Here is a 55,690-nt window from a genome sequence, read left to right as displayed (position 1 = left end):
GTAGCCTTTGAGCGAGGAGTAGAGGCTGCATTTGGCTTCCTCGGTGCCCTCCCACTTGGTGATCATGCCGGTGGCGGTGGCCTGCTTCGAGGTCATGCCCAGCTTGAGCGGTCCAAGGCCGTTGGGGCCCAGCGTCTTGGCGGCCGGTGCCGCGGTGCCCGGCTTGCTGGACGCCGGTTTGGTGGGCTGCTTCGACGGCTCCGTCGTCCGGGTCGACGGCTCGATGGTCCGGGTGGACGACGGTGGCGACGACGGCGTGGGCGACGCCGACGGGACAGGCGAGGCCGTCACGGGGGCGGCTTGACCGTCGGCATGGGACACGGCTGGCTGGCAGGCGGCCGATAGGAGAACCGTGGCGGCGAGAACGGGCAGCAGGGTGGCGTGCTTCATGAGTGGCCTTTCGCAGTTGTTGCTTGTCATTGAGTGCGATGCGGCCACGTGGCAAGTGGTTCGGAGAATGCAGGTCACAGAGGAGTAACGGCTGACTGCTGGGCCATCCACTTCTCGAACGCGTCCGCGGTCAACGGCCGAGCGTAATAGAAGCCCCGTCCGTGGTTGTACCCCAGCAGCGTGAGCTCAGCGGTCTCCACGCCCTGCGCAACGGTGTGCAGGTGCAACGCCCGCACCAGCCGGCATGTTCCGGCCGTGGGAATCATGAATCCAACGCAGGTGTAGACATGCGTCCGGCGACAGGGCCGAGCACTCCCTGTCCGGGCACCGTGAAGGTCCAGGTGGTGTCCTGGGGCAGGATCGCTTCCAGCGCGGACACGTTCAGCTCGTCCAGGGCGTGAGCGTAGTTCGCCACTGCGTGCTGCAGTTCGGCTGTCACGAGACCACCGTCAGCACGATCTTGCCCTGGATGTGGCCCTGCGCGGCGCGCGTGTGTGCGTTGCCGGCCTCGGACAGTGGATATGTGCTGTCCACCCCCACCTGGAGCTTGCCCTCGTCGAACAGGCGCCCTATCTCGGCGAGCTGTGGGCCGCTGGAACGCACCTGGATGTCGGAGACCGAGATGCCCAGACGCGCTGTCTCTTCCGGGTCGTACTGGGCGAAGAACACCGGAAGCATGGTGCCGCCGCGCCTGAGCACGGTCAGAAAGTATGAGCTGTCCGGGCCACCGACCGTGTCGATCACCAGGTCGATCCCGCTGACCACGTCCGCGGCCCGCGTCCGGGTGTAGTCGATGAACTCATCGGCGCCGAGCTTGCGCAGGAACTGTTCGTGGCGGCCCGAGGCCACCGCTACCACGCGTGCTCCCTTCAACTTCGCCAGTTGCACCGCGAAGTGCCCCACTCCGCCCGCGGCCCCATTGACCAGCACGGTCATCCCCGGTGCGATCGGCACCGGCTGATGCACCCGACCGGTGAACGGAGACGCCACGTCGTGGCCGAGATCAATCAGCAACTGCCAAGCCGTGAGCACGGCCATCGGAGCCCCCGCCGCCTGCACGTGGTCGATACCGGCCGGCTTGCGGGCCAGGTCCGCCGCCGGCGCGGCCACATACTCGGCGTATGTCCGGCCGTCGAAGCCGGGGAACCGCAGCATGCCGAAGACCTCGTCACCGACGGAGAACTCCGCCACGTCCGAAGCCACCGCTCGGACCACGCCCGACATGTCCGTTCCGGGAGTCAACGGGAACTCCAGCGCCGGCCTCATCTCGGCTGGCATGACCTTCAGGCCCTCCCGCAGGTACCAGTCCGGCGGGTTGACGCCCGCCGCGTACACCTGGACGAGGACCTCGCCCGGTCCGATCTCGGGCAGGGGCACCTCGTCGTACTGCAGAACTTCCGGCCCACCGGCCTCGTGGAACTGGATCGCCTTCATCTCGCCTGTGCTTTCTCGGGGAACGTTGCTCCTCAGTCAAGGCCGGAACGTCCTGGCCGTCCAAGACCGGTTCGGCAACCCAATCATTCCGAAAAGACATGACGCGTACGCTTGGCTGGATGAACGATCTCGGGCAGGATTTGGAACTGCGCCTGGTGCGATATTTCACCGTGGTTGCGGTGCACCAGCACTTCGGCCGGGCCGCCGCTGACTTGCACGTCGCCCAGCCGGCGCTGAGCCGCCAGATTCAAAGACTCGAGAAACAACTCGGCGCTCGGCTGCTGGACCGCGTGCCCCAGGGCACCCGGCTCACTCCGGCCGGCCAGGCCTTCCTCCCTCGGGCCCAAGCCTTGTTGCAGGCCGCCCGGCAGGCCGAACTGGCTGTGCGCGACCATGCCGGGACCGAACGGATCACCATCGGCTACGTCGAAGACCTCGTGATCACTGCCGCGGTCCGAGAACTGCGCCGCCGCCACCCGCACGCCGAGATCTCCACCCGGCACCTGAGCTGCCGGGACGTGGAAGCGCTGTCCGGCAACCGCGTTGACGCCTTGCTCGGGCGAGCCCCGCTGCCACTCGCCGCCGACAAGGTGCTCACCACCCCGCTGTACGAGGAACCCCGGATGCTCGTGGTCCCGCGCGATCATCCCTTGGCTGACCGCGCGTCGGTGACCTCGGAGGAACTGGCCGGGGAGAGGGCAGCACCCTGCGCTTTCGAGACCGCGGACTGGACCTCCTACCAGCTCCTCGGCGCCGGTGTGCCACAGCTGGAGAGCTACGAGGACAAACTCGAACTGGTCGCGAGCGGTCGAGCGATCGCCGTGCTACCAGTCGGGGATCTGCGCAGCTCACTACGTCCCGATCTGGTCACCGTCCCGATCGAAGGCGCTCCCCCCAGTCGGGTCGTGGTGGTCAGCCGCAAGGGCGACCCGAATCCGATGATCAGGAGTTTCCGGCTGGCGGCCAAGGCCGCACTGACGGCCTCGGTAGCCTGACGGGCTTGGGCCTGAACTGCATCCACGGCTCCGGGCTATCGAAGCCATTTGTCGCCCGCTCAGACGTAAGGGCACACTTCTGCCGCTGATGGCTGAGCCGGCTCTGCCGTTGCGTCACGCTCCGTAGAGGTGTCTCGGTGTGCCACACACGCTCGCGTCGATGAGGGGGCGAACGTCCAGTCAGGATCCCGCAGATTTTAAGCTGGGGACGTGTCGGATCCGCAGGATGCCGTTCGTAGCCTGGGTGGAGCTGGACACTGGGTCCGGAGAACAGATGGAGCGACCAATGCCCCAATACCTTATCTACTTCAACCAGCAGTGGGTGGGCGAGCACTCAGAGGATTGGTTCCGCGAGCGAGGTCCCCTCGCCAGGGCGGCCGTCGACGAGATCAAGGCCGCCGGGGCGTACGTCTTCGCTGGGGGCCTTGATGAGCAGGGCCCGGTCTTCAGCGCCGACGCGACGAGCGGCGCAGTGATCTTCAGTGATGGACCCTATGTCGAGTCCAAGGAGTTCCTGGGCGGGCTGACCATCGTGGACGTACCCGATGAGGACACGGCCAGGGTATGGGCCGGCAAGATGGCGGAGGCATGCGGCTGGCCCCAGGAAGTTCGCCGGTTCGGATGAGAAAGTCACCCGTTGACTGAGTTTTGGTCAAGGTGTGGCGGCACCGGGAGTCCGTGCTGCTGCAGTCGCGGATGACCTTCCCCGGCGGCGTCAGTGGAGATTCACCCGATCACGGCTCTGGGGCGGCGCGAAGTTGCCGCGCCCAGAGCCCCGTGTAACACCGGAGTCGGCCGGCAATGCGTTTCGGCATAAACCGCGGCCGGATGGATGGGCTCGAAGCTCAGGGACGCAGGGTGACCTTGCCGGTGGTTCTGCGGGCTACGAGGTCCTCGAAAGCGCGGCGGGCATCCTCCAGGGGATATGCCGCATGGACCATCGGCTTCAGCGCGCCGGCCGCGGTGAGCTTGAACATTTCGGCCAAGGGCTCGGCACAGACGCCGGGAACGGCAAGAGCCGGAGGTAGCCAGCAGCCCATCACGGCGGCATTGCGGTCCGAGAGGGCCCCGCGTGCCAGGCGGTCAGTCCCTGGAGGAGAAGCGCGAGCCTCGGCGTCGCCCACCCCGTCCGGTAACGCCACGGCGTCGGCGTCCTTCACCACCGCCCGCTCAGCAAAGCCACCACCGCCGAAGATCGGTGCGAGCACGCGACGACCGTCAGCCCGCTCGACCGACGACTTCGGTGCCCGGAATGAACGGCAGCTCGGGCACCGGTCGATACGACCCGGCAAGGCGACTGGTATCGGCGAAGTTGACCCCTGCCGCGCTCACTTCCACGAGCAGTTGCCCGTCGATCGCCACTGGATCCGGCACCTGGACAAAATCCAGGACGCTTGTAACGCATCGAGTGCGCTGTTCAAGCCTTTGCGCGGACATCATCTCGGCTCCGGACCCGGCATACTCCTGGTCATGGGTTTCCAGGAGGACTGGCATGACGTGGTCGCGGACGCTGAGCAAACTCTCGACGTCAGTGTCGCGGTCAGCGGCCCCGACGGCGAGCTGTGGACCGCCGGTCGCGACGCGCTGTTCCCGGCATGCTCGATCAGCAAGCACGTCGCCGCGTTCGGCACGCTACGGCTGGTCGCCGACGCAACGATCGACCTTGACTCTGACGTCAACTCCTACCTTTCCTCCTGGCACCTGCCAGGAGCCGGCACAGTGACCGTGCGCCAGTTACTGGCTCACACGGCAGGACTGACCGAGAACTGGTTTCCTGGGTATGCCGGGCAGGAGAGGGTACCGACGCTGCTGCAGATTCTGACCGGTGAACCACCGGCCACATCGCCTGCGGTCCGGCGCGAGCTGGCGCCCGGCACCACGTTTCGCTACTCGGGCAGTCACTACGCCGTACTGCAGCAGCTCTTGATCGACGTGACTGGAGCCACGTTCGAGGAGTTGATGGCAGATGTCGTGCTGAAACCGGTGGGCATGACCAACAGCAGCTACGACCAGCGCTTCCCATATGAACATCGTGAGCGCGTCGCGCGTGGCCATTGCGGTGGCAGCCCCATACCCGGTGGCTGGCGTACGCAGCCGGAGATGGCCGGCGCCGGGCTGTGGAGCACCCCCGCAGACCTGGTCCGGCTGGAGCAGGAAATCGGGCGTGCCGCTGCTGGTACATCTCCTTTGCTGCCAGCGGATCTGGCCACACAGATGCTGACACCTCAAGTGCCCGGCGGATTCGGTCTGGGTACCGAGATCGGCCCCGGGCGCTATGGGCACACCGGGCAGAACACCGGCTACAGCTGCTTCTCGTTCGCCTGGCCGGCCTCGGGCACGGCGGTCGCCGTGATGATGGACGCCGAGGACTGCAAAGAGACGTTATTTGCTTTTCTCGAGATGGGGCAGCGTCACTTCGGTCCGTCACAGCCATAGTGCAGGGATCGCTCCGTCGCCTCGTCGCCTCGGGGACGGGCTCGCGGAGGTCGGAGCGAACGCGGCCAGCGGCAGCAGTGCCGCGTCGGCGCTGGCGGGTTCAGCGTCCGCGCGGGGCAGGAGGGTGACACCGTCCGAGGTCCGCTGAGGGTGCTGGCGGGATTGCGGGCGCTGCCGGCCAGCCTGCGCTGACCGCCGACCGGCAGTGGGGAGGCGGGCGCTCGCCGGCAAGTATGAGGTCAACCGTCGCCCTCCGCGCCGCGCACACGCCGTCCGCGGCCGTCGCAGGCCGGTGAGTTCGAGCCGGTCATCGATGACATCCTGCGGCCGGCGCACCAAAGATCTGACCCGCCTGTGACCGGCATCACCGCGTCGCGTGATCCGCCGGAAGCAGCCGCGTCCTCTGAACAGGTGTGATGAACAAGCGGCTGGACGGGCTTCACGGTGGGCTGAAAGACCTCCGGTCATGGTGCAGGCTCAGCGCCTTTCACCATGACCGGAGGTCTACTTACATCTCAGACAGACTTGACGCGTCAACAACGCTCATGGGCGCTACCGCTAGGGGTAGGACACCACATTGCGGGGGGTGGTGTTGCCAGCCGGGTTAGGGACGGCGCCGCCGGTGTCGTTGACGACGTTGGCAATGGTGCCGACGTCGCCGAGCGAGACGGTGAGAACGCTGTGCAGCTTGACGCCGGCGCGGTTGGGTACCTCAAACGCGCGGTCCACCCGGACGCTGGGGTTGGCGTTGAAGAAGCAGTAGGAACCGCCGCCCCAGAGTTCGTGGTCGGTCACGTTGTCGGCCACCTTGTACGCGGCGTAGCCGTTGCCACGCGGTCCGATCCAGGCCGCCTGGTTGGGTACGTCGTACGGCTTCTCGTTCTGGAAGAAGATTGTCTTACCGCGGTTGCCGTTCCAGATCACTTCATACTTCTGGTAGTGCTCGACGAACAAGCCGGTGGCGAGCACGTCGTCGCCGTTGACGAGCAGGCCGGTGTCGCCGGTGTTCACCGTCCAGCCGGTGGGTGCGCCGCCGTGGTCGGCCCGCCAGGCCCAGATGTGGTCGATGATCGTGTCGTCGCTGTGTACGGCGAGGGTGGTGGTGGCCTTGCCCTGGACGCTGCTGCCGATGCGGAAGAAGACGTCTTGCAGGCTGATCGGGTTTGCGGCGTGGTCGGTGTGCGTACCGGCCCGTCCGACGCTCATCAGTGTCGGGCTGTTGACCGAGCCGGCGTCGAAGGTCAAGCCGCTGACCTTGACTCCGTCCACGTCGGCGATGTTCAGCGCCTCGACCCCGCCGGTAGGGATCAGGGTCGGGAAGCCGATGCCGGTCACCACGGTGTTGGCGCGGGTAACCCTGATGGTTTCGTTGAGTGAGTAGGTACCGGGGGTGAAGAACAGGTTGAGGCCCTGGGCGAGGGCGGAATTGATCCGGGCGGCGCTGTCACCGGGCTTGGCGACGTAGAACTCTCGCATCGGGATCGAGCTGCCGCTGCCGTTCGGCCAGTGAGCCCCGGCAGAGCTGCGCTGCAGGGCGGGCACGAAGACGCGGTACTTACCGGCGCTGTCGATGTAGAGGTAGGGCTTCTCCCGGGTGACCGGTGTGCTTGCCAGGGTGGTGTGCGGCGGGTTGGGGAACGCGTTGGCCGGTGCGCCTTGAACGCCGGAGAAAACCATGTTCCAGACGCCGCCCTCCCAGCGGCCGATCCGGCTGTCGCGGGTGTACCACTGCTGCTGCGAGCCGGAAGAGACGGTGCCATCGACTACCGAGTCGGCTAGGTACCCGCCGCTGGAGTAGCCCTGCCCGTTGTCCTGGTTGGAAGGTGCCAGGGTCAGGTTGCCCTTGATGTGCACCCGGCGCATCGGGGCGGCCTGGGAGACGGCCCACCGGTTCGTGCCACCTTCCGGCACGATCGAAAGGTTCTCCATGCTGCGCCAGAAGTTCTGCGTGGCGTTCTTCTCATCGCCGTAGTTCCAGCCGGAATCGACGTTGACCGCACCGTTGATCGTCACGTCGTCGGGGTTGAGACCGAGGCCGGCCACCGTGGTGTAGAAACCGACGTTTGCCCACACCCGCCCATACGTGCCGGGCTTGAACAGGAACACGTGACGCTGCGTGCCGAACTGCGCGGTCGGGCTGCGCAGCTGCGCATTGAACGCCTGATCCACCGCACCCTGAATGGTTGCCGCCGACGTGCCCGGGTCGAAGATGCGTACGTTGGGGCCGAAGTCCGGGGTGTCGGAGGTCGGCAGACTCGGGCCGGAGGGGGTCGGACTGGTGGGCGTCGGGCCTGCGCCGCCGCCGAAAACTTGGAACTCCCAGAGCGAGTAGCCATACGGAGTTGCCCGCGTGGTGCCGTTCATCCGCACGTACCGGCCGCTGCCGGTGACGTTCAAGGTCTGTACGCCCAGCTTACCCGCGGTGCTCGGCGTGATGTTGGTCCAAGTGGCGCCGTTCTGCGAGGTCTGGATGGTGAAGGCTGAGGCGTACGCGGCCTCCCAGTTCAGCACGACCTGGCTGATCTGCTGAGTGCTGCCCAAGTCGACCTGCAACCATTGAGGGTCGGCGAACGCGCTGGACCAGCGGGTGCCGGCGTTGCCGTCCACGGCTGCGGCCGCGGAGAAGGCGCCGCTTTCCGAGGACGAGGCGGTAGCCGGCTTGCCTTGCGACAGCGGGATTTCGGCTGCGCTGGCGTCGGTGGTCACCGCGGCGACGGCGACACCAAGCGTCGCGGTGAGTACCGCACTCAGCGCGACTACCAGTCCGCGGCGTCTGCGAACCGGCTGAGGTGGACGTGTCAAAGCTGGGGATGTCATGTGCCTACCTAGTCGGGTTTGGCCGGCTACGCACGAGGGGGACGAACGCGCGGCCGGGCGGGGGAGCAGCGCAGAACCTCGGAGAGAGCGCTCTCTCGGAATTGTTACGCCCGTGTTGCGGCACGTCAATATGCCAGGACGCAGTAAAACCGCTAGGTCAGCCTCTTCCGGCCCGGGGCCGGCGAAGCGTCCGGGCCGGAACAGCCGTTACCCGGCGAGCCGACCATGCACTGCTTTGCTTCCAGAAGGTCCGTCCGCTGCTGCTGGGCGCGTGGCTGCCCAACAGTCTGATCGCCGGGGCCAGAGGCGATTTCTATTCCGGTACGCCGGCGGCGCGGTCGTGGTGGTGATGGTGTTCATCGCAGGTGTAGATCGACGTGCTGATCTTCACGTTCGGCCCCGGTCTTCCCGCCGCGCTGGGCGCCGTCGGCGTTGCCAGATGGCGCGACACCTGGGCGGGTCAGGGCAGGGTGACGACTTGAGCGGCGTACGAGAGGCCGGCGCCGAAGCCCACAAGCAGTGCGGGACCCGTCGTGCCGGGCAGGGCTGCCATTGCTTGGGGGATGGAGGCCGCGCCGGTGTTGCCGTTGGTGGTGATGTCGGTGGCCACCTGGACGTGCGGACCCAGCCCGATTGCCTTGGCCGCAACTGACGTGATGCGCAGGTTGGCTTGGTGGGGGATGAAAGCTGCAAGGTCGGCCGCGGAGATGCCTGCAGCGTCCAGGGCACGCATGGCAAGGTCGGGAATGATGGCGGTCGCCCAGCGGAAGACCTCAGGGCCCGCCATGCGCAGGATGCCCGATTCGTCGTAGCGCAGCAGCTTGCTGCCGGAGCCGTCGGAGCCCCACACCACCGGACCGATGCCACACGTCTGCGCTGGACCGATGACCACCGCTCCCGCGCCGTCGCCGAAGAGGAACGCCGTGCCTCGGTCATGCTTGTCGATGATGTCGGTCATACGCTCGGCGCCGACGAGGACCACGTAGCCGGCTGCGCCGCTGCGGACGAGCGCGTCGGCGGTGGCAAGGGCGTACGGGAAGCCGGCGCATGCCGCTCCCAGGTCCATCGCAGCGGCCGCCGAGGTGCCCAGCGCATCGGCCACCATGGGTGCTACGGTTGCCGCGCGGCCGCGGTGGGACATCGTCGCCACCAGGATGGCCGAGACGTCGCGGGGGTCGATGCCGGCGTCGGCAAGGGCTTTGGAAGCGGCCGTCGCGGCCATCGTGACGAGGTCCTCGTCGGGTGCGGCGTGCCGGCGGGACTCGATGCCGCAGCGGCGGCGGATCCACTCGTCGCTCGAGTCGATCAAGGCGGCGATCGGCTCGTTGCCCACCTCGGTCCGTGGGCGGTAGGTGGCGACGCTCAGGATACGCGACCCGGGGTGACCGGCGCGGCGCTGCAGAAGGTGGGCCATGGCCACCAATCCAAGCATGCCTGCCTGGGTCTACTCTGCGTGCTTCTTTCCTCGCCGGTAACCACGCGTTCGAGCGAGCGCGCCGCAACCGGACCCCGCCTCGGACGTCGGCGCCCGGTTACAGAACGCCACCGGGTGAGCGCCTCGTGGCGCACGAGCGGGCGGGGCGCCGACCGATTGTGGAAACCTTCGACCGCGTGGTTCCGCGGGATCACGCGGTCAGCCAGCCCTCACGGGTCAACGTCTTCTTGCGGTGGAGCAGTCTGAAGGCCCGCCCGTTGCGGCTCACGGCAAGACAGCGGTCTCGCTGTAGAACCTGCTGATTTTTTGCACTGCTTCCTCGAATTCCTCGAGACCCATCGGTTTGGTCACGAAGGCACTGGCGTGCCGCTGATAACTGGCTTGAACGTCCGGGGATGCCTCCGAGGTCGTCAGCACCACCACCGGGATCGCTACCAGCTCCGGGTCGTCCTTGATCTCGGCCAGCGCCGCCAGGCCTCCCATGCGCGGCATGTTCAAGTCGAGGAGAATCAAGTCGGGACGTTGGGACACGCCGGGGTCATGCAGGTAGTCCAGTGCCTGCCGGCCGTCAGCGACCCTGTGCATGTTTATGGCGCCTTCGGAACCGCTCAGCGCCTCCTCAATCATCAGAACATCAGCGTCGTCGTCATCGACAACCAGAATGTTCAACGCTCGTGGCCGTACCACGGCATCAGTCCTTTCCTCGGTCCGGACAGACAGTCTTCCGGACGGCTGCATAGCGGGGGTACGACTCCAACTCGGCCGGTACGTGCCCCTGGGAAGGCAGCGACGGTCTTACCCCACGCTGACGTATCTGAGCGTTGTCACGCATCTGGGGTGAAGCTGGCCCATACGTGTTTGGTGGTGGTGGTGCAGTACCAGCCGACGTCCAGCGCGAAGGAGCGGGCCAGGGCAAGCCCGCGCCCACCCGAATCCTGGGGCTGGGCCTCAGAGGGTTCAGGAATGGTGTCCACATCGTGGTCCGCTACATCGAGCACGTACAACTCGCCAGTCCGTAGCAGCCGGATCTCGGTGGGCGCCAGCCCGTGCCGGATGGCATTGGTGGCCAGTTCCGTTGCGACCAGCACCATCCGTTCCGGAACGTCACCCAGGTGATCGCCGGCAGCGGTGTCGGCATTCCTCAGCGCCAGGTTCAACGAGCGGCGCAGGCCTTTGAGTTCGACGGTACTGGCAAGGACCCAACTGCATACGACCTCGGCGTCGGGCGGCGGGGCCTGCTGCAGTGTGCTCATAGCGGGTCTAGTGCCCCGAGTAAGGCTTGCCCATGCCGTAGTGACCAAGTCGAGTCAAGCAGTCTGCGATCCGGTGGAAGCGCCAGGTTGACTTTCACCCGTCGAGGGCCCGCACCGCACCGCCGGTCGCCTCGTCCGAGGGTGTAACGACGCGTCAGCTGGCGATCGCGGGGATGGCTGCCTGCTCAGACCTTGGCGGTGCGTACTTCACCGGAGCGGTGCAGCAGGAAGCCGGCGATGACACCGACGACGGTCAGCGCGGCGAGCAGACCCACAGTCAGCACGGGAGGCAGATCGAGCAGGGCGATCAGCAGGGCCAGCGGCGCGCCGGCACCCGGCCACAGCACTGCCCCGCGGATCCGATTGCCCAGGTGGGCCTGCATGATCGCGGCGCTGAGCAGGTAGCCGGCGGTGGCGATGCCCAGCACCCACCGCGTCCCGGCGGTCAGATGATCGTCAGCGCCGTGCAGGACAGCGTGTTCCAGGCCGACGGCCACGGCCGCCAGCGAGACCGCCAGGGGCAGGTGGATGTAGACGTAGAAATCGTGGACGCCGTGCTTGGTGACCTTGTCGTCTTCTACCGCCAGGCGCCGCTTGGCGGCACCACCGGAGAGGTCGAAGTAGATCCACCACAGTGCTGCGGCGATCATGAAGGCTTCTGTAGCGGTGGCGACCACTGCTGGCTTCCACTCGCCGTCGTGCAAGCCGGTCACGACCGCCGTGACGGATTCACCGAGTACCAGGATGACGAACAGGCCGAAGCGTTCCGGGAGGTGTTCCAGGTGCAGCGGGATGGCGTTCTTGAGCCGGGCGGCCGCGGTGGGCCACACCAGGTCGACAAGTACACCCGCACCCCACAGCCAGTAGCGGGCCGGTTCGGCGACGGCCAGCGAGACGAGCCAGATGGCCGCACCGAGCGAGTGTCCGATCAGATACAGCCGGGCGGTTGCGCGGGCGTCCGGCACGTGCCGCCAGGCCCGCACGTAACCGGTGATCAGCGCCAGCCGGATGATCACGTAGCCGATGGCGAACCAGCGCCCGTCGGGCCCGTCGATCTTGTCGACGCTGGCGGCCATCGTCACCACGCCGGCCATGGCGGCCAGGGTGAGCAGGCGGAAGATCGCGTCGTCGGTGTCGAAGCGGTTGGCGTAGAGAGTGGTGCTGGCCCAAGCCCACCAGCCGATGGTCAGCACGGCGCAGAAGAGCAGCGCGCCGTGCCACGTTTCGTCCTTCGCGAGCAGGTCCGCGCAGCGCGCCACGAACAGCACGAAGGCCAGGTCGAAGAAGAGTTCGAGACGGGTCGCGGAACGATTCGAGTCCTGGTTCAGGTCGGGGGGCCGTACGGCCTCGACCTGTTCCGCCTCCTCCTCGTCGAGCCGCTGCTGGTCATCGGTCACTTGTGCTCCTGGGTGGTATGCGGTGCAGTCAGTCGGGATTACCCTCGGCCACTGAGCCATCGATCACATTCGCTGGCAGCTCTCACGTCTGCTTCGCACTAGACATGGTCGAAAGACAGGATCGACTGCACCTCTTGGCGGCGCCGGGCGGCCAGGTCATGAAGCAGGGCAGGGCCTTCCTCGAAGGGCACCACCGCAGTGATGAGGTGCTGGCGGATGAGCTCGCCGTCGTGGCGCAGCAACTCCACCGTGGCCGTTGAAAGGCGTTCTCTGTCCCAGATCCCGGCGAGTCCGCGTGGTACCCGCCCGATCTGGGCGCAGATCAGGCGCAGGCCGTTGTGGTGGAATTCCTCGCCGAGGCGCAGTTCGTCGGCGCCGCCCTGATAGAAGGCCAAATCGACGACAGTGCCTTGCGGGCGCAGCAATCGAAGGGCGAGCTGCAATGCCGACGCCTGGCCCCGGCATTGGAAGACAACATCGGCGCCACGGTCACCTGGCCAGTGCCGCCACCGCGTCTTGAGCGTTACGGCAGGGTCGGAGCCGGAGGTGTCGAGCGTTTCCAACCCCAGGGCCTCGGCGACTGCTCGCCGTTGCGGCGACGGGTCCAGGACGACCACGGAGGCGGCACCGTGGGCGCGGGCGAACAAGGCGGTGAGCAGCCCGACAACCCCCGCGCCGGTGACGGCAACCCGCAGGCCGCGTACCCCGTCGCCGAGGTTGGATATGCCCGGACCGTGCCGGTCGGCGGCGGCGTGCAGGAGGCCGTTCGCGCAGATGGGGCCCATGTGGGCGGCGTAGATGCCGAGCATCGGGTCGAGGTCGGCCGGCAGCACCACGATCCGGTCGCGCAGCGGGTCGCCGGTCCAGCCGGTGCGGTGGCCGTAGGTCATGGCGACCGTTGTGCCGGTTGGGGCGGCGGCCGTGCTGCTGTGGGTGACGATCCCGACTTCCATATAGCCCAGCCGGGTCACCGGGTAGGCGTCGTCGCCGGGACCGCCGAACAGAGCAAGTTCGGGGTCGAATCCGTGGTGCAGGGCGGGGTTGGTGTTCTTGACGAAGCTCAGCTCGGTGCCTGCCGACACCCCGCTGAACAGCGTACGGACCCGGAACGGGCCCGGCGCCACCTCCTCGTCAACGATCTCGAGGCGGCCCGGGGCACTCACGATCAGATTCCGGTCAGCCATGACGGGACAGCACACTCTTGGGGGCAACAGGCCGGCCGGTTGCCGCGGCTTCGGCGACTGCCAGGGCCAAGGCGTGGGTACGGAGCGCCTCCGCGTAGGGGACGCGGATATCGTCGTTCTCGCCCCGCACGGCTGCGACGAAGGCTCGGTCGACGGCAACCCGGGCGATGTCCGGGTCGTTGTCCATGGTGCGCGTACCGTCGGCGTCGCGGATTGTCAGACCGGTCTCGCTGATGCTCAGGGCGAGCCCGTCGGCGTAAATGTCCAGGCCTGCCCGTTCCTTCCAGCCCAGTACGCACGTCGCGGTCAGCGTGCCGACCGCGCCGTTGACGAAGCGCAGCGCCGCCGCTGTCGCCCCGTCGATGGTGGCTCCGGCGACTGGGGGAGTGCCGTTGCCGACCGCTGTCACCTCGGCCACCTCGCCGACGACGTGGCGGATCAGGTCCAGTACGTGGGCCGCCTGTTCCACAATCGGTCCACCTGACTGCTCGCGGTGCGGCCACCAGGGCACCGGTGGAACCTTGTCCAGCCAGCTACCGGTCACCAACCGCACCGGGCGGTCGGCCAGCACGTCGCGTGCCTGCTCGACGACTGCCAGATAGCGCCAGTGGTGACCGACGGCGGTTAGGACGCCACTGTCGGTAATGGAGCGGGAGATTTCATGGGCGGTGGCGAGGTCGAGGGAAATGGGTTTCTCTACGAACAACGGCAGTCCGGCTGCGATCACGGAGCGTTCGGCAGGCCCGTGGGCGAACGGCGGCACGCAGACGTACACGGCGTCCAGCTTCTCGTTGAGCAGTGCGTCGACATCCGGCACAACCCGTGCACTGTAGGTCTCGGCAAGCGCGGTCGCAGCGTCTGCTGCGACGTCAGTCACTCCCGCGATCTGCACGTCGGGCAGGCTTGCCAGTACCCGCGCATGTCGCTGTGCTACCCCTCCCGCTCCGATCAACCCGACCCGTGTCCCCGGCATTGGCGTCTCCTTTGTTGGTGTCGGGTCTGCACTGCTCGGAGAACGCCCGGCTCAAACAGTTTGCACGCAGGCAAATATTTAACCAGAACGAAAGATTGGCGCCCCCTCATCGGGGCATCTTTCTGCGTTGCCTAGATCGATATCGGGGGTCGTATGACGCACACCACCACGCATACCGTTGCGCCGGTCCTGGAGGCGTGGGCTTCCAGCCGGACTCGCGATTCCGCTGAATGGGACGTCCACGATCTGGTCGGCGCCAAGGGCGACATGCGGATCAGCGTGGTCATACCGGCACGCAACGAACAGGCCACCATTGGGGCCATCGTCAGCACCATCGGCCGCTGTCTCATCGATGAAGCGGCCCTGGTTGACGAAATCGTGGTGGTCGACTCGCGCTCGACCGATGACACCGCCTCGATCGCCCGTGCCGCCGGGGCCACGGTGGTGGGCCAGGATGAGATGACGCGCGGCCTGCCGCGCATGGAAGGCAAGGGCGACGCGCTGTGGGCCGGGCTTGCGGCGTGCACCGGTGACCTGGTCGTCTTCATCGACGGCGATCTCAAAGACTTCTCCGCCCACTTCGTAACCGGGTTGCTCGGTCCGCTGCTGACCGACGCGACGATTGACTTCGTCAAGGGCTTCTACCACCGGCCGCTCAGCCGGGCCTCCGGCGTCGAGCCCGACGGCGGCGGCCGGGTGACCGAACTCGCCGCCCGCCCGCTGATCAACCTCTTCTGGCCGCAGCTTGCCGGACTGGTTCAGCCCCTCGGTGGGGAGTATGCGGGCCGTCGTACGGTGCTGGAGCAGGTCCCTTTCGTCTCCGGTTACGGCGTTGAAATTGCGATGCTCATCGATCTGCTCAATCTTGTCGGCCTGGATGCGCTGGCGCAGGTTGATCTCGGTGTACGCCACCATCGTCACCAGGACACCGAGGCGCTGGGCCGGATGTCGGCGCAGATCATGGCGACGGTGTGGAGCCGGCTGTACCGCGACGGCCGGACAACGGAACCACTCCCTACATCTACGGTGATGACTCAGTTCCGGCGCAGTGGTGGCGGCGGGATTCCCCGCCTGAACCGCGAGATCGTAACCAGCGAGATTGGCATCACTGAGCGACCGCCGCTAGCCGAAATGGCTTTTCACTTCTCGGCGGCCCTGCCGTGAAGGTGCTGATGAACGCCGGGCCCTGGTTACCGGTCCCGCCGCACGGCTACGGCGGTATCGAGAACATCGTGGCGACGCTGGTTCCCGAACTGCGCAAGCTGGGTGTGCAGGTGGTCCTGGCAACGGTCGCGGAAAGTGCTCTCCCGGTTGACGAGCAGGTGCATGCGTTCGCCACTGGGCGGTTCGAGTTGCTGCAGCGACCGTACAACCAGGTATGCGGAATTGTGCCCGCGCATCAGGCCGCCGTGATGCGCCGGGCCGCCGCAGGCGATATCGACCTCATCCATGACCACGTCGAAGCCGCCGGGCTCAGCATGCTCGCCGGCATGGGACCCGACGCGCCGCCCGGTCTGCACACCTTGCACTGGGATCTCGGCAAGCACCCGGAGTTGTACGGCAGCTTCGACGGCGGCGACCGGGTCAGGGTCAACGGGGTATCCGCGGACCAGCTCACCCACGCCCCGGAAGCGCTGAACAAACATGCTGTAGGGCACGTGCACCTGGCCACTCCGCTCGCCGTGGATGCCGACAAACGTGACAAGCATCCCAAGGGTGACTACACGGTGGTGCTGGGCCGCATCAACGCAGGCAAAGGCCAAGACCTCGCCGCTCGCCTGGCTCACCTGCACGGCTTCAACCTGGTACTGGCCGGACCGGTGGGCCCCTTCCATACCCCGCAGACCTTGGCCGCCGCGGATCCGCAGAATCCTGACGTCCGTTTCTGGCGCGAGCACGTCGCTCCGCACGTCGATGGTGACCGGGTCCGCTGGGTCGGCACGGTCGCTGGTCAGGAGCGCGATGATCTGGTCGCCGGGGCCCGGGCTACGCTGTTTCCACTGCGCTGGAATGAGCCGGGCGGCACCGCTGTGGTGGAGTCGCTCGCGCTGGGTACACCTGTGGTCGGCATCGCCCGTGGCTGCCTGCCCGAGCTGATCGAGCATGCCCGCACCGGATTGCTCACTACTGACGAGAACGAGCTGGGCGGACTCGTGCACGCGGCGGATTCGATTTCTGAGCAGGAATGTCGAGCTGAGGCCGTACGCCGGTTCACTCCTGCCGTGATGGCGGCAAGCTACGGAAACCTCTATCAGCACCTGTTGTCTGCTACCTCGTAGCGAACGCCAGCAGCGTGATCAACCGGCGAAACGGCCATCACCAGGGTGTCGATGATGACCTCGTTGTTCCGCCGCCGCCCGGAGACCCGGCCAGGGCGGCGGCCTTGGACTCATCGCGTCCCATGACCTCGATGAGGTTGCCACCCGCCCCGGCGAGCGTGCTGATGGGTACGGGCCATGTCTCCCATCCTGGGGTGCGGTTGTTCAGATGGCGGTGACCCCGCCGGCGGCAACCAGTTCCAGGCCGTTGACATAGCTGGAGTCGGCGGACGCGAGGAACAGGGCGATGGCGGCGATCTCGTCGGGGCTGCCCATCCTGCCGCGGGGAATGAGGGACTCGAACGCAGCCTTGGTCGCCTCGTCGAACAACTCCTCCTGCTTGGCGGTGGCGACCTGGCCGGGAGTAAGGACGTTGACCCGGATGTTGCGATCGCGCAGTTCGTTGAGCCAGACGCGGGCCCAGGACTGCTGTACGGCCTTGCTGCCCGCGTAGAGGCTCCAGCCGGGAAACGCGCCGAGGGAGGCGTTGGAACCTGTCATGATGATCGAGCTGTTGTCGTTGATCAGTGGCAGCGCCTTCTGCACGGTGAACAAGGTGCCGCGCACGTTGAGCGAGAAAGTTCGCTCGAACTGCTCCTCCGTGATCTCGCCGAGTACGGCAGGCTCGCCCATCCCGGCGCTGGCCCACAGGATGTCGATCGAGCCCTTCTCCCGCTTGACTGTGTCGTACAAGCGGTCCAGGTCGGCCAAGTCGGACGCGTCACCCTGGACGGCGGTGACGTTGCGGCCGATCCGCTCGGCGGCCTCGTCGAGGATCTCCTTGCGCCGGGCCTGGATGAAGACGTGCGCTCCGTGCTTGACGAACAGGTCGGCGCCGGCCAGCGCCATGCCGGTGGATCCGCCGGTGATCACCGCGACCTTGCCATCGAGCTTTCCCACGATTACTCCGCTGGGTTGAAGGGTGGTTGGTACAGCCGGCTCTTATGTAAACCGATCTGTTTCTACAGGTTAGCCATCAGGGCGGTCCGATCGCAAGCTATGTACACCGATCCGTACCGCACCGTTATGCTGAAGGCATGACGGAGTTGGAGAAGGGCCCCCAGGGTCAGCGCCGCGGCCGGGGCGCACGCGAGCGCATTCTCAGCGCGAGCCGGCAGCTGTTTCGTGATCAGGGCATCAACCGCACTGGCATGGACCAGCTCTGCACCACGGCCCAGGTATCCAAGCGCACGGCCTACCAGCACTTCGCCAACAAGGACGAACTCGTCACCGAATACCTGCGCAGATTCGACCCCGACGTCATGGCCGCGGTGTTCGACCGCACCGACCTCTCGCCCAGCGAACGGCTCCTGGCTGCCTTCGACGTACCCGCGTCCATGCCGATGTGCCCGTACATCGGGGCGGCCGTCGAACTCCACGATCCAGAACACCCCGCGTCCCGATATGCACGCGACTACAAGACGGCAATCGCTGCGCGGCTCACCGAGACCGCCCGCGAAGCCGGGGCCACCGACCCCGAACAACTCGGAGAACAGTTGGCGTTGCTCCTCGACGGCGCCTCGGCTCGTACCCAGGTCCTCAACAGCGACTCCTTTCCCACCGCCGCCGCCATCGCCGCCGTCCTCATCGCCAACGCCATCCCCGTGTCACCCTCACGGCAGCCCGGCGAAATGACGGGCCGCGGCCGCGAACCTGGCGCTTACGTGGAGGAGCCTCTGCGGGACGACAACGGAAGGGCAACGCGATGGTGAAATGGGTGGACGGGGCGATTGACGATCCGCGGCCGGCGTCGGATGTGGCAGTGCGGCAGGCGCAGGACGAACTAGGTGTCGACCTGCCCCCGGAGTTTCTGGCCGTCGCGCAGGTTCATCAGGGCGCCGTTCCGGTTCCGGCCGGGATCGACTTGCCCAACGGTTTCGCCACCGCGGTCGGTCATCTGCTGCATTTCGAGGATGCGCCGTTCGTCAGCAACATCGGCGCGGCCATGTTCCCTTTGCAGGATGTGCTGGAGGAGGGGATCGTCCCGTTCGCCGCTGATGTGGGTGGCGACTTCTTCTGTTTCGACTACCGTGCCGACGGCGATCACCCGTCGGTCGTCTTCTGGAGCGTGGACTGGGGGGTCGTGCCGCTGGCTCCGGATTTCGCCGGCTTCCTGGCCATGCTGCGTCTCCAGGACGCGAAACGCCGTGGACGATGCTGACAGAGGTTGTCAGCTAAACGCCGTACCGTGCGTAGGTATGCGAGCAACTGGAACCTTCGCCGTAGCGGACTTCACCGCAGCCCCCGTGCCGGCCCCCGAGATCAAGACCGGCCTGCCGGTGGGTGTCGCCACGATGCGCAAGACGTTCACCGGCGAGGTTGACGGCCGTTCCGAGACGCTGTTCACGGCCGCCTTCGATCCGGCGAGCGGCACTGGCACGTACGTCGCGATGGAGTCTTTCGAGGGCAGCATCGCCGGCCGCGCGGGCACCTTCAACTTCGTGCACTCGGCCACCACCACAGGAGACGATCGCCAGGCTGAGTTCCTGGCGATCGTCCCCGCAAGCGGCACCGGCGACCTGGCCGGCATCCGGGGCGCGGGAGGCCTGACGGTCGACCAGGAGGGCACCCACCGCATCTGGTTCGACTACGAGCTGCCCTGACGTGAGGAAGCCTGGTACGCGGCCGGCGGCACGTCAGTGCGAGCAGGAACCCGCACCGTTCAGCGCGCCGACCAGCCCGGCGGCGGCCCCGGCATGCCTGGCGTACGCCTTCGGGTACGCCGACACCTGCACGGCCTGAGCAGCATCGGTGAGCCGCATCTTCTGCCAGCCGTCGATCTTGAGCAGCTTGTCGTAGAACTTGCGGGTCTGGTACGCCGGGTCGCTCAGCTGCCGCGGCGTACCCCACCCCTGACTCGTGCGCTGCTGGAACAACCCGACCGAGTCGCGGTCCCCGCCGGGTAGATTACGCAGCCGTGACTCCTGCAGAGCCGTGGCGACCGCGATCACCTGCCCCTCGACCGGCACCCGCCGGTCCTTGCCGATGGTGACGATGAGCCGGGCATTGCTCACCTGCTCCTTGCTCCACCCGTCCCACACCGACGCCGCCGGCCGGGGTGTGCACGTCGCCGCGTCGGTGCGCATCATCGGGCTGAGAACAAAACCGAGCAGGACAGCGGCAGCAACCACGAACAACGCGCGCAAAGACCGGCCTTCCGAGGGGGTGGGAGCCCGGCGAAGGTTACCGGCCGCCCTGCCCCTTGGCCAGAGGCGGCGGAACCGGCGGGGGCGGATAAGGTATGGGCTATGAGAAAGCCCCTCGTCGTAGCGATCATCGTCACTGGCTTTGCGGCTGCCGCGTCGCTCAACTCCATCGGGGTCGCCGCCGCGAGTCAGCAGCCGGCGCCGGCCGCGGCAGCCCCCACGTCGGCTGCGGCCGTGGTCAAGCAGGCCACTCCGGCCATCAAGGACAGCGACGCGTCACTCGCGTTTGCCCAGAATGACCGGGTTGTCACCGTCACGCGCAAGGGCGCCCCGGTAGCCACCATGACGCTCGCCTCGACCAAGTGGTCAGCCCACTCCGCCACGGCCGTTCTCAAGGTCACGGCCATCCGGCCGATCATTGTGGACCCGGCGATGTTCACCCTGTACGACGCCGAGGGCTGGGAGAACCAAGCCGAGCAGACCAAGCCGGTACGGTTCGAAACTGGCACCGCCTCGCTCACTTTGACGTTCACTGGCACTCCGGCCCGGCCCGAAGCGCTGGGCTGGGTGCCGCAACCCGACGGGGACGCCGTCGCCGTGTGGGAACGCGGCTGACGTAGCTGCCGCTTCATCTGACCGTGCCGGGGAGATTGGCATTCGGTGTGCAGGTGTGCAAACCAGGGTGAGGGGTAGGCGGGGCTGGTAAGCATCGCCCATCGCGCGGCTAGAGCGTTGACCGCCCACATCGAGGGAGCACGCTACCCATGACCGCCAATGACACGGACTTCACCACCGCTACCCGCAGCACCCGTCCTGAGGCCCCGGCAGAGGCCACCAGCAACACCCCGACCGGCAACCCATCTCAGCCGCACCCGACCCTCCCGGACGGGATGGGTGACATCGACCGCCGGGCGATCGACACCGTACGCGTGCTGGCAATGGACGCCGTGCAGAAAGCCGGCAACGGGCACCCCGGCACGGCGATGAGCCTGGCACCCACCGCCTATCTGCTGTTTCAGAAGTGGCTGACCCATGATCCGGCCGACCCGCACTGGACCGGCCGTGACCGTTTTGTCCTGTCGATGGGCCACTCGAGTCTGACTCTCTACATCCAGCTTTTCCTGTGCGGTTATGGCCTGGAGCTCGCGGACCTGCAAGCGCTGCGCACCTGGGGGTCCCTGACCCCTGGGCATCCCGAGGTCAACCACACCCCGGGAGTGGAGACGACGACCGGCCCGCTGGGCCAAGGCGTCGGCAACGCCGTGGGTATGGCGATGGCCGCCCGCCGTGAGCGGGGCATGCTGGACTCCGGCGCGCTTGAGGGCGAAAGCGTGTTCGACCACACCGTGTGGGTGCTGGCCTCCGACGGGGATCTGGAGGAGGGAGTGAGCGGTGAGGCCTCGTCTCTGGCCGGCACGCAGGAACTCGGCAATCTGATCCTGATGTACGACGCGAATCGGATCTCGATCGAGGACGACACGCAGATCGCGTTCACCGAGGACGTCGGCAAGCGCTACGAGGCCTACGGCTGGCACGTGCAGCATGTCGGCGACGGTGAGGACCTGGCCGCGATCGACCGGGCGATGGCCGCAGCCAAGGCGGAGTCCGGCCGTCCATCGATCATCGTGCTGCACACGATCATCGGCTGGCCCTCGCCGAACAAGCAGAACACCGGGGCCGCGCACGGCTCGGCGCTCGGCGCGGACGAGGTCCGCGCTACCAAACAGGTGCTCGGCTTTGACCCGGACAACGACTTCGAGGTAGCTGCGGAGGTGCTTGAGCACGCCCGCCGGGTTGCCGAACGAGGCAAGCAGGCGCATGCACGATGGCAGCAGCACTTCCACGCATGGCAGGCCGGCAATCCGCACGGCGCTGCGCTGCTCGAGCGCATGTCCACCCGTACCCTGCCCAAAGGCTGGGCCGACACGCTGCCCGTCTGGGACGCCGATGCCAAGGGGGTGGCCACCCGTAAGGCCTCCGGCGAGGTTCTGGCCGCTCTCTACCCAGTGCTGCCGGAATTGTGGGGCGGATCGGCGGACCTGGCGGAAAGTAACAACACCGCCGTCAAGGGCGAGGCGTCTTTCCTGCCCGACGACCGGCAGACCAAGATGTGGAGCGGCGGACCGTACGGGCGCACCTTGCACTTCGGGGTCCGTGAGCACGCCATGGGCGCGATCATGAACGGCATCGCGCAGCACGGCGGTACCCGTGTCTACGGCGGGACGTTCCTCACCTTCTCCGACTACATGCGCGGCGCCGTCCGGCTGGCCGCTCTCATGCAGCTACCGGTCACGTACGTATGGACACACGACTCCATCGGTTTGGGGGAGGACGGCCCCACCCACCAGCCCGTTGAGCACTACGCCGCGCTGCGAGCCATCCCCGGCCTGGACTTCGTGCGCCCGGCCGACGCCAATGAAACCGCAGTAGCGTGGCGTACCATCCTCGAGCACAACGACCGCCCGGCCGGGCTTGCGCTGTCGCGACAGAACCTGCCCGTCTTCGACCGCACCCGGTTCGCCTCGGCCGAGGGGGTGGCCCGAGGTGGATATGTGCTGGCCGAGGCCTCCGGTGACCCCCAGCTGATCCTGCTGGGGACCGGCTCGGAGGTGCAGATCGCGGTCGCCGCCCGCGAGATTCTGGAGGCTGACGGAATCTGCACCCGGGTGGTGTCGCTGCCGTGCTGGGAGTGGTTCGCCGCGCAGGATCGCAGCTACCGGGAGCAAGTATTGCCGCCCACGGTGCGCGCCCGGGTCAGCGTCGAAGCTGGAGTGTCGATGGGCTGGCGCGAGTTCGTTGGCGACGCGGGCCGCATCGTCGGACTCGACCACTACGGCGCCAGTGCCGCTTACAGCGTGCTGTACGAGCAGTTCGGCCTGACCTCCGACGCCGTTGTGGCCGCGGCTCGCGAGAGCCTCGCGGCCGCTGCTGCGCCGGTGGTCGCGCCCACCGGCCCGGACAGTGTGGGCGTTCTGCAGTCACCCACCGGCGACCGCTGAACCGACGGATCGCATCCCGTACCCGGAAGGCATAGTCATGACGCAGAACGAGAAGCTGGCCGAATTGTCGAAGGCTGGGGTGGCCGTCTGGCTGGACGACCTGTCCCGTGACCGTATCCACAGCGGCAACCTTGAGTCCCTGGTGGATGAGTACTCGGTTGTTGGGGTCACCACGAACCCGACCATTTTCGCGGCCGCAGTCAGCGGTTCGGACTCCTACGACGATCAAGTGCACGCGATGGCCGTACGCAAGGTGAGCGTCGAGGAAGCGCTGCGGACCATCACCGCGGCCGACGTCCGCGACGCCTGCGATCTCCTCGCCCCGGTGGCGCAGCGCACCGGCCGCGACGGCCGGGTGTCGCTCGAGGTGTCCCCGCAGGTGGCGCGGGACACCGATGCGACCGCAGCGGAGGCTGCGCATTTGTGGTGGCTGGTGGACCGTCCCAACCTGTTCATCAAGATCCCGGCCACTCAGGAAGGCCTGGCCGCGATCACCACGTCGATCAGCCAGGGCATCAGCGTCAACGTCACGCTGATCTTCAGCGTGGAGCGGTACCGGGCGGTCATGGACGCCTACCTGTCCGGCTTGGAGCAGCGGGTACGAGGCGGTGGCTCACTCGACGGAATTGAGTCGGTGGCATCGTTCTTTGTCTCCCGCGTCGACACCGAAGTCGACAAGCGCCTGGACAAGGCCGGTGCTGACCCATCGCTCAAGGGCAAGGCCGCACTGGCGAACGCGCAACTGGCCTATCAGGCGTACGAAGAAGTCTTCTCGTCCGAGAGGTGGCACTTGCTGCAGGCGCAGGGTGCTCAACCACAGCGCCCGTTGTGGGCCTCGACCGGGGTGAAAAATCCCGGCCTGCCGGACACTCTCTACGTCAGCGGCCTCATCGCGCCGGGCACAGTCAACACCATGCCGGAAAAGACCTTGAAGGCTTACGCCAGCCACGGCAGCCCCGGCAAGCCCATCCAGCAGAGCTATGAGGGCGCAGCCGCGGTCCTGCAGGCCGTAGCCGACGCCGGCGTTGACTTCGACGAGGTGTTCACCACCATCGAGGACGAGGGCATTCAGAAGTTTGTCGACTCGTGGAACGACCTTACCGACTCGGTCCGTTCGGAGCTGGAGGACAAGAGCTGAGCCAACCCTCCACCGGTTCGGCAATGGCCACGGCGCGCAGCCGCTCGTATGCGCCCGGGCGGGTCTCGGCCAGGTGCCCCGCCCGGGTGGTGGCCAGGGCGCCGGGTACACCAACTGGCCCTCGTCGTGCGCATGAACGCCCATCTGCAAGCCGTGCCCTGCGGTGTGTGCTGCACCGGTGCAGCGGGCGGTGAGGGCCGGCGGGTTTCTCGCATCCAAACCAATTCTGCTGCGCGCTGCTTCAGCCACGATTGGACCGGGGGCGGTCAGGGTAGGAGATGCACTCACGTCGATCACTGAGAGTTCATGGAAGGTCCAGCGTGCAGCGCCCTGTTCGTACCACTGTGATTGCGTCCTTGTCCGTTGCTCTGCTCATGGGCGCGCTCGTATCCGGCATGTCCCAGGCATCAGCTAGTGAGCAGGCCACCCCGGCAAGTGGGTTGTCGCTGGACGAGATGGTGCGCTCGTCGGCACCTCAATGGAACTTCCCGCGCGCCAACAACAACGATCCCTGCTGGCCGCAGGCGGCCTTTGACGCCGATGGAACTCCCGCCGCCGGGGTGGAGCCGCACAACTGGCCCGACAGCGACAGCGGGTGCGCCCCGCACGGCGCCCCGTTCCCCACCTACTACACCGCCAAGATGTGTGACGACGCCGGTAACAACGACGTGCGGGTGTCGTACACCATTTATCAGGCTTTGGATGCCTTCCAGCCGTCCGGGCACCGGCATGATTTCGAGCGCGTCATCGTGAAATGGATGCGCGAGGGGGACACCTGGAGCCGGAACACCTTGTACCTGAGCTCCCACAAGACGTTCCACGTCCGGGCCTGGGAGGAGGTGCAGAGCTTGGACGCCGACCGCGTCACGGCGGGAACCGGGTTGGCGTTCCCCCGCATCTTCGTGGGCTTTGCCAGCCACGCCATGTTCAACGACGAGGGCGGGCTCAAGGACGTCCTGTCGTCGTACACGGACCTGGAGTACCGCCATGGCGACTACCCGGTCTGGGCCGATCAGGGCGCCGGCCTCGTCGAGGTGGCACCGGGCGGTGACCTCTACGAGAAGTTCAAGGACAACGCTGCGGCGTGGGGCAGTGCCACCAGCAACCCGGCCGCCGTGGCCGACAATCTCTGCGGAGAACTGCCCGGCTGAAGCCCGCCCGCCGGGCGTGCTAAGTTGGTGGCGTTGCAGTTTTGATTTCCTTGGACGTTTCTCGACGCCTGATGGGTCTCAGCCCCGTTCAGGCGTTTTTTGTTTCGTCAGTACACGGTGATCAGCGCGGCGACGCGAGCTGGCGCACACCGCGTCAGCTCACGAGTCGACAGGAGAAAACATGGCCACCGGAACCGTCAAGTGGTTCAACGGCGACAAGGGCTTCGGCTTCATCACCCAGGATGACGGCGGCGCCGACGTGTTCGCGCACTTCTCGGCGATCGCGACGTCGGGCTTCCGCACTCTTGAGGAGAACCAGCGGGTCGAGTTCGACGTCGAGCAGGGCGCCAAGGGCCTGCAGGCGGCGAACATCCGCCCGCTGTAACCCCGACGGCCTGGCGCCCCGGTTCGCCGGCCGCCGGGCTTGGTGGCGGCCGGCTACCCACGGTTGACGATCCGCGTTCACCCGCGTGATCTCCCGGGGAAGCCGGCCGTCTCCGTTCGACCGCGTCACCCGTGAGCGTTCAACCTGCTGTCCTCACCGCGGTACCCGCTGCATCCGGGTCCAGCCGTCCCAGCCGCGTTCGCGCATCATGTCGCGGAGCAACTCGGCTCGCTTGTCGGAGGCGTCGGCAAGATCGTCGAGCAGGGCAAATGATGTGTCGTCGCCGGGGATCGGCTCGCCCGCCGCTTCCGCCTCCTCGGCGAACTCGACCATGATGTCGACGGCCTCCGCCGCGAGGGTGTTGTTCATCTCGCCGTTTTCCATGAGCTGCGAGAGCACCTGGTAGAGCCGGACGATCCGCGGGTCGTCGAGCTGTGCGATCTTGCTCGGCATCCATTCGATGACCTTGTCGGGCCAGCGCGCTGCGACCAGGATCCACCCGTCCCGCTCGCCCTCCATCATCCGCTCGGAAGTTCCGATCTCGCGGAGCCGGTCGAGGTACGCGACCACCGGCGCCGGCAGCACCAGACTGTCCCCGGCGGTCAGCTTCGCGACCTGCGCACGGCTGGCCTGCAGCCGGTCGATCGCGTCACGCAGGTCCGAGTCGATCCGCTGCACAGCTTCAGCGAAGGCCGGCGGATCAGCCTCGAGCATCCGGGCAACCTGCGACAGCGGTACGCCGGCGTCGGTCAGGGTGCGGATCTTGATGAGCGACACCACGGCCGGGGCGCCGTACCGTCGATATCCTGAGGCATCCCGGTCCGGCTCCGGCAGCAGGCCGATCTGGTGGTAGTGCCGCACCGCCCGCACCGTGACGCCGGCGTAAGCAGCCAGTTGCCCGATCGTCAGCATCCTCTGATCCTGGCTCAGCCGACGCGGCGGCGATAGGTGAGACCGGCGAGCGCGCAGGCCACGACAAGAAGGCCAATGCACCAGGCGAGAGCGGTCCAGATGCCGGAGCCCACCGGCTGCTCGGTGAAAAGGGCCCGCAGGGTGTTGACGATGGAGGTCACCGGCTGGTTCTCGGCGAACGCACGGACCGGGCCCGGCATGGAGGCGGTCGGCACAAAGGCCGAACTGACGAACGGCAAGAAGATCAGCGGGTACGCGAAAGCGCTCGCGCCGTCCACCGAACTGGCAGTGAGCCCGGGAATCACAGCAAGCCAGGTCAGCGCCAGAATGAACAAGGTGAGAATGCCCGTCACCGCGAGCCAGCCCAGCACGCCCATGCCCGAGCGGAAACCCATCGCCAGGGCGACCAGCAGGACCACGACCAGCGAGATCAGGTTGGCCACCAGCGAGGTCAGTACGTGCGCCCACAGCACGGCGGCCCGAGCGATGGGCATCGACTGGAAGCGCTCGAAGATGCCACCCTGCAGGTCCAGGAACAGCCGGTAGGCGGTGTAGGAGATGCCCGAGGCAACCGTGATGAGCAGGATGCCGGGCAGCAGGTAGTTCACGTACGAGCCGGTCCCGGTCTGGATCGCGCCGCCGAGGACGTAGACGAAGAGCAGCAGCATGGCGATCGGGGTCACCACTGTGGTGATGATGGTGTCGGGGCTGCGGGCGATGTGGCGCAGCGATCGGCCCAGCAGAACGGCGGTGTCGCCGAGGAAATGCTTGGTCATCGTGGTTGTCCGTCCGTGCTCGTGGCGACCAGGGTCAGGAAAACGTCCTCGAGGGTGGGCTGCTTCTCGACGTACTCGACCTTGGCCGGGGGCAGGAGCCGTTTCAGCTCGTCAAGGGTGCCGTTGACGATGATCCGGCCCTCGCGCAGGATCGCGATGCGGTCGGCGAGGTGCTCTGCCTCATCGAGGTACTGGGTGGTGAGCAGCACTGTCGTACCGCCCGCGGCCAGCTCTTTGACAGCCCGCCAGACCTCGAGGCGCGCCTGCGGATCCAGGCCGGTGGTCGGCTCGTCCAGGAAGATGACCGGCGGGTCCCCGATCAGGCTCATCGCGATGTCAAGCCGCCGGCGCATGCCCCCGGAGTACGTGGCAACCCGGCGCGAGCCTGCCTCGGTCAGAGAGAAGCGCTGCAGCAGGTCGTCCGCGATGGTGCCGGGGCCCTTCAGGTGTCGCAGCCGGGCGACCATGATGAGGTTCTCCCGGCCGCTCAGGATTTCGTCCACCGCCGCGAACTGGCCGGTGAGGCTGATCGACTGGCGCACGTCGGCGGCCTGCGTCGCCACGTCGAAGCCGTTGACCTGCGCGGTGCCGGCGTCGGCCTTGAGCAGAGTGCAGAGGATTTTGACCAGGGTCGTCTTGCCGGCGCCGTTCGAGCCGAGCAGGGCGAAGATACTCCCGCGGTGGACGTCGATGTCGACGCCTTGCAGCACCTTCAGATCCTTGAAGGACTTCTCCAGTCCTCGGGTGCTTATTGATAAAGCCGGTGGGGTGCTCATGGGCGCCAGCATGGCGGGTTGACGCTGCGTCAGGGTCAAGCCTTTACCGCTGCTGTCGCGGCACCATGAGGGTGAGACCCGCCAGGAAGTCCTCGAAGGCGCGGTCGGCGCGTGCTACGTCGCCGGTGGCGTCGATGTCCATGATGAGACCGCGGATGACTGCCAAAACGAGGGTGGCCAGTTCGGGGCGGCCGACGCTGCGCATGCCGTCTTCGAGGGGTTGCAGCCAGTCGGTGGTCGCCTCGCGGCGGAAGCCTGGCCACAATTGCTGTTCGGCGTCCTCGCGCAGCTTGCTGAACATGGCCAAGTAGGGGCGGCCTTCCGGACCGGTCATCGCCTGCCAGGTGTGCCGCAGGGTGCTCAGATAGGGCTCGCCGGGCCGCGGGGCGAGCAGGTTGCCGTAGAACTCGCGCTGGCGCTGCCGTGCGCGGCGCAGGGTTTCGCGGAGCAGGGCGTCGCGGGTGCCGAAGTGGTAGATCAGCATGCGGGTCGAGCTGCCCGAGGCTTTCCCGAATGGCTCGAGGCGGTCGGGCAGGCCGTGGGTGAGCGCGTGGTCGACGCAGGCGTCGAGGATGCGGTCACGGATCTCGGGTTGTCTGGGCCGGCCCATTGGCCCACTTTTTCACGTAACTGGCGGTACGTCTAACGTTGTATTCACCTATGGAGGAGGCCGGGATGCGGGTGGTGTTCGTGCATGGGGCGTGCGTGCGGGACGGGCAATGGTGGTGGCATCGGACCGCCGAGGCGCTGCTCAAGCACGGGATCGGCAGCGTCGCGCCGGCGCTGCCGAGCTGCGGTGAGGGAGATCAAGCTGCCGGGGCGCACGGTCCCGGGCTCACCGAAGACATCGCAGCGGTACGGTCAGAGCTCGCCGGAAGTGATGAGCCAACGGTGCTCGTGGGGCACAGTTACGGCGGGATTGTCGCGTCGGAGGCTGCGGTAGGCGTGGCGTCGGTGCACCACATGATGTTCGTGTCGAGCTACCTGCCGGAGCCCGGCGAGTCGCTGTCGACGTTCGGCGCGCCCGAGCCCCCGCCGTTTCTCGACTTCGACCCCGAAGGCGGGACGTTCGGCGCGGTACCGGAGTTGTTCGCCGAGACCTTCATGCAGGATTGCTCACCGGAGCTGACCCGCGAGGGCGCGACCCGCTTGGTTCGGCAGACGATCGCCGTCACCCAGCAGCCGGTCCACCAGGTGGCATGGCATGACCGGCCCACAACCTACGTGGTGTGCGCCGACGACCGGGGAACGCCGGCCGCGGCCCAACGCGAGTTTTCCCGCCGGGCCGGCAAGGTAGTGCAGGTGCAGGCAGGCCACCACCCGTTCCTCTCGCAGCCGGGAACCATGGCCGGCATCCTGGCCGGCCTGGTGTGACGCCAGTGCCGGAGGTCCGCCGCCAGCAGTGGCCGGGGCTCGCCGGGTGTGGGTGCCCACACCATGCGCTAAGCGCCGCCGTTGATGGCGCCGGTGCGCAAGGCGCCCTCGGTGACCTTCCACTTGGTCAGCAGCGCATCGTAGGTGCCGTCGTTGATGACGGCGTAGAGCGCGGTCTGCACTGCTGAGGTCAGCGCCTTGCGGTCCTTGGCCACGCCGATGCCGTACGGGATCGCCTCGATCTGGGGTCCGGACAGTTCGATGCCCTGGTTTTTCTGGACGTCGAGGGCAGCGATGGGAAAGTCGTTGAGCGCCGCATCGGCCGTCTTGTTCGCCACCGCGGCCGACGGGGTGTCCGAGCGTACGAGCGAAAGTGGCTTTCCCGGGCATTTGCTCGCTTGAGCCGAGACCATGTCGACATAGACCGTGTCGGGCTGGACCGCCACCCGCCGTCCGCACAGTCCGCTCATCCCGCCGATGTCGCCGATGCCCTTGGCCACAACGATGGAGGTGCCGGCGTTGAGGTAATTGACGAAGTCGGCCTTCTGCTGGCGTTCCGCACGGTCGAACATCGAGGAGATGGACATGTCGATCGTGTGGTTCTGCACCTGATCCAGCAGATCCCCGAACGATACGGTCCGCCAGATGACGCGCAGCCCGAGTTTCGCCGCAATGGCCTCGGTCAACTCGACATCGAGCCCGGTATAGGCAGCGCCCTGCTTGAAGGTCATCGGCTCGAACGTGGGATCGGTGCCGGCTACCAGAACGCCGGCTTGGGTTGTCGATCCAGCCAGTGCGACGCGTGCCTCGGCCAGGCGGTCAACCGGCTTTCTCGTGTCCGCACTTGCGCCTGCGCATCCCGCGGTGCTGCCGCCAAGGATGATGCCCATGATCAACAAGGACAGAGCGCGTTGCCTCATGTGTGCCCTATCGGCGGCTTCAGGGCTGCGCTGAGCCGAACGCCCACGTGCGGGGAAAAAAGTCAATACGCTGCTGGGCAAGGGGGCATCGTGACGTTGACTATCCGGCGCCAGATTGCAGCTCTCGCGGCGGCGGGCTTTGTCCTGGTCATCGTGGCGGGCGCCATCGGCTACAGCGGTACTTCTGTCCTGGCGGGCCAGCAGCTGACTGCTCGTGACGCGGCCACGGCCCTGCAAGCGGTTCAGGGCGTGGACATTGCGCGCGCCTTGTTCCGGGGCAACGTTCTCGCCTCCCTTGTCACCAATGACGCCACAGAGCGCCAGCAAGTGCTCGACCGGCTGGGGCAGAACGTGGCCGATGCCCGCGCCGGCGTCGACGAGGTCGCGCGTACCGTGCCGCAGTTGCGTGCCCGTGCCGATGCAGTGCTGCCGGTCCTGGATGAGCTGATCGCCTCCGGGCAACGCATCATCACGCTGGCCAGCCGGGTGGCCTCCGATCCCGGCCGCACCGGTGCCCTTGCCGCCCGGCCGGCCTACGACGCCGTCGACTTGAAGGCGGCGAAGGCGATCGGTGAGCTGAAGACGGCCATCACCGAGCGTGTCCGCCGTACCTACGAGGATGCCGCCACGGCCGCCCGCCGGGCCAAGGCGTTCACCTTGGTGACCGGGCTGCTTGCCGCTGTGGTGCTGGGCGGTGCGGCGCTGCTGCTGGCCCGGCGTATCGCCCGCCGGGTCGAGCATTGCCTGACCACGGCACGGGCGATTGCCGACTATGACTTGAGCGCCAAGGCTCAACTCGGCGGTAGCGACGAATTGGCCCAGCTGAGCCACAGCCTGCACACCATCGTCACGTCCCTGACCACAGCATTGACCGACATCGCCAGCAACGCGACATCGGTGGCTGCTGCCTCTGAGCAGCTCACCGCGACCAGCCGGCACCTGTCCGAAGGTGCGGGCGCGGCCTCGTCCGAAGCCAGCGAGGCCAGCCGCGACATCCGTCAGGTCACGCAGAGCATCGGGCAAACGACCGCGTCTGCCCACGGGCTCACGACCTCCATCGCGGACATCACCTCAGCGGTCAGCGAGGCCGACAGCGTGGCCCGCGAAGCCGTTGATCTCGCCGCCAGCACCAACCAGCGGATCGAACGGCTGCGTACCTCCAGTGACGAGGTCTCCGCGGTCGTCAGCATCATCACCGCGATTGCCGAGCAGACCAACCTGCTCGCCCTCAACGCGACCATCGAGGCGGCTCGTGCGGGTGAGCAAGGCAAAGGTTTCGCGGTGGTCGCGGGCGAGGTGAAAGACCTGTCCCGCGAGACCGCGGCGGCAACCGGTGACATCACCACCAAGGTCAGTGCGATGCAGGCGGACACCGCAGGGGCTTTCGAGGCCATCAGCCGGATCAGCCAGGTCATCGACCGCATCGACGAGTTGCAGCGGTCGATCTCCCGCGCGCTTGACACCCAGATCGACGCCTCCCGGCAGATCGGCACCAACGCCGACGTAGCCGAACGATCCGCCACGTCGGTCACCGACTCCATCAACCGTCTGACGGGCACCACCACCCTCACCCACGAAGCCGCGACGCAAACCGAGTCCGCTGCTGTGGAACTGGCGCACCTTTCCCAGCAGCTGCGCCTGGTCTCCGACAAATTCCGGCGCTGAGGGTCACCGGCTCCCGCCGGCTGTGCTGGTGCAATTCGACCGATTTCGCGGTCCTGCAACCCGTTGACCATACGTTGGTCGCAACAGTGCTTCAAACGGGGGCGTCATGATATTGAAGGCTCGAAGCGTTTCAGGAGCCGCGGCAACAGCCGTCCTGGTGGGCGTCAGCAGTGTCGGGCTCGTACCGTCGACGGCGGCGAGCGCCGATCCGGTTGCGACGCAAGTGGTGACGATCAACTCCACGGGTGGCGATGCCGCCGGCAAGGGCCTGCGGATCGCGTACGGGTCCGGCAAGCTACAGGTTTTTCGCAACGGCACCGGTCAGCTCTTCGAGCCGTCCACCCTGCCGACAGCGCCGAACGCCAACCTCGGCAACGCTTTTGCGCTGAGCTTCGATGACGGGAACGGCGACGTGGAGTGGGTCAATCCGCGTCGTTTCCGGACCATCACGGCCTACGGGGGGTCGACGTCCGGCAGCGGCACCATCACCAGCCGGATGGTCGCCCGTTACAAGCAGCGGAACTACTTCGTCGACCTGACGATCAGCTATGTGTATCCCAATGACTACTTCACCGAGTCGGTACGGGTGACCGTGCCCAGTGGCAACACCGCCACCGTGCGCGCCTACCAGTACATGGACACCTACCTCGGCGGCTCCGACCAGGGACCGGGTTACTACAACGCCTCGCCGTCCACCGCCGGGGTCACTGGTTCCGGTGTCGTGGAAGCCTTGCAGCGTGTCTCCGGACCGGCGTGGTCGGGCTACTACTCGGCTCTGTACTCCCATCTCGAGGACTACCCGAGAAACGGAACCGATTACCCGGACATCATCGACCCCAACCCGGCAACAGACAACGGTGTCGGCATCAGCTACGACCTCGGGTCCGCCGCGGGCAGCCAGACGATGGTCAACAATGTCATCTTCGCGGCGCCCACGCCGGCTCTGTCCGCATCGTTCGGACCCGCGGGTATCAAGAGTGGGATGGTCACCACCCTCACCTTCAGGCTGTCGCAGCCCAACTCCGACGTGGCCGCCACCGGGCTCGGTTTCTCGGCGACGCTGCCGACCGGTTTGACGATCGACACGTTCCCTGCGTCGAACTCCTGCGCCGGATCGCTGAACGCACCGACCGGCGGTCATGCCGTTACTCTGTCCAACGCTGCGCTACCCAGCGGTACGCCCTCGTGCACCGTCGAGGTGGCGGTGACCGCGTCCACGCCCGGCTCTTATCCGATCAGCGCCGGGGATGTCACGACCACCGGTCTGCTGGAGAATCTGGCCGCCGGCGCTGAACCGGCCCTCGTGGTGGCCGACTGGCCGGGTGCGCCGACCGGTGTCTCTGGTCAAGCGGGAAACGCGAGTGCGGTGGTCACGTTCACCGCGCCGGGAAGCGACGGCGGTGCCCCGATCACGGGGTACGAGGTGTCGTTCGACAACGGTGAGAGCTGGGCGCCGGCGCCAACGAGCACCGGGCCCGCCGGTACGTTGCAGGCTCAGGTGCTCGACCTGGTCAACGGCACTTCCTATGACATTGTCGTGCGAGCCGTGAACGCGGTGGGTGCCGGAAGCCAGAGCACTTCCGTGGCCACGGTAACGCCGCAGGCCACCGTGCCCAGCGCTCCGCTTGACCTGGGCATCATGCCGGGCGACATGCAGGGGACCGTCTACTTCCTGCCACCCGATGACGACGGCGGTGCCGCGATCACGACGTACGAGGTGTCGACGAACGGTGGCGACACCTGGAACCCGTTGAGCGTCACCCCCGACGAGGACGACTACCTCAAAGGCTCGCTGACAAGCCTGGCGAACGGAACGACCTACCAGGTCAAGGTGCGCGCTCGCAACATTGCCGGCGCCGGTGCGGCAAGTGAGACGGCCACCGTCACCCCGAGAGCCGCCGTGCCGGGGCCTCCGATCGCCCTGCTGACGACCGCGGCCGACCACGCCGCGAAGGTGCAGTTCCTTGCGCCGCTCGACGATGGCGGCAGCCCGATCACGGCGTACGAGGTGTCGATCAACGGTGGCGAGACGTGGACGGCCCTGCCGGCTACCACCAACCCCAACGGTGTCCACCTGGCGAACGTGACCGGACTGACGAACGGCATCACGTACCAGCTCAAGGTGCGCGCCCGTAACGCTAACGGCGCCGGTGACGCCAGCCTTGCCAGCGCGGTGACACCGCTGGGCGTACCCGACGTGCCGCAGCCGGTGGCCACCGTGCCCACCGCACCGATCGAGGTGACTGCGAGCGCTACGAGTGCGGGCGCCACCATCGCGTTCCGGGCGCCGGTCAGTGATGGCGGCAGCGTGATCACCGCCTACCAGGTGTCGACCGACGGCGGGGCGACGTGGACGGCGCAGCCAGCCACGGTGTCGCCGACCGGCACCCATGTCATGACGCTCACCGGCCTTACCGGGGGCCGGACGTACCAGGTGAAGGTGCGGGCGGTCAACGTCATTGGGGCTGGTGCGGCCAGTGAGGCGGCTACCGTAACGCCGGCCGCGCCCACCCCGGACCCGACGCCGGAGCCGCCGACCCCGGCGCCGGCGCCGGCCAACCCGGTTCGGATCAACCTCGACCTGGCCCTCAAGAGTGGCGAAACCTTGGCCGGCACGCAGGCCACGCTCACCGGTGGCGGGCTCAAGTCGTCGTCGAAGTATGTGCTGACCATGTACTCCACCCCCGTGGTGATCGCCAGCGGCCAGACCAACTCGATGGGCGGGTTCCGGGCGACCATCCGAATGCCTCGCAAGGCATGTGTGCTGGGCGGGCTGCACCGCCTGGTGCTCACCGGCACCGCGCCCGACGGAGGCACGGTGCAGGACGCCAACTGGATTTTGATGAACGACACCTGTGCGGCGCAGACCGGGAGTGGCACCAAGCCGGCCCAGGCCGTACCGGTGCGCTCGTTCCTGTTCCCGTACCTGTCGGCACGTCTGAGCCTGACCGCCAAGCGGAGCCTGCGCAGCGCGGTCAGTTCGATGCGCGGCGCCAAGGGGATCACCATCACCGGCTACACCCAGACCGGTAAGCAGTCCAAGGCCGCTCGTGCGGCGAACAGGGCGCTCGCTCTGCGCCGGGCCAAAGCCGTGCGTGCCTATCTGCTGACCCTGCGCGTGCGGACGCCGATCCGCGTGGTCGGAGCCGGCGGCGTCGACCCGGTCAACCAGAAGAAGCAGAACCTGAACCGCCGGGTCACCATCGTCGTCCGCTACTGATCAGCACCAGGTACGACCGGAGGCCCTGCCGCGCAGCCGTGCGGCAGGGCCGCCACGTATCCATGGACCTTCGCTTGAGCTACCGGAGGCAGTGACGCAGGCGGACCGCTTCACCGGTTGACATGGTCGAGCGGAGTGCCGGCGACCCTCAGGCGCTGGCTGCCTGTTCGACGCGGAGGAAGTCGCCGACCCATTGGGTGCCGTTCCAGGTTCCGCCGTTGGCGTTCAGCTGGAGGTTGGCCGTACCGGAAAGCAGGTTCAGTTCTTCGAAGTCGTAGTGCGGTTCGCCGCCGACGGTAAAGGTGGCGTGCACCCGGATGCCGTAGATGGTGCGGGGGTCGGTGCGGTTGATGGTCACCACGGCGGGACCGGTGGTGCTGGCGGCGGTGGTCAGCAGGTTGCCGGTCCAGCGGGAGCCGTTCCAGGTGGCGCCGTTGCCGTTGAGGTTGAGGGTGGTCGAGTGGTCGAGGGTTCCGGTTTCCTCGAAGTCGTCGTGCCACTCGTCGTTGACCAGGAACTCGGTGCGTACCTGCAGGTTGCTCACGGCGCGGCTGTCGGTTTTGGTGATACGTATGGCGTCCGGGGTCTCCGTGCCCACCACTCGCAGCAGGGCAACGCCATGGGACGGTACGGTCACGCTGTAGCCGTCGGCGAAACTGCCCCGGTCAGCGCGGGCGTGCAGGTCTCGCACGCTCGCCGAGCCGGGCCCGAGTCCGAGGTCGCGCCAGTCCACACGGATCGACGCTGCCGCTGCGCCCCGGTTCCACAGCGCTGCCACCCGTACCCCTGAGCCTTGGACCTTTTTCGACCAGATCTCGCGGTCCCCGAGGTCTCGGACGCGACGGCCCTGCGCCCCCAGCGGGTCCTGGTCGACCGCAATGACCTCGGGGTTGGTCAGGATCGCCCGGGTCGCCGCGTTCATGGAGGTCAGGTCGTTGCCGGTGATCAGCGGCGCGGCCATCAAAGCCCACATGCTGAAGTGCGTCTGGTACTCGGTGTCGGTCATGCCGCGGCCGTTGATGCTGCCGGTGCCGTAGTTGCCGACCTGCAGCATGTCCGGGTCGTTGAAGAAGCCGGGGTGGGCATACATCGCGTAGGCGTTGTTGGTGTCGATGATCTCGTCGACGGGCACCAGGCCACCGGTGTCCGGGTTGCGCGTGTAGTCATCGCCGATGTCACCGGTGCTGCGGGCCTGATTGCCGGTCTTGGGACCCCACGGCTTGAACTCCCACGCGCAGATGCTGTAGACGATCTGCCGGCCCGAGGCGGCCAGGGCGTCGCGCATCGTCTCGTACTGCGACTGCTGGTCCAGGGTGGCGTTGCAGTTGTCGTACTTGAGCAGGTCGACGCCCCACGCCGCGTACGACCGCGCGTCCTGAACTTCATGCCCCTGCGACCCGGGGCGGCCCGCGCAGGTCTGGGTCCCGCGGTCGGAGTAGATGCCGAACTTGAGTCCCCGGGCATGGATGTAGTCGCCTAACGCCTTCATGCCGCTGGGGAAGCGCGCCGGGTCGGCCACGATGGCGCCCGCGGCGTCCCGGCTGCTCTGCCAGCAGTCGTCCACGTTGATGTACTGGTAGCCGAGGTCGCGCATGCCGCTGCTGACCATGGCGTCGGCCTGCCGGCGGATCAGCGCCTCGTCGACGTTGCAGGCGTAGCGGTTCCAGCTGTTCCAGCCCATGACCGGGACGCGTTCGAGGCCGTTGTCCAGCGCCGCGGCGGGCCGGGGAGCGCCGAGCAGGATCAGCGTGGCGGTAAGGATCGCGGCGGTGATGCGGCGCAGTCTCGGCATCGAGCACTCCTCGCTAATTGACCCTCATCAATATGAATGAGGTTGGCCCGGATGGCAAATGGGCCGGCGGCCGGCCGGGCTCAGAAGCGCCATCCGGGGCAGAGCCACCAGCCGCTGTTCACCAGGTTGGTCATCTTGGGCAGCGCATCATCGCCGGCGATGGAGATGAGCGCCGCTCGTTCACCTCAGGTTTTGCTGGTGCATGCCGATGCCTCTGACCATTCGCAGGAATGAGAAGAACGGAGACGCTGTGGCACACAGGAAGAAACGTGCGGGGCTGCTGACGGTCGCGAGCGTCCTGGCCGCACTTCCGGTGCCCGCCGCGGCCCACGCTGCGGGTCCGAGCACGCATTGGGCGAGCTGGCTGGGCTCCACCACCACGGCCACGCCCGCCACCACCCTGGCGCAGGTGCGCTCGATCATCGGGGCGGACACCGGCGCTGCCGCGGCGCTGACCGGTAAGGGCGTCGGCGTCGCCTTGATCGACACCGGCGTGGCACCGGTGCCGGGCCTGCCCGCGTCGCGCATCGTCAACGGGCCTGACCTGTCGTTCGAGTCGCAGGCGGCCGGTCTGCGGTACCTCGACACGTACGGCCACGGCACCCACATGGCCGGCATCATCGTCGGCAACGACACTGCCACGGGCACCAAGGGCCTCGCCCCGGACGCGAAGCTGACCTCGATCAAGGTCGGCACGGCCAACGGCACGGTGGACGTCTCGCAGGTCATCGCGGCCGTCGACTGGGTGGTCAAACACCGCAACGACGACCCGCTCAACCCGATCCGGGTGCTGAATTTGTCGTACGGCTCGGGTGGCACGCCGCAGGAGTACAACGACTCGCTCGGGTTCGCCGTGGAGAAGGCCTGGCAGGCCGGAATTGTCGTGGTGGCCGCGGCCGGCAACGACGGCAACGCCGCGGGGAATCTGGCGAATCCGGCCTCCGACGAGTGGATCCTCACCGTTGGTGCCAGCGCCACCAACGGCACCGTGGCCACCACCGACGACACCCTCACCGCGTTCACCAACCTGCCCAGCAGCGGCAAGCAGATCAACGTGCTGACGCCGGGAACCTCGGTGGTGTCGTTGCGCGACAACGGTTCCAACGTGGACATCACCTACCCGGGCGCACGAGTCGGTGACACTCTCTTCAAGGGCAGCGGAACCTCGCAGGCCGCTGCCGTCGCCTCCGCGGCAGTCGCCCTGCTGGTGCAAGCCAAGCCGTCGGCGACCCCGGACCAGATCAAGGACTGGGTGGTGAAGAGCGCCACCTATCTGCCGACGGGTACGGCTGCGCAGCTCGGTCTCAAGGAGCTGAACGTCAGCAATGCGCTGGCCCGCAGCGGCACCGCCGTCTCCGCGCAGACTTTCAACCGGTCCACCGGGGCCGGCACCCTGGACAGCGCCCGCGGTTCCAGCCGGGTGATGTACGACAACGCGCCGCTCGCAGGCCAGCGTTCCGTCTGGGGAGCGCTACCCACGATCAACTGGGCGAAGAGCTCGGCGGCCGGCACGTCCTGGTCCGGGGGCCTGTGGATGGGTTACCGGGTAGCGGGGGACGGCTGGACCGGCACCTCGTTCGCCGCCAAGACGTGGGAGGCGGCGGCCTGGGCCGACAGCAAGCCGTGGAGCGGCGCGAGCAGTTGGAGCGACACCTCCTGGGCCGGTCGTTCGTGGTCGGGCCGCTCCTGGAGCGGTGGGTCGTGGTCCGGCCGCAGCTGGTCCAGCGATGACTGGTCCTCGGCGTCCTGGAGTTGAGCTCGCGGAGCGTGAAGCCGCGCCTTACCGTCCGGCGGTCGGCGCGGCTTGCACGCGCACGGCGATCTTGCCGCGTGAGTGGCCGGTGTCGACCCGGTGATGGGCCTCGCCGATCTGCTCCAGCGGGTAGATCTCGGAAACGGTGAGGGTCAGCTTGCCCGCACGGTAGGTGTCGACGATGGCCTGCAGACGCTCGGCCGACCGGCGGCTGCGTACGGGCAGCACGCCAAGCTCCTCCGCCCGGTCGAGGTCGACCAGCGCACCGATGCGCTCGCGGTTGGCGACCAGATCGAGCGAGATGTCCAGGGCCTCGCCGCCGGCCGCGTCCAGGGCCACGTCGATGCCCCGGGGCGCCAGGGCCAGGATGCGCCCGGTCAGCCCGTCGCCATAGGTGGTGGGCGTCGCCCCGAGGGAACGGACGTATTCCTGGTTGGCCGGGCTGGCCGTACCGATCACGGTTGCACCGGCGACCTGAGCCAGTTGCACCGCGATCGTCCCTACGCCGCCGGCGGCCGCGTGAACCAGCAGGGTGTCGCCCGCACCGACTTTGAGATCCTCCAGGGCGGTGTGCGCTGTCTGCGCCGACGCGGAGAGGGTGCCGGCCTGAGGCCAGGGCATCCCGGCTGGCTTGGCGACCAGGTGCGCGGCGGGAACGACAACGTACTCGGCGCAGCTGGCGAGCATCGCCCAACCGATCACTTCGTCGCCCGTATGGACGGAGGTGATCCCCGCGCCCACCTGGTCGACAACCCCGGCAAAGTCGTTGCCGACGATCTGCGGAACATGCAAATTTTGGCCGGGGGGAGTCCACCCGGACCGGACCGCCGAATCGTACGGCTGGACGCCGGCCACCTGGACGCGAACCCGGACCTCACCCGGCCCGGCCTCGGGGGTGTCAACCTCGACAACCTGGAGCACCTCCGGTCCCCCGGAAGTGTAGAACGCCGCCGCCCTCATTCGTTCCCTCTCATAGCGCAGAGCAGGTTGTGCTCAGCAGCTTCTCTGGTAAGGAGATCACCGGAGTCCACGTCTACTACCACGTGGAGACCACCTCAATCCTGGCTGTTGTTCTCAATTGCTGCATCCAAGGATCCGGTCAGCGACTGCGCCACCGTAGGAAAGGGTGCAGCGGCGATCTTGTCCAAACGCTTACTTCGGCCGGTGCGGGCGCCGATGAGGTAAAGGGGATTCGTCGCTACTGGATGGGAGTACTCATGAGGTCCGCGGCGGTGCAGCCTAGCGGGGTGGAACGCACCTTTGACGATGGACGTCTCATCGTGTCGAAGACGGACCGCAAGGGCATCATCCGATACGTCAATCCGCTGTTCTTGGAAATTTCCGCCTTCGCTGAGGAGGAGGTGATCGGCAAGCCGCACAATCTGATCCGGCATCCCGCCATGCCGCGCGCGATCTTCCAGCTTCTGTGGGACCGGATCAACGCCGGCAAGGAGCTGTTCGCGTACGTGATCAACTTGGCCGGGGACGGTGCGCACTACTGGGTGCTGGCACACGTCACCCCATCATTCGACCGTAACGGCGAGATCGTGGGCTATCACTCCAACCGCCGGACCGCGGACCGGGCGGCAATTCTCCAGATCGAACGGCTGTACGCGGAGCTGACCGCCGAGGAAGCGCGGCACAGCCGCCCCGCCGAGGCGATCGAGGCGTCCACCGCTCTGCTGCAGCAGCGGCTCAGCGATCGCGGGCAAAGCTACGACCAGTTCGTGTGGTTCCTGGCGACTACCACCTCAGGAGCGTCATGAGCAGCCGAGGCAGCGGACGCCGGGCTCAGGCCGATTCGCAGGCAGCAGAGCTGGCCGCCTACCAGCACGCCGTGGCGCAAGTGGTGGCGGTGTTGCATAAGCTGCAAACCGGCGATCTGGAGGTGCGGGTACCGCTGCTGGACGGACCCCCCGCGGTTCGTCAGCTGCGTGATGCGATCAACGACTTCGTCGACGTCAACGATGCCTTTGTGCGCGAGTCGGCGGCATCTCTCGACGCGGCCAGCCGGGGCGAGTTCCACCGGCAGGTCCTGACTCGTGGCCTGCACGGCGCCTACCGGGAGGCGGCTCAGGGCATCAACGTCGCTCGCGAGCACATGCAGGACAATGCCGATGCGGTACGGCAGGGCAATCAGGAGCGGGTTGCTCTGGCCGGCCGGGTGCAAGAGGTCGCCGAACAGGTGTCCGCCGCGTCCACCGACCTCGCCAGTTCGTCGGACACGCTGGCCGCCTCCGCTGAACAGGCAGTCGGATACGCCGATGGAGCGGTGCACACGGTGCAGACGCTGGAAGAGTCGTCGACCGAGATTCAGAAGGCGGTGGTATTGATCAAGCACATCGCCGCGCAAACCAGGTTGCTGGCGTTGAACGCCACCATCGAGGCGGCGCGAGCGGGTGAGGCCGGCCGTGGCTTCGCCGTGGTGGCCAATGAGGTGAAGGCGCTGGCCGACGAAGTGAACAAATCCTCCGACGACATCGCCGCCCAGGTGGCCGCCACGCAGCAGTCAGCCAGCAGCACGGTGAGCGCCATCCGCACCATCGCTACCGTTATGGCGCAGATGGAACGGCAGGTAGCCGGAGTGGCTGCCGCCGCAAATGGTGTGCCGGGGGAGCACAACGGCCTGTCGCAGCTCGCCCAGACCTTGCGCGAGGAGATCAGCAGACTCAACAGCGACTGACGCACCGGTTGTCAGAGATGTCGAGAGGCGGCGTCACCCCTGACCGAGCGGTCCGGCGCGGACGATGCGGATGGCCTCCGGCAATGGAATCTGCCACGGCAACATGTCTCGCAGAAGCCAGGTCACGCCAACCGATTCGTAGGCGGAAATCAATTCTGTGCGCTGACTGGATTCACCCGGCAGTGGACGGCTGATGATGACGTCATACGGCCCGGTGCTGGTGCGGTGCCGGCCGATGTAGTCGATAATCTTACCTACGGACTGGGGGGACGAAGGAATGATGGCGAAGCCGTCGGCATTGATGTCCACCTCGGTCGGCGCAGCGCCGTCCCAGCGCGCGGCTCGGCGGAACGGTCGCTTGTTCGGCCAGTAGCCGGCTACCCACACCGGAATTTGATCTTGCGCCGGTCGTGGCAGGAAGGTTGTCTCCCGCATGCTGTAGTAGTCGCCGGTGAAGGCGAAGGGCTCACCAGTGCACAGCCCGCGCACAATTGTCAGGCACTCATCCAGTTTGTCAGCTCGGACTCGTGCGTCGCCGTCCTCACCGAACTGCTCGAACTCGGCCGCACCGGAAAAGCCGAGACCGACTCCCAGGATCATCCGGCCTGCCGACAGGTGGTCGAGGGCTACGACCTCACGAGCGACTTTCCACGGCCGGCGCCGGGCAAGCTGGGCGATCATGGTGCCGATCCTGATGCGTACGGTCGTTGCCGCGATTGCCGCCAAAGCGATCCACGGATCGGTGACCGCAGGACGGGTTCGCACGTCGAAGACCAGGGAGTCCCACACGAACACGGCGTCCCAGCCTGCTCGTTCAGCGTCCTGAGCCAGGTTCATCAGCACGTGAGGATCGGCGTACTCACCGATCACCGGCAGATTGACCGCGTACTGCATCGCCGTTCCCCAACTCGCCTGGACAGCAGTTGTGGGGATGAAGTCTACGCCTGGCAGCCGTTGTCAGCCCACGGTTGAGAACTGGTGGCGGACCAGGGATGTGGCCTCGGGAAGGGGGAGCGGGCGGTAAAAATAGAAACCCTGGCCCGCCGCGCAACCCATGTCGATCAGGGCAGCGGCTTGGGCGGCTGTCTCGATGCCCTCGGCCACCACTGTCATTTTGAAGGCCCTGCCGAGGTGAACCACCGCCTCGCACACCGAGCGAGCCTGCGCGTCATCGGCGATACCGGTTACGAAAGAGCGGTCGATCTTCAACGTTGTCACCGGAAGGCTGCGCAGGTAGCTCAAGGCCGAATAGCCCGTTCCGAAGTCGTCCACCGCAAGCTGGATGCCCAGGTCCCGCAGAGCCTGCAAACGGCCGACGATGAGCGGGTCAGGTTGCAGGATGACGCTCTCGGTTATCTCGAGGGTGAGCCGGTCGGGCGGGAACCCGGTATCGGCCAGGACGGTCTCGACAGTCTGCACCAGGTCGGCCTGAGCTACTTGCTTGGGTGACAGGTTCACCGACAGCTGCAGGGCGTCGGCGCCGGGGGCGTCGGCCCGCCAGCGGGACGCCTCACGGCAGGCCGCACGCAGCACCCATGCGCCCAGCGGCACGACCGCGCCGGTCTCCTCAGCCAGATCGATGAACGCGCCGGGCCCCAGCAGGCCGCGATCGGGATGATTCCAGCGGACCAGGGCCTCAACCGCCTGCAACTCACCGGTTGCCAGCGCGACTGCGGGCTGGAAGTGCACCACCATCTCATCGTTGGCGACGGCCCGGCGCAACTCCGCCTCGCGCGCCTTGCTGTCCAGCACGTCGGAGTAGTACTCGAAGCGGCCACGCCCAGCGCGTTTAGCCGCGTACAGGGCGGTATCGGCCTGCTGTAGCAGGGTCTCGCCGGAGAGGTAAGGATCTTCGCGGACCACCACGCCGATGCTCGCCTCGACCAGGAGTACATGATCACCAAAGACAACGGGGGCGCGCAGCGCCTCCAGCAGACGAGTGGCGACCACGCCCGCGGTATCCCGGGACGGCAGGCCTTGCAGGAGGACGGTGAACTCGTCGCCACCGAGACGGCCGGCCAGGTCGCCGCCGCGGATCACAGCGCGCATGGCATCGGCCGCGGCGATCAGGACGGCGTCGCCTGCTTCGTGGCCGAACGTGTCGTTGATGGGCTTGAACCGGTCGAGGTCGATGAGCATGATCACGGTGTACCTGCCGGGCCGGACCGGCTGACCGGCGAGCTGTTTCAGGCGTTCGGTGATCAAGGTGCGGTTGGCCAGGCCGGTCAGGCCATCGGTGACCGCCATCTCCCGGTTGTCGCGCAGAGCGTGCATCTGGCGGGCCATCACCAGCAGGGTGAGCACCGCGGCTCCCAGGATCATGCCGCCGTACGGGTCGAGCGGAAGGTGCGACGACTGCTCGGCGAGCAGGAGGTAGGCGGCGACGCTGGCCGCATAGGGGAGAAGCACGACCGCGTTGCGGTTTCCCCGTCTCTGCGCCGGGTACCGAAGCTGGCGGTACTGCTGGTCGGCCGCCAGCACCAGCAGGAAGCAGCCGGCCAGCCACAACAGGTCCGGCCAGGAGCCGCCGGTAAAACCACCGTGCAATTGAATCCAGCTGTACGACACATCGGCGATCACGGTCAGCGCGATCGATGCGGTGAGCAGCCGGACCGGGGCCGGCGCCTCCGGCTGATGACGCCGCTGTATGGCAGTCGACACAGCCAGAACGAGCAACAAGTCGCCGATCGGCAGCGCGGCCGTAAACGAACGCTCCCACGGCGAAATGCCCGGCGCGTTAAGGATCGGGCCGAGCAGGAGATACCAGATGGCGATAAATCCGCCGGCGCCCACGATCAGTGCGTCCAGCACCAGCTTCTGCCGGTCCCGTCGACGCCGGTACTGACCGGGCAGCATCAGCAGCCCGGCGAACATGAACGGGGAGAAAAGCAGGAAGCAGTAGTCGGCGGTCGACGGATAGCCGGTGGTGTGCAGGATCTGGCTCTGCACGAACCAGGAGCAGTGCGCTGCGAGCTGGCAGATGAACGCAACGGTGATCACCTGCCAGGCGCGCCGGGTCCTGGCTTCCTGCCGCTTCGACAGTGCCACCCTGGCGGCCAGCACGGCGAAAACAACCGCTTGCGGGACGTACGAGGCGTCCGTCACCAGCGTGGTGACCTCGGCACCGCCCCATCCGCCGAAGTACCAGGCCTGCTGCACAACGAGCAGGACAGCGCACGCGAGCACGCTCGCGGCGGCTGTCCGGCCGGTCCGGATCCAGGTCAGCATCATCAACCTGTTCGGCGGAACCGATGCCATCGTGAGCCGTTCCGGCACTGAAGGCAGACGGCACTGCAACGGCAGCGCCTCCGCAGGGTCAGGATCCGGCCGCTCGCCGGGCAAGTGCTGCCCCTTCTGCCCATCGCCTGTGTGGCCAGCCGCTGAGCGGGGCCGTTCTCCGCAGCAGCGGGCCTGCGTCGACGCTGATCGGAGCCAGAGCCCCTCAGGATCGACGCATTTCTGCCGAAGATGAAGACCTGCGGGTTGACGCCATTATCGCCCTTCAGCGAGCAGGTACCCGAGTCGGGCAGGGAGATTAATCGTGCACACAGCACCCTCAAGCACCGGCTTGGCTACTGCGGCGTGGCAGCCGGACGAGGCCGACCTGCGGGAAGTCGATCGCCTGCTGACCTTGGCCCGCCAGCACCTGGGAGTCGAGGTGACCTGGGTGTCGGCGTTCACCGCCGGTCAGCAGGTGTTCCACGCAGCGACCGGGGAACTCGACGCGATGAACGTGTCCGTCGGGGATGGCTCCGACCTGCACGGCGCGATCTGTACCCGGGTCCTGGCCGGCACCCTGCCCAACATCATCACCGACACCCGGCGGCACCCCGTCACCCGCGACCTGCCGGTCACTCAGCAGCTACGCATCGGCTCGTATGCGGGTGTGCCCTGGCACGGCCCGGACGGGATGGTCGCGGGCATGCTGTGCTGCGTCAGCCGGCATCCCGACCCCACATTGAACGCCCGGACCGTGAACTATCTGGCGTTGATCGCCGACCTGATCAGCAACCACATGAGCAGCCCGGTGTCCCGGCAGCGCCAAAGCGCCGCAGCGGCTCGCCGCACGGTACAGCGCGTTCTGGACACCGATGCCATCCGCATGGTGTTCCAGCCAGTCGTTGAACTGGACAGCCGGCGCGTGATCGGTTTCGAAGCTCTCGCACGCTTCGATCCGCGAACGTTCACCGGGCCGGACAAAGCCTTCGCCGCTGCCACCCAGAGTGGTCTCGGCACTGCGCTCGAGCTAGCCGCCGTCCGCCACGCCCTGCGCCGTCTGCCCGACCTGCCCGATCGGAGCTGGCTCGCAGTGAACTTGTCCGCGGAGGCCCTGCTCGACCCGCAGGTTCGCGACACCCTCCTCGCGCACGCCGGCGACCAGGTGACCGTCGAGATCACCGAGCACACGCAGGTCGACAACTATGGTCTGCTCAGCGACGCGCTCGACCCGCTGCGGCAGGCCGGGATCCGGCTCAGCGTCGACGACGCCGGGGCCGGATACGCCAGCTTGCACCACATCCTGCAGCTGCAACCGGACTTAATCAAACTGGACATCAGCCTGGTCCGGGACATCGACACCGACCCGGTGAAGACCGCTCTCGCCGAGTCGCTGAACGGCTTCGCCGCCCGGATCGGCGCCAGCCTGATCGCCGAAGGCATCGAAACCGCCGCCGAACACACCCGGTTGAGCGAACTCGGAGTCACCTACGGGCAGGGCTACCACCTCGCCCGGCCCGCTGACCTACCCTGAGGTGAGGCAACGCCCCGGCACGTCGAGACGGTGAGACCGGGCTATCCGGCGAAGAGCGTCGGGCTTGCCATCGTCAAGGAGGTTGTCGAACACCATGGCGGGCGGATCTGGCTGGACCTCAAGGTCAGCCAGGGCACGGCGGTCTGGTTCACGCTGCCCGCAGCTGAGGTGGCAGCGGGCGTGCCCAGACATCTGGTTTGAGCCTGGCCTGGCGATCAGGCTCAGCGCAGTGTCCGGGTGACCAGACGTCGTCCGATGAGCACGGCGGCGGCGGTGCCGGCAGCGAGAGCGAGTGCTGCGAAGGTCGCGGTCTCGTCCTCGGTCTGCGTGCCGAACCGCAGGGAAAGCGCATCGGACCACGACGTCAGCAGGTAGACCAGGAACCCCAGCGCCAAACCGCCGAGCTGCGCGACGATGAGCGCCACGGGCCACGCGGCAACGGACACCACAAGGGTACGCAGCGTGCGGCCGCTGGCCAGCCCGACGGTGCCGGCCAGCGCAGTGATGAACACCGTGGTCATCATCATGAAGCCGACGTTACTTTTGTGCAGTTCGCCCAGCAGGGCATAGCCGTCGTCGTCCAGCAGCAGGGTGTACCGCGCAGCACTCAAGCGGAAGGTGGCGCCGGCCACGGCGGTGCAGACGGCACCCGCTGCCAGCGCCCAGCCGATTTTGGTGAACAGCCACCGCAGGCGGGGTACCGATTGGGTAAGGGCGAAGGCGTCGGTTGACTCCTCGCGTTCGCGGGCGAACAGCGGCACGCCCAGAATCAGACCGATCAACAACGGCAGGAAAGCGGCGACGAGGTCGATGGCCTGGGCCACGTTCGTCGCCGGGCCCAGAGGCAGGCAGCTGACGAGGTGCTCGCAGAGCCCGGTCCGATCGGGCGCGTATGCCGCGACGGAAATGCCGTGCGCATCTGCCTGCTGCTGAATGAGGTGAGCGCCGGTGATGATGAAAGCAGCCGACGCCACGCTCAGAACTGTGGCAACGACCAGGTACGGACGAAGCAGTCGCAGGGCAAGCCAGTTCATGCGGCGGTGACCTTTCGCTCAGGTTGCGTGGCAGGGGTCCGCAAGTAGCCGAGGATCAGTTCCTCCAAGGTCGGCCGATGCCAGGCCAGACCGGTTGCCGCGACGGGTTCGACGGATCGGATGAGGGCGGTGGCCTCGCTACCCGCGGCGCGTACCTCGATGACCTTCCCACCGTCGAGATCCGTGAGTGCTCTGCTGGCGCCCACTGCCACCAGATGACTGGTCAGCGCCTGCTCCACCTCGGCGGCTAGGCGTACCCGTCCCTCCGCCAGCACCACCACGTGGTCGCAGATGCCGTCGATATCGGCCACCACATGGGAGGACAGCATGACGGTCGTGCCGCGTTCGGCGACGCCGGCCATCAGTGCCCCGGTGACTTCCGCGCGAGCGACCGGGTCCAGGGGGGCCAGCGGCTCGTCGAGCACCAGGAGATCGGGCCGTTTGGCCAGGGCCATCACCAGTGCCAGACGGCTGCGACGTCCAGCAGTGAGGGAGCCCACCCGGGTGGTGGGTAGCAGACCGGCGTCGCCGGTGAGCCTGCGCGCGTACCCGGCATCCCAGTGAGCGTTGAGCCGGCCGCCGAGCGTGAGTGTCTGAGCCACCGTCAGCATCGGGTACAGCGGTGACTGCTGCCCGACATACCCGATCCGCGGCAGTGCCTCGTCCCCGGCTGGCTTTCCGAAGACGCGCACCGCGCCTCTGTCCGGACGTAGCAGCCCGACCGCGGTGCGCAGCAGTGTGCTTTTGCCGGCGCCGTTACGGCCGACCAGCGCGGTGACCGACCCGGCAGGCACTGCGAAGGAGCAGTCGTCGAGCACGCGGCGCGAACCGGCGGTGTGAGTAAGGCCGGCAACATCCAACGCCGGCGTCGCCTGGTCAGTTGTCATGGCGCAGGCCCTCAGGCGTCGGTGTGGTGACAGCTGCCACCTCGGCAAGCAGCGCCTGCATGTCCGAGACATCGAGACCTGCGGCAGTAGCGCGGGTTGCCCACGCGGCCAGTTCATGCCGCAGTTCCCCGACGTTGTCGGGAAGCGGCGTCAGGTGTTCGCGCACGAATGTGCCAGACCCCTGCCGTGGTTCCACGAGCCCTGCCACCTCCAGCTCCCGGTACGCCCGGAGAACGGTATTGGGGTTGATGCCGGCATATTCGGCGACTTCGCGAGCCGTAGGTAATTGATCACCCGGTGCCAGGCGGCCCATCCGGACTGCCTGGCGTACCTGCTGGACCAGCTGCACGTAGACGGCAGTCCCGGTCCGGCGATCGATCCGGAAGATCACGACAACAACCAATCCCATAGTCAACTAGTGGAATTAGACTCCAGGGCCAACCGGCCAGATGTCAAGACCCAACCCGAACCATGGATGCACTGCAGGTCCCGGCCGCTCGGTACACCCGCGAATGAATACAGCGAAAACTGTATTATCGGCGGCACGGAGACAGTGACTGATGGTCAGGTCCTGGCCCGCTTCGGCCATGCGCTGTCCGATGCCACCCGCGCCTGCCTGCTGCTGGCCCTGCGCGAGGCCCCTGGCTACCCGGCCGAACCGGCGGACCTGCTCGGCGTGACCCGCAGAACCCGCCGGCCCTGCCCCGCCGCGCCGCGCCGTCCTCACCGCCGGGTCCGGCTGCTGGTCGCTGCCGTCGCGGACTCCAAGCTGACCTTGCTCTGCACGTACCTGTCCGCTGTCCTGCTCCTCGGCCTCGCCTCAACCGTCTGTTCGGCCGGAGTTGGGCCGACCCCGTCGTCGCTCTGCTCATCGCCGCGGTCGCTGTCAAAGAAGGCCGCGATGCCTGGCGTGGCGATGCCTGTTGCAGCCAGGGGTCCAGGTAGTTCTCAGTGGGGCCCGGCATTGCCGCCTCGACCACGGCCCCGGCGCCGCCGACCTGTTGCGTGTCCCACGGGCACGTGCTCACCACATCTTGTCCGGGTCGCTGACGCCGGCAGGAACGGCAGTTCCATCCCCAGTGCTTCGGGATCCTGAGCGGTCAAGAGGCGACCTGCTCGGTGACCGGCGGCGTGTCGTGCTCGCCGGCTGGGGTGAAGGCTCCGGCGAACGGGTCGGGCAGCGTGTGCCATGCGTCCTGTCCTGCGGCGATTTCAGCATCGGTGAGCAGGCAACTGTCCAAAAGGCTGGTTGTTGCCGCCGCATCCGGACCGAGCCCGACAAACGACAGTACGGTGCGCCGGTCGCCGTAGTAGAGGTCCCAATCCGCGTCGGCGGCCAGGCGTCGCATGTCGCTCGCCTCGTCCCAGCGAGATGATGGCAGGGCCGCAAGCCAGGCGCCAAGCGATCTCAGGGCGAGACCACCGCCCGCCGATTCCCACGCGATGGCCGTGTCACTCTGGCTGGCTATCCACAGCTGACCGCGTCCGCGAAGCGCCTTGCTGGTGAGCTCGTCCAGCGCGTCGTACAGGCGTTGCGGGTGGAACGGGCGGCGGCTGCGAAACAGCAAAGCATTGACGCCGTGGTCTCCGTCAGGGTCGTGAACACCGATGGGGAAGCCTTCGAGAGTGCGTCCTGGCATGCCCGGGACAGCGGGATCGTGCCGCCCCGATCGCAGGATCTGTGCGGCCAGGGTGGTGCAATCCACCGTGGGACTGTCACCGATGCGCGCGTGAACCGCCCACGGCCCGAGCCGGTGCAGTAAGGCGGCGAGCCTCGCGTTGTCGTAGCTGTCCAGGTCCGGGCTGCCCCAGACGACCAGGGTATCGGCGAACTCCACCTGACGGCTGAGCACGTCGGCGACTGCGCGATCGTCGTTGTCGGCCGCGTGCAGACCGCGGTCCCGCAGATCGTCGGTGCTGGCGAGCTCGTCCAGGAAGCCGGTGGCCTCAACAACGGTGACGATGGAGTCCAGCCGGATTGAGTCACTGACGGCCCGGCCGTCCACGGCGGATGCGGCACACGCGGCGGCCACCGCCTCGGGCTCGATGGCGGGAGGCAGCGCCAGCAGGATGTCGCTGCCGGGCCGTTGCCGGCTCCACCGGACCAGCGCCGGCAGCACATCCTCACGCAAAGTGCATGAGATGCATCCATGGACAAGTTCGGTGTGCCCGCTCTCCAGGACGGTGTCGGCCGAGCGTACGGTCCGGCGCACCACACCCTCATGAACGTTCGCCAGGTCGTGGCTGACCAGGATCAGCCGGGGGTCGGTGGACAGCAGTGCGCGGGCAACCGCTTCGGTGGCCGCCGCGGAGAAGCCCGCGAGCACAGTGACGCGGGTACGGATCTCGGTTGCAGACATGACCCCTATCTTGTTGGAAACGGTTTTCATTGTAAAGTGAGCCGCATGTCGTCCTCGTGTGATGTCACCGGTAAGAAACCCGGCTTCGGCAACAGCGTCTCTCATTCGCATCGCCGCACCCGCCGGCGCTGGAATCCCAACGCGCAGCGCCGGCGCTACTGGCTGCCCTCCCAGGGCCGCTACGTGCGGTTGAACGTCAGCACCACCGGCATCAGGATCATCGACAGGGACGGCATCGAGGCCGTCGTGGCACGTCTTCGAGCCCGTGGGGTGCAGCTCTGATGGCCCGCACCACCGACGTTCGCCCCGTCATCAAGCTGCGCAGCACCGGCGGTACCGGATACACGTACGTAACCCGTAAGAACCGCCGTAACGACCCCGACCGCCTCGTCTTGCGCAAGTACGATCCGGTGTTGCGCCGGCACGTCGACTTCCGGGAGGAACGCTGATGACTCGCCGAGCCTTGATCGAGCGTGAGAAGCGCCGGGCCGTACTGTCGGAGCGGCACTTCGAGCGGAGAGCCGAGCTGAAGCGCCTGATCGCCGCGCCCGCCACCACATCCGGCAACCGGGTGTACGCGGTCCGGCGTTTGGCTGCCCTGCCCCGCGATGGCAGCCCGGCCCGGCGCCGCAACCGCGACCAGATCGACGGCCGCCCCCGTGGGGTGCTCAGCCGATTCGGGCTCTCGCGTATCCGCTTCCGCGAGCTGGCCCACGACGGGCAACTGCCGGGTGTGCGTAAGGGATCCTGGTAATCAACGGGTTCGCTGGTGTGCGCTGGAACGCGACTCGGGCGGATGCGCTGAGTTGCGTTCCGGCGTGGTGACTACGCTGCCCTGCATGGGGCCCGGCAGGCGCGGCAAGCACGCGGTAGCAGCGCAGGCTCATGTCCACGCGCACGGCGCGGCTCCGGCGGCGTCGCGGCATACCCGGCGGCTGGTCACCGCTGTGCTGATTCCACTCGCCGCCCTTACGGTGCTCGCTTTGATCCTGCTCTGGCCGGCCCCGGCAGCCAAGAATGTGGTCGCACCCGGCTCCACCAGTGCGCGGGTGCCGGCCGAGGTGATCTCCGTCAGTGAAAAGCCGTGCCCGGCGGTGGATCCAGGTACGCCCGCGCAGGGCCGTCCGCGGCGGTGTGGTCAAGCCGTGGTGAGGCTCACCGGCAGTGCACAACGCGGTACGGCGGTTGCCATCGCCCTTCCGCAAGACCGTGGGCTCGCGGTGCACGTGGGCGACAGGATCGAGCTGGATGCTGTCACCGATGCCGCCACCGGCCGGTTCACGTACTCCTACCGCGACTTTCAGCGCTCGCATCCGATGATGTGGCTCATCGCCCTGACCCTGGCAGTGGTACTCGCCTTCGGCCGCGGGCACGGGCTTGCCGCGCTCGGGGGACTGGTGCTGAGCTTCGCCGTGCTGCTGTACTTCGTGATCCCCGCCATTCTGGACGGTAGATCACCACTTCTCATCGCCGTGGTGGGGTCCGCGGCCATCATGCTCGGCGCGTTGTATCTGACCCACGGCGTCAACGTGCACACTTCCGTCGCTGTGGCCGGCACGCTGGTCAGCTTGGTCATCACCGGAGTGCTGGGGGCGCTTTTCACCACCGCCATGCACCTGAGCGGCATTGCCAGCGATGACACCGCCTATCTGTCCACGACTCGTGACACCATCGACATGCGCGGCTTGCTGCTCGCCGGCATCGTCATCGGCGCACTCGGCGTGCTCGATGACGTCACCGTCACCCAGGCCGTCACCGTGGCCGAACTCGCCGCCGCCCGCCCGCGCAGTCGTCGAGAGCTGTACCGCTCGGCAATCCGGATCGGGCGTGCGCACGTCGGCTCGGCGGTCAACACCATCGTGCTCGCCTACGCCGGCACATCGCTGCCCTTGCTGCTGCTGGTCGCCGTCAGCCCGCAACCGCTCACCGAGATGCTCACCAGCGAGTTCCTCGCCCAGGAAATCCTGCGCTCGGCTGTCGGGACGGCAGGGCTGGTGGCCTCCGTGCCCATCACCACCGTGCTCGCCGCAATGGTCGCCGGGCTCGGCGCCACCGAACCGCGCCACTGACCCACCGCTGCGGGGGCGCCGGGATGTCCGGTGGCCCGGGTCGCTGCCGGGGTGTACCGCCATTTCGCAGCTTCACAAGCAGTTCGCAGCATCACAAGGGGATTACGCCCGCTTGACGCGGGATGATCAGCATTTCCATAATGGCGGTGACGGGGTTGGTCGCGGGGTGCGGTAGCGACGGGGTCGAACCCGCTGCCGCGCCTGCCTCCTCCGCAGCCACTGCGACGATCACAAATTGCGGCAGCACGCTGTCGGTCACCGCGCCGCCGATGCACGCAATCACCATGGAACAGAACGCCACCGAGATCCTGCTCAGCCTCGGCTTGGCCGGCCGGATGGCGGGCACCAGCTACCAGACCGATCCGGTACTGCCCGAGCTGCGCAGCGCTTACGACAGCGTCCCGGTGCTTGCGAAGCTCTATCCCGCTCGCGAGAAGGTCCTCGCGGCACAGCCAGACTTCATCTACTCGACCTTCACCTCGGCCTACGCCCGTGACGCCGCCGGCCCGCGCAAGGACCTGGCCAAACTCGGCGTGCCGGCGTACCTGTCACGCTTCGCCTGCGAGGATCCGGCCACCGGGGAGAAGGCCGTCACCTTCGACGGCATCTTCGCTGAGATCAGGCAGATCGCCACGCTGTTCGGCGTACCCGGGCGCGGGGAAGAGCTGGTGACCGGCCAGCAAGCGCGGCTGACCTCCGCGGTCGACACGGCGCGAAGTCACCGGGGCACCTCGCTGCTGTGGTACTACTCAGGCACTAGTACGCCGTATATCGCCGGTCAGGGCGGTGTGCCCGCTGCGATCAGCGAGAAGCTGGGCGTGCGTAACGCGTACGGCGATGCCAAGCAGACGTGGCCCGCGGGTAACTGGGAACAGATCGCACAGAGAAACCCGGATGTCATCGTGCTGGCCGACCTCACCCGCGGCGGTGATGGTGACAGCGCCCGGTCGAAGGTTGACTTCCTGCGCTCCAACCCGGTCACCGCGAAGCTGGAAGCGGTGCAGGCCGGGCGGTTCATCACCGTGTCCGGGTCCTCGATGGACCCGTCGGTGCGCAGCGTCTCAGCCGTCGAGCAGGTCAGCGCGGGCCTGGCGGAGCTGGGCCGGTGAACCCGCTGACCACCGCCGCCGCGACCCGGTTGCTGCAGGACTGGGACGAGCAGCAGTCGGCGTACGTCGCCCACCGGGAGAACCGCTTCGCCGTGATGCTCGACGTCCTGCGGCTGCACTTTCCCGGCGGGAAGGTCAACGTTCTCGACCTGGCTTGCGGGCCCGGCGCAATTCCCCGGCGCGTCCTGCAGGCATTCCCGCACGCCGAGGTCACTGCGGTGGACTACGACCCGATCCTGCTGCAGATCGCCACCGCAGTCCTGACAGAACATGGCACCCGGGCCCGGGTCGTGGATGCTGACCTGGCGACCCCGGACTGGCCCGCCACGTTGGACGCCCGCCCGGGCGCCGTGCTCAGCTCGACCGCGTTGCACTGGCTGTCCCCAGCGCAGTTGCTCGCCGTCTATCAGGCGGCCGCGGCGCTGCTGCCGCCCGGAGGTGTGCTGCTCAACGCCGACCACCTGCGTTTCGACGACAGCTCGCCAACGCTGCGCGACCTAGCTGGCCGCCATGACGAGACCACCCAGCGCGAGGGATTCGCCGCCGGAGCGCTTGACTACGCCGCCTGGTACGCCAAAGCCATCCGAGAGCCGGAACTGGCCGCGCTGGCACCCGTACGGAATCAGCGCTTTGCCAACCGGCCGCCGCAGCCGCTTGCGTCCTTGGAGTTTCACCTCGCTGCCTTGCACACAGCCGGATTCGCCGAGGTGGGTACGGTGTGGCAATACCTCGACGACTACGTCGTATTCGCCCGGCGGTGACCCGGGAAGGGAGGGGCGCGCTCCTGCTCGCCGGAGCCGCTCTGCTGCTCAGCATCGCCGTGTCGATCACCATCGGTGTGGCGGACCTGTCGGTCGGCGAGGTGGTGCGAAGCCTGGCCGCGCACTGCGGGCTGCCGGTACGTCCGCTGCCGCCGCTGCAGGACAGCATCGTCTGGGACCTGCGCACACCGCGGGTGCTGCTGGCCGGATTGGTCGGTGCGGGTCTGGCGGTGTGCGGGGCTGTGCTGCAGGCCTTGACACGTAACGCGCTCGCCGACCCGTACCTGTTGGGTATTTCTGCCGGCGCCTCAACCGGTGCGGTGTGTGTGCTCGTGCTGGGGCTGGGGACCGGTGCGGCGGCGTTGTCGATGGGGGCGTTCGCCGGTGGTGCCACGGCCTTCGTCGCCGCGGTGCTGCTGGCTGGACGCCGGTGGAGCGAGCCGAGCCGGATCCTACTGGCCGGTGTGGCCACGGCTCAGCTGTTCTCCGCGGTGACCAGTTTGATTGTGGTCGGGCAGGCAAGCCCCGACGGCACCCGCGGTGTGTTGTTCTGGCTGCTGGGCTCGCTGACCGCGGCGTCCTGGCCAGCGGTGGCCTTGGCCGTGGGTCTCGGAGGTGTTGCCGTGCTGGTGTGCTGGGCGGCCGCGCCGGCCCTGGACGCGTTCGCGTTCGGGGCGGACATGGCGCAGACGCTGGGCTTTTCCCCGGCACGCGTGCGGGCGCTGCTGTTCGCCGTGACCGCGATGCTGGCCGCTGTGCTCGTAGCGGCCAGCGGTGCGATCGGGTTTGTCGGCCTGACTGTTCCGCATGCAGCGCGCCGTATGGCCGGCTCCCGGCACCGGAGGTTGCTGCCAGTGTCCGCTCTCGCCGGTGCGGTGCTGCTGATCTGGGCTGATACCGCGGCACGGACGGTGTTCGCGCCGCAGGAGTTGCCGGTCGGGGTAGTCACGGCCTTGCTGGGCGTGCCGGCATTTGCCATCCTGCTGCGCCGTTCCGGGGAAGCGTCGTGAAACTGCAAGCGTCGGAGCTGGAGCGGCGGGTGCGCGATGCGGTCCTGCTGGCGGGGGTGTCGCTCGACGCGCCGGCGGGCAGCACTGTCGGCTTGCTGGGTCCCAACGGCTCCGGCAAGTCGACCCTGTTGCGCGTGCTGGCCGGTCTCACTGCTCCGGATGCTGGCCGGGTGACCCTTGACGGCGTGGACCGCACCGCTCTGCCGCGGCGCACGCTCGCCCGCCGGATGGCGGTGGTGTCACAGCACACTCCCGATGACGCCGACATGTCCGTCGCCGATGTTCTGCTGCTGGGGCGCATCCCGCACCGGCCGCTGCTGGCGCCGGTCGGCGCGGAGGATCTGCGGCGGGCGTCGGTGGCCCTGGCCGAAGCCGGGCTGGGCGGGTG

General features: G+C 67.4%; 59 protein-coding genes and 2 pseudogenes (1 of these 61 running past the window's edge). 32 read left to right on the top strand and 29 right to left on the bottom strand.

Translation table 11 applies throughout. From position 1 onward, the window contains the following. A protein-coding gene (locus tag TFC3_RS18275; protein WP_067501254.1) for a hypothetical protein crosses the window boundary here: on the bottom strand, positions 1-96 show its beginning. 282 nt of this gene lie to the left of the window's left edge; only the first 96 of its 378 coding nucleotides appear in the window; the start codon lies at positions 94-96; its stop codon lies beyond the left edge, outside the window. Positions 97-154: 58 nt separating this feature from the next. Between TFC3_RS18275 and TFC3_RS38090 the strand changes: the two genes are divergently transcribed. Continuing rightward, positions 155-304: a hypothetical protein gene (locus TFC3_RS38090; RefSeq protein ID WP_161952625.1), complete on the top strand. Its 150-nt coding sequence runs from the start codon at positions 155-157 to the stop codon at positions 302-304. Positions 305-464: 160 nt separating this feature from the next. Here TFC3_RS38090 and TFC3_RS37140 read toward each other — a convergent pair whose 3' ends face one another. From TFC3_RS37140 to TFC3_RS18265, 3 genes are read right to left on the bottom strand one after another with little or no spacing between them, the layout of a single operon-like run. Continuing rightward, complete coding sequence (locus tag TFC3_RS37140) at positions 465-656, bottom strand: hypothetical protein (RefSeq protein ID WP_153040283.1); 192 nt, start codon at positions 654-656, stop codon at positions 465-467. Next, a complete protein-coding gene (locus TFC3_RS18270) occupies positions 653-829 on the bottom strand; it encodes a hypothetical protein (protein ID WP_201787180.1) in 177 nt (58 codons plus the stop codon). The genes TFC3_RS37140 and TFC3_RS18270 overlap by 4 nt, the downstream gene beginning before the upstream one ends. After that, positions 826-1,824, bottom strand: a complete 999-nt coding sequence (locus TFC3_RS18265; RefSeq protein ID WP_067501251.1) for an NADP-dependent oxidoreductase — start codon at positions 1,822-1,824, stop codon at positions 826-828. Before TFC3_RS18265 ends, TFC3_RS18270 begins: the two co-directional genes overlap by 4 nt. Before the next feature lie 119 nt (positions 1,825-1,943). Here TFC3_RS18265 and TFC3_RS18260 point away from each other — a divergent pair, with 119 nt between their 5' ends. Together TFC3_RS18260 and TFC3_RS18255 are read left to right on the top strand one after the other, a co-directional pair. Further along, a complete protein-coding gene (locus TFC3_RS18260; protein WP_067501249.1) occupies positions 1,944-2,819 on the top strand; it encodes a LysR family transcriptional regulator in 876 nt (291 codons plus the stop codon). A 286-nt stretch (positions 2,820-3,105) separates the two neighbouring features. Beyond that, on the top strand, positions 3,106-3,444 hold the full coding sequence (locus tag TFC3_RS18255; protein WP_067507000.1) for a YciI family protein: 339 nt from the start codon (positions 3,106-3,108) through the stop codon (positions 3,442-3,444). Between the two features lie 220 nt (positions 3,445-3,664). On the opposite strand, the gene TFC3_RS38775 is transcribed toward TFC3_RS18255, so the two are convergent. Together TFC3_RS38775 and TFC3_RS38770 are read right to left on the bottom strand one after the other, a co-directional pair. Continuing rightward, entirely contained in the window at positions 3,665-4,027 is a 363-nt protein-coding gene (locus tag TFC3_RS38775; protein WP_067501247.1) for a zinc-binding dehydrogenase, read from the bottom strand. A 10-nt stretch (positions 4,028-4,037) separates the two neighbouring features. Beyond that, entirely contained in the window at positions 4,038-4,181 is a 144-nt protein-coding gene (locus tag TFC3_RS38770) for an alcohol dehydrogenase catalytic domain-containing protein (protein WP_201787179.1), read from the bottom strand. Between the two features lie 108 nt (positions 4,182-4,289). Here TFC3_RS38770 and TFC3_RS18245 point away from each other — a divergent pair, with 108 nt between their 5' ends. After that, positions 4,290-5,255 (top strand): serine hydrolase, encoded by a 966-nt coding sequence (locus TFC3_RS18245; protein ID WP_067501244.1) that lies wholly within the window; start codon positions 4,290-4,292, stop codon positions 5,253-5,255. 558 nt (positions 5,256-5,813) lie between these two features. Here the strand turns inward: TFC3_RS18245 and TFC3_RS18240 are convergent. From TFC3_RS18240 to TFC3_RS18210, 7 genes are all read right to left on the bottom strand, one after another. Then, positions 5,814-8,072: a discoidin domain-containing protein gene (locus TFC3_RS18240; RefSeq protein WP_067501242.1), complete on the bottom strand. Its 2,259-nt coding sequence runs from the start codon at positions 8,070-8,072 to the stop codon at positions 5,814-5,816. A 460-nt stretch (positions 8,073-8,532) separates the two neighbouring features. Further along, a complete protein-coding gene (locus TFC3_RS18235) occupies positions 8,533-9,486 on the bottom strand; it encodes a beta-ketoacyl-ACP synthase 3 (RefSeq protein ID WP_067506999.1) in 954 nt (317 codons plus the stop codon). A 285-nt stretch (positions 9,487-9,771) separates the two neighbouring features. Beyond that, the gene (locus tag TFC3_RS18230; RefSeq protein ID WP_255363771.1) at positions 9,772-10,176 is read right to left on the bottom strand and encodes a response regulator; all 405 of its coding nucleotides are present in this window, start codon (positions 10,174-10,176) and stop codon (positions 9,772-9,774) included. Positions 10,177-10,331: 155 nt separating this feature from the next. After that, positions 10,332-10,760 carry an ATP-binding protein gene (locus TFC3_RS18225; RefSeq protein WP_067501236.1) on the bottom strand — a complete coding sequence of 143 codons (429 nt, stop codon included), beginning with the start codon at positions 10,758-10,760 and terminating at the stop codon, positions 10,332-10,334. 185 nt (positions 10,761-10,945) lie between these two features. Beyond that, entirely contained in the window at positions 10,946-12,157 is a 1,212-nt protein-coding gene (locus tag TFC3_RS18220; RefSeq protein ID WP_067501233.1) for a low temperature requirement protein A, read from the bottom strand. A gap of 98 nt (positions 12,158-12,255) precedes the next feature. Next, complete coding sequence (locus TFC3_RS18215) at positions 12,256-13,341, bottom strand: zinc-binding alcohol dehydrogenase (protein WP_067501232.1); 1,086 nt, start codon at positions 13,339-13,341, stop codon at positions 12,256-12,258. After that, positions 13,334-14,314, bottom strand: a complete 981-nt coding sequence (locus TFC3_RS18210) for a Gfo/Idh/MocA family protein (protein ID WP_067501229.1) — start codon at positions 14,312-14,314, stop codon at positions 13,334-13,336. The genes TFC3_RS18215 and TFC3_RS18210 overlap by 8 nt, the downstream gene beginning before the upstream one ends. Positions 14,315-14,467: 153 nt before the next feature. Here TFC3_RS18210 and TFC3_RS18205 point away from each other — a divergent pair, with 153 nt between their 5' ends. Next, positions 14,468-15,478, top strand: coding sequence for a glucosyl-3-phosphoglycerate synthase (locus TFC3_RS18205; RefSeq protein ID WP_067501227.1), 1,011 nt, complete (start codon positions 14,468-14,470; stop codon positions 15,476-15,478). An 8-nt stretch (positions 15,479-15,486) separates the two neighbouring features. Then, on the top strand, positions 15,487-16,593 hold the full coding sequence (locus TFC3_RS18200) for a glycosyltransferase (RefSeq protein WP_067506997.1): 1,107 nt from the start codon (positions 15,487-15,489) through the stop codon (positions 16,591-16,593). 204 nt (positions 16,594-16,797) lie between these two features. On the opposite strand, the gene TFC3_RS18195 is transcribed toward TFC3_RS18200, so the two are convergent. Beyond that, positions 16,798-17,532: an SDR family NAD(P)-dependent oxidoreductase gene (locus TFC3_RS18195; RefSeq protein ID WP_067501224.1), complete on the bottom strand. Its 735-nt coding sequence runs from the start codon at positions 17,530-17,532 to the stop codon at positions 16,798-16,800. Between the two features lie 137 nt (positions 17,533-17,669). Between TFC3_RS18195 and TFC3_RS18190 the strand changes: the two genes are divergently transcribed. The 3 genes from TFC3_RS18190 to TFC3_RS18180 are packed head-to-tail and all read left to right on the top strand — an operon-like array spanning position 17,670 to position 19,235. Further along, a complete protein-coding gene (locus TFC3_RS18190; protein ID WP_082772138.1) occupies positions 17,670-18,344 on the top strand; it encodes a TetR/AcrR family transcriptional regulator in 675 nt (224 codons plus the stop codon). Further along, a complete protein-coding gene (locus TFC3_RS18185; protein ID WP_067501220.1) occupies positions 18,338-18,793 on the top strand; it encodes an SMI1/KNR4 family protein in 456 nt (151 codons plus the stop codon). The genes TFC3_RS18190 and TFC3_RS18185 overlap by 7 nt, the downstream gene beginning before the upstream one ends. A gap of 37 nt (positions 18,794-18,830) precedes the next feature. Further along, complete coding sequence (locus tag TFC3_RS18180; RefSeq protein WP_067501218.1) at positions 18,831-19,235, top strand: DUF3224 domain-containing protein; 405 nt, start codon at positions 18,831-18,833, stop codon at positions 19,233-19,235. Positions 19,236-19,268: 33 nt separating this feature from the next. Here the strand turns inward: TFC3_RS18180 and TFC3_RS18175 are convergent, their stop codons facing one another. Then, positions 19,269-19,778 (bottom strand): peptidase M23, encoded by a 510-nt coding sequence (locus TFC3_RS18175; protein ID WP_067501215.1) that lies wholly within the window; start codon positions 19,776-19,778, stop codon positions 19,269-19,271. Positions 19,779-19,880: 102 nt separating this feature from the next. Here TFC3_RS18175 and TFC3_RS18170 point away from each other — a divergent pair, with 102 nt between their 5' ends. The 5 genes from TFC3_RS18170 (at position 19,881) to TFC3_RS18150 (ending at position 25,451) form a co-directional block, all read left to right on the top strand. After that, complete coding sequence (locus TFC3_RS18170; protein ID WP_067501212.1) at positions 19,881-20,393, top strand: hypothetical protein; 513 nt, start codon at positions 19,881-19,883, stop codon at positions 20,391-20,393. A gap of 275 nt (positions 20,394-20,668) precedes the next feature. Further along, positions 20,669-22,777 (top strand): transketolase, encoded by a 2,109-nt coding sequence (gene tkt / locus TFC3_RS18165; RefSeq protein WP_082772479.1) that lies wholly within the window; start codon positions 20,669-20,671, stop codon positions 22,775-22,777. 37 nt (positions 22,778-22,814) lie between these two features. Next, the gene (gene tal, locus TFC3_RS18160; protein ID WP_067501208.1) at positions 22,815-23,915 is read left to right on the top strand and encodes a transaldolase; all 1,101 of its coding nucleotides are present in this window, start codon (positions 22,815-22,817) and stop codon (positions 23,913-23,915) included. 356 nt (positions 23,916-24,271) lie between these two features. Beyond that, positions 24,272-25,066, top strand: coding sequence for an NPP1 family protein (locus TFC3_RS18155; protein ID WP_161952624.1), 795 nt, complete (start codon positions 24,272-24,274; stop codon positions 25,064-25,066). Between the two features lie 181 nt (positions 25,067-25,247). Continuing rightward, entirely contained in the window at positions 25,248-25,451 is a 204-nt protein-coding gene (locus TFC3_RS18150) for a cold-shock protein (RefSeq protein WP_067501202.1), read from the top strand. Between the two features lie 153 nt (positions 25,452-25,604). On the opposite strand, the gene TFC3_RS18145 is transcribed toward TFC3_RS18150, so the two are convergent. The 4 genes from TFC3_RS18145 to TFC3_RS18130 are packed head-to-tail and all read right to left on the bottom strand — an operon-like array spanning position 25,605 to position 28,525. After that, entirely contained in the window at positions 25,605-26,363 is a 759-nt protein-coding gene (locus tag TFC3_RS18145; protein ID WP_067501199.1) for a MerR family transcriptional regulator, read from the bottom strand. 14 nt (positions 26,364-26,377) lie between these two features. Next, positions 26,378-27,139: an ABC transporter permease gene (locus TFC3_RS18140; protein WP_067501196.1), complete on the bottom strand. Its 762-nt coding sequence runs from the start codon at positions 27,137-27,139 to the stop codon at positions 26,378-26,380. Beyond that, the gene (locus tag TFC3_RS18135) at positions 27,136-27,927 is read right to left on the bottom strand and encodes an ATP-binding cassette domain-containing protein (RefSeq protein WP_067501193.1); all 792 of its coding nucleotides are present in this window, start codon (positions 27,925-27,927) and stop codon (positions 27,136-27,138) included. The genes TFC3_RS18140 and TFC3_RS18135 overlap by 4 nt, the downstream gene beginning before the upstream one ends. Before the next feature lie 31 nt (positions 27,928-27,958). Further along, on the bottom strand, positions 27,959-28,525 hold the full coding sequence (locus TFC3_RS18130; protein WP_067501191.1) for a TetR/AcrR family transcriptional regulator: 567 nt from the start codon (positions 28,523-28,525) through the stop codon (positions 27,959-27,961). Between the two features lie 65 nt (positions 28,526-28,590). On the opposite strand from TFC3_RS18130, the gene TFC3_RS18125 reads away from it, so the two are divergent. Beyond that, positions 28,591-29,289 (top strand): alpha/beta hydrolase, encoded by a 699-nt coding sequence (locus TFC3_RS18125; protein WP_067501188.1) that lies wholly within the window; start codon positions 28,591-28,593, stop codon positions 29,287-29,289. Between the two features lie 68 nt (positions 29,290-29,357). On the opposite strand, the gene TFC3_RS38085 is transcribed toward TFC3_RS18125, so the two are convergent. Beyond that, positions 29,358-30,290, bottom strand: coding sequence for a transporter substrate-binding domain-containing protein (locus TFC3_RS38085; protein WP_161952623.1), 933 nt, complete (start codon positions 30,288-30,290; stop codon positions 29,358-29,360). A 9-nt stretch (positions 30,291-30,299) separates the two neighbouring features. Between TFC3_RS38085 and TFC3_RS38080 the strand changes: the two genes are divergently transcribed. Both TFC3_RS38080 and TFC3_RS18110 read left to right on the top strand, forming a co-directional pair. Then, positions 30,300-31,874, top strand: a complete 1,575-nt coding sequence (locus TFC3_RS38080) for a methyl-accepting chemotaxis protein (RefSeq protein WP_067501182.1) — start codon at positions 30,300-30,302, stop codon at positions 31,872-31,874. Positions 31,875-32,031: 157 nt separating this feature from the next. After that, positions 32,032-35,094: a fibronectin type III domain-containing protein gene (locus tag TFC3_RS18110; protein WP_067501180.1), complete on the top strand. Its 3,063-nt coding sequence runs from the start codon at positions 32,032-32,034 to the stop codon at positions 35,092-35,094. A gap of 148 nt (positions 35,095-35,242) precedes the next feature. Here the strand turns inward: TFC3_RS18110 and TFC3_RS18105 are convergent, their stop codons facing one another. Then, positions 35,243-36,886, bottom strand: coding sequence for a glycoside hydrolase family 27 protein (locus tag TFC3_RS18105; protein WP_067501177.1), 1,644 nt, complete (start codon positions 36,884-36,886; stop codon positions 35,243-35,245). A gap of 250 nt (positions 36,887-37,136) precedes the next feature. Between TFC3_RS18105 and TFC3_RS18100 the strand changes: the two genes are divergently transcribed. Then, the gene (locus TFC3_RS18100; RefSeq protein ID WP_067501175.1) at positions 37,137-38,642 is read left to right on the top strand and encodes a S8 family serine peptidase; all 1,506 of its coding nucleotides are present in this window, start codon (positions 37,137-37,139) and stop codon (positions 38,640-38,642) included. A 24-nt stretch (positions 38,643-38,666) separates the two neighbouring features. Here TFC3_RS18100 and TFC3_RS18095 read toward each other — a convergent pair whose 3' ends face one another. After that, complete coding sequence (locus tag TFC3_RS18095; protein WP_067501172.1) at positions 38,667-39,599, bottom strand: NADP-dependent oxidoreductase; 933 nt, start codon at positions 39,597-39,599, stop codon at positions 38,667-38,669. Between the two features lie 287 nt (positions 39,600-39,886). Between TFC3_RS18095 and TFC3_RS18090 the strand changes: the two genes are divergently transcribed. Then, the gene (locus TFC3_RS18090; RefSeq protein ID WP_236718187.1) at positions 39,887-40,405 is read left to right on the top strand and encodes a PAS domain-containing protein; all 519 of its coding nucleotides are present in this window, start codon (positions 39,887-39,889) and stop codon (positions 40,403-40,405) included. Then, complete coding sequence (locus tag TFC3_RS18085; protein WP_067501165.1) at positions 40,402-41,322, top strand: methyl-accepting chemotaxis protein; 921 nt, start codon at positions 40,402-40,404, stop codon at positions 41,320-41,322. Before TFC3_RS18090 ends, TFC3_RS18085 begins: the two co-directional genes overlap by 4 nt. A 33-nt stretch (positions 41,323-41,355) precedes the next feature. Here the strand turns inward: TFC3_RS18085 and TFC3_RS18080 are convergent, their stop codons facing one another. Together TFC3_RS18080 and TFC3_RS18075 are read right to left on the bottom strand one after the other, a co-directional pair. Then, positions 41,356-42,216: an LLM class flavin-dependent oxidoreductase gene (locus tag TFC3_RS18080; RefSeq protein ID WP_067501162.1), complete on the bottom strand. Its 861-nt coding sequence runs from the start codon at positions 42,214-42,216 to the stop codon at positions 41,356-41,358. A gap of 63 nt (positions 42,217-42,279) precedes the next feature. Then, the gene (locus TFC3_RS18075) at positions 42,280-44,550 is read right to left on the bottom strand and encodes a bifunctional diguanylate cyclase/phosphodiesterase (protein ID WP_082772477.1); all 2,271 of its coding nucleotides are present in this window, start codon (positions 44,548-44,550) and stop codon (positions 42,280-42,282) included. Between the two features lie 313 nt (positions 44,551-44,863). Here TFC3_RS18075 and TFC3_RS39405 point away from each other — a divergent pair, with 313 nt between their 5' ends. Continuing rightward, positions 44,864-46,072, top strand: coding sequence for an EAL domain-containing protein (locus TFC3_RS39405; protein ID WP_067501156.1), 1,209 nt, complete (start codon positions 44,864-44,866; stop codon positions 46,070-46,072). Between the two features lie 30 nt (positions 46,073-46,102). After that, positions 46,103-46,273 (top strand): ATP-binding protein, encoded by a 171-nt coding sequence (locus tag TFC3_RS35950; protein WP_082772132.1) that lies wholly within the window; start codon positions 46,103-46,105, stop codon positions 46,271-46,273. A 20-nt stretch (positions 46,274-46,293) separates the two neighbouring features. On the opposite strand, the gene TFC3_RS18065 is transcribed toward TFC3_RS35950, so the two are convergent. The 3 genes from TFC3_RS18065 to TFC3_RS18055 are packed head-to-tail and all read right to left on the bottom strand — an operon-like array spanning position 46,294 to position 48,384. Further along, positions 46,294-47,106 carry a hypothetical protein gene (locus TFC3_RS18065; protein ID WP_067501153.1) on the bottom strand — a complete coding sequence of 271 codons (813 nt, stop codon included), beginning with the start codon at positions 47,104-47,106 and terminating at the stop codon, positions 46,294-46,296. Further along, positions 47,103-47,993, bottom strand: coding sequence for an ABC transporter ATP-binding protein (locus TFC3_RS18060; RefSeq protein ID WP_067501150.1), 891 nt, complete (start codon positions 47,991-47,993; stop codon positions 47,103-47,105). Before TFC3_RS18060 ends, TFC3_RS18065 begins: the two co-directional genes overlap by 4 nt. After that, positions 47,983-48,384, bottom strand: coding sequence for a GntR family transcriptional regulator (locus tag TFC3_RS18055; protein WP_236718186.1), 402 nt, complete (start codon positions 48,382-48,384; stop codon positions 47,983-47,985). Before TFC3_RS18055 ends, TFC3_RS18060 begins: the two co-directional genes overlap by 11 nt. Positions 48,385-48,528: 144 nt before the next feature. Here TFC3_RS18055 and TFC3_RS39400 point away from each other — a divergent pair. Together TFC3_RS39400 and TFC3_RS39395 are read left to right on the top strand one after the other, a co-directional pair. Beyond that, positions 48,529-48,681 (top strand): annotated as a pseudogene (locus TFC3_RS39400) (transcriptional regulator); the annotation flags it as partial. Positions 48,682-48,744: 63 nt separating this feature from the next. After that, positions 48,745-48,938, top strand: a pseudogene (locus tag TFC3_RS39395) (cation transporter); the annotation flags it as partial. Positions 48,939-49,093: 155 nt separating this feature from the next. Here TFC3_RS39395 and TFC3_RS18050 read toward each other — a convergent pair. Then, positions 49,094-50,353: a GTP-binding protein gene (locus TFC3_RS18050; RefSeq protein ID WP_236718185.1), complete on the bottom strand. Its 1,260-nt coding sequence runs from the start codon at positions 50,351-50,353 to the stop codon at positions 49,094-49,096. A 45-nt stretch (positions 50,354-50,398) separates the two neighbouring features. On the opposite strand from TFC3_RS18050, the gene rpmB reads away from it, so the two are divergent. The 4 genes from rpmB (at position 50,399) to TFC3_RS18030 (ending at position 52,422) form a co-directional block, all read left to right on the top strand. Then, complete coding sequence (gene rpmB, locus TFC3_RS18045) at positions 50,399-50,635, top strand: 50S ribosomal protein L28 (protein ID WP_067501141.1); 237 nt, start codon at positions 50,399-50,401, stop codon at positions 50,633-50,635. Beyond that, positions 50,635-50,802, top strand: a complete 168-nt coding sequence (rpmG, locus tag TFC3_RS18040; protein ID WP_067501139.1) for a 50S ribosomal protein L33 — start codon at positions 50,635-50,637, stop codon at positions 50,800-50,802. The genes rpmB and rpmG overlap by 1 nt, the downstream gene beginning before the upstream one ends. Next, positions 50,802-51,107: a 30S ribosomal protein S14 gene (gene rpsN, locus TFC3_RS18035; RefSeq protein WP_067501137.1), complete on the top strand. Its 306-nt coding sequence runs from the start codon at positions 50,802-50,804 to the stop codon at positions 51,105-51,107. The genes rpmG and rpsN overlap by 1 nt, the downstream gene beginning before the upstream one ends. A gap of 85 nt (positions 51,108-51,192) precedes the next feature. Continuing rightward, the gene (locus TFC3_RS18030; RefSeq protein WP_067501135.1) at positions 51,193-52,422 is read left to right on the top strand and encodes a YibE/F family protein; all 1,230 of its coding nucleotides are present in this window, start codon (positions 51,193-51,195) and stop codon (positions 52,420-52,422) included. A gap of 91 nt (positions 52,423-52,513) precedes the next feature. Here the strand turns inward: TFC3_RS18030 and TFC3_RS38075 are convergent, their stop codons facing one another. Further along, positions 52,514-52,723 carry a hypothetical protein gene (locus TFC3_RS38075; RefSeq protein ID WP_161952622.1) on the bottom strand — a complete coding sequence of 70 codons (210 nt, stop codon included), beginning with the start codon at positions 52,721-52,723 and terminating at the stop codon, positions 52,514-52,516. Here TFC3_RS38075 and TFC3_RS18025 point away from each other — a divergent pair. The 4 genes from TFC3_RS18025 to TFC3_RS18010 all read left to right on the top strand — a co-directional run. Beyond that, positions 52,707-53,531: an ABC transporter substrate-binding protein gene (locus TFC3_RS18025; protein WP_161952621.1), complete on the top strand. Its 825-nt coding sequence runs from the start codon at positions 52,707-52,709 to the stop codon at positions 53,529-53,531. The genes TFC3_RS38075 and TFC3_RS18025 overlap by 17 nt on opposite strands. Continuing rightward, complete coding sequence (locus TFC3_RS18020) at positions 53,528-54,292, top strand: trans-aconitate 2-methyltransferase (RefSeq protein ID WP_201787178.1); 765 nt, start codon at positions 53,528-53,530, stop codon at positions 54,290-54,292. The genes TFC3_RS18025 and TFC3_RS18020 overlap by 4 nt, the downstream gene beginning before the upstream one ends. Next, positions 54,289-55,302 carry an iron ABC transporter permease gene (locus tag TFC3_RS18015; RefSeq protein ID WP_082772131.1) on the top strand — a complete coding sequence of 338 codons (1,014 nt, stop codon included), beginning with the start codon at positions 54,289-54,291 and terminating at the stop codon, positions 55,300-55,302. Before TFC3_RS18020 ends, TFC3_RS18015 begins: the two co-directional genes overlap by 4 nt. After that, positions 55,299-55,690: ABC transporter ATP-binding protein (locus tag TFC3_RS18010; RefSeq protein WP_153040451.1), on the top strand; the 392-nt coding region annotated here is incomplete at its 3' end. The genes TFC3_RS18015 and TFC3_RS18010, both read left to right, overlap by 4 nt.

It is taken from the genome of Actinoplanes sp. TFC3 (genome assembly GCF_001553785.1).
In the GTDB taxonomy this organism is placed as follows: Bacteria; Actinomycetota; Actinomycetes; order Mycobacteriales; family Micromonosporaceae; genus Actinoplanes.
This window is presented reverse-complemented; position numbering and strand designations above follow the sequence as displayed.

Coding starts and splice junctions, on each gene's coding strand:
- TFC3_RS18255 (WP_067507000.1), top strand. CDS start 3,106: ATGCCCCAATACCTTATCTACTTCAACCAGCAGTGGGTGGGCGAGCAC.
- rpsN (WP_067501137.1), top strand. CDS start 50,802: ATGACTCGCCGAGCCTTGATCGAGCGTGAGAAGCGCCGGGCCGTACTG.
- TFC3_RS37140 (WP_153040283.1), bottom strand. CDS start 656: ATGATTCCCACGGCCGGAACATGCCGGCTGGTGCGGGCGTTGCACCTG.
- TFC3_RS18205 (WP_067501227.1), top strand. CDS start 14,468: ATGACGCACACCACCACGCATACCGTTGCGCCGGTCCTGGAGGCGTGG.
- TFC3_RS18260 (WP_067501249.1), top strand. CDS start 1,944: ATGAACGATCTCGGGCAGGATTTGGAACTGCGCCTGGTGCGATATTTC.
- TFC3_RS18190 (WP_082772138.1), top strand. CDS start 17,670: ATGACGGAGTTGGAGAAGGGCCCCCAGGGTCAGCGCCGCGGCCGGGGC.
- TFC3_RS18215 (WP_067501232.1), bottom strand. CDS start 13,341: ATGGCTGACCGGAATCTGATCGTGAGTGCCCCGGGCCGCCTCGAGATC.
- TFC3_RS18135 (WP_067501193.1), bottom strand. CDS start 27,927: ATGCTGGCGCCCATGAGCACCCCACCGGCTTTATCAATAAGCACCCGA.
- TFC3_RS18225 (WP_067501236.1), bottom strand. CDS start 10,760: ATGAGCACACTGCAGCAGGCCCCGCCGCCCGACGCCGAGGTCGTATGC.
- TFC3_RS18200 (WP_067506997.1), top strand. CDS start 15,487: ATGAACGCCGGGCCCTGGTTACCGGTCCCGCCGCACGGCTACGGCGGT.
- TFC3_RS18145 (WP_067501199.1), bottom strand. CDS start 26,363: ATGCTGACGATCGGGCAACTGGCTGCTTACGCCGGCGTCACGGTGCGG.
- TFC3_RS18025 (WP_161952621.1), top strand. CDS start 52,707: ATGGAACAGAACGCCACCGAGATCCTGCTCAGCCTCGGCTTGGCCGGC.
- TFC3_RS18105 (WP_067501177.1), bottom strand. CDS start 36,886: ATGCCGAGACTGCGCCGCATCACCGCCGCGATCCTTACCGCCACGCTG.
- tal (WP_067501208.1), top strand. CDS start 22,815: ATGACGCAGAACGAGAAGCTGGCCGAATTGTCGAAGGCTGGGGTGGCC.
- TFC3_RS18265 (WP_067501251.1), bottom strand. CDS start 1,824: ATGAAGGCGATCCAGTTCCACGAGGCCGGTGGGCCGGAAGTTCTGCAG.
- TFC3_RS18235 (WP_067506999.1), bottom strand. CDS start 9,486: ATGGCCCACCTTCTGCAGCGCCGCGCCGGTCACCCCGGGTCGCGTATC.
- TFC3_RS18240 (WP_067501242.1), bottom strand. CDS start 8,072: ATGACATCCCCAGCTTTGACACGTCCACCTCAGCCGGTTCGCAGACGC.
- tkt (WP_082772479.1), top strand. CDS start 20,669: ATGGGTGACATCGACCGCCGGGCGATCGACACCGTACGCGTGCTGGCA.
- TFC3_RS18030 (WP_067501135.1), top strand. CDS start 51,193: ATGGGGCCCGGCAGGCGCGGCAAGCACGCGGTAGCAGCGCAGGCTCAT.
- TFC3_RS18185 (WP_067501220.1), top strand. CDS start 18,338: ATGGTGAAATGGGTGGACGGGGCGATTGACGATCCGCGGCCGGCGTCG.
- TFC3_RS18150 (WP_067501202.1), top strand. CDS start 25,248: ATGGCCACCGGAACCGTCAAGTGGTTCAACGGCGACAAGGGCTTCGGC.
- TFC3_RS18125 (WP_067501188.1), top strand. CDS start 28,591: ATGCGGGTGGTGTTCGTGCATGGGGCGTGCGTGCGGGACGGGCAATGG.
- TFC3_RS18075 (WP_082772477.1), bottom strand. CDS start 44,550: ATGCTGACCTGGATCCGGACCGGCCGGACAGCCGCCGCGAGCGTGCTC.
- rpmB (WP_067501141.1), top strand. CDS start 50,399: ATGTCGTCCTCGTGTGATGTCACCGGTAAGAAACCCGGCTTCGGCAAC.
- TFC3_RS18245 (WP_067501244.1), top strand. CDS start 4,290: ATGGGTTTCCAGGAGGACTGGCATGACGTGGTCGCGGACGCTGAGCAA.
- rpmG (WP_067501139.1), top strand. CDS start 50,635: ATGGCCCGCACCACCGACGTTCGCCCCGTCATCAAGCTGCGCAGCACC.
- TFC3_RS18050 (WP_236718185.1), bottom strand. CDS start 50,353: ATGTCTGCAACCGAGATCCGTACCCGCGTCACTGTGCTCGCGGGCTTC.
- TFC3_RS18130 (WP_067501191.1), bottom strand. CDS start 28,525: ATGGGCCGGCCCAGACAACCCGAGATCCGTGACCGCATCCTCGACGCC.
- TFC3_RS18180 (WP_067501218.1), top strand. CDS start 18,831: ATGCGAGCAACTGGAACCTTCGCCGTAGCGGACTTCACCGCAGCCCCC.
- TFC3_RS18210 (WP_067501229.1), bottom strand. CDS start 14,314: ATGCCGGGGACACGGGTCGGGTTGATCGGAGCGGGAGGGGTAGCACAG.
- TFC3_RS18095 (WP_067501172.1), bottom strand. CDS start 39,599: ATGAGGGCGGCGGCGTTCTACACTTCCGGGGGACCGGAGGTGCTCCAG.
- TFC3_RS18060 (WP_067501150.1), bottom strand. CDS start 47,993: ATGACAACTGACCAGGCGACGCCGGCGTTGGATGTTGCCGGCCTTACT.
- TFC3_RS18170 (WP_067501212.1), top strand. CDS start 19,881: ATGAGAAAGCCCCTCGTCGTAGCGATCATCGTCACTGGCTTTGCGGCT.
- TFC3_RS18080 (WP_067501162.1), bottom strand. CDS start 42,216: ATGCAGTACGCGGTCAATCTGCCGGTGATCGGTGAGTACGCCGATCCT.
- TFC3_RS18065 (WP_067501153.1), bottom strand. CDS start 47,106: ATGAACTGGCTTGCCCTGCGACTGCTTCGTCCGTACCTGGTCGTTGCC.
- TFC3_RS18085 (WP_067501165.1), top strand. CDS start 40,402: ATGAGCAGCCGAGGCAGCGGACGCCGGGCTCAGGCCGATTCGCAGGCA.
- TFC3_RS18140 (WP_067501196.1), bottom strand. CDS start 27,139: ATGACCAAGCATTTCCTCGGCGACACCGCCGTTCTGCTGGGCCGATCG.